Below are 45,542 nucleotides of genomic sequence, written 5' to 3' on the forward strand. Positions count from 1 at the left end.
TACGTGCGTTTTTGCGCTGACACCCGGGTTCCGCGGGGGTGTTCGGGGCCCCCGGGGGGGGCAACCTTGGGGGGGGGGGGGGGGGGGCCGGGGGGGGGCCGGGGGGGGGGGCCGGGCCCCCGGGGCCCGGCCCCCCCACGGCGCGCGGACTCCGGGCCGGCGCGCGTTCCACGGCGCGCCGGGGCTAAGCCGGTGCGCTTTCGACGACGCGCGGCTTCAGGTCCGCGTTCGCCAGGATGTCTCCGAGGTGCTTCTCGGCCACCGGGAGGACCTCGGCGATGGTCACCTCGCGGCCCAGCTCGCCGGCGAGGGAGGCGACACCCGCGTCGCGGATGCCGCACGGGATGATCCGGTCGAACCAGGCGTTGTCCGGGTTCACGTTCAGGGCGAAGCCGTGCATCGTGACGCCCTTGGCCACGCGGATGCCGATCGCGGCGATCTTGCGGTCCTCGCGGCGCTGGCCCGCGTTGGACGGGGCGTACTCCGGGCCGTTGAGCCGCGGGTCGAACTCCTCGTCCGTCAGTCGAGGATCGAAGTCGAGGGAGAGGCCTCCGAGCGCGGAGCTCCGTTCGGCGGGGTCCTTGGTGTCACCGAGGATCCAGACGCCGCTGCGGCCCTCGACCCGGCTCGTCTCCAGGCCGAACTCCGCACACGTACGGATAAGAGCCTCTTCCAGACGGCGTACATGTGCTACGACGTCCACGGGACGCGGGAGCTTCTGGATGGGGTAGCCGACCAGCTGCCCCGGACCGTGCCAGGTGATCTTGCCGCCGCGGTCCACGTCGATGACGGGCGTGCCGTCCAGGGGCCGCTCGTTGTCCGCCGTGCGCCGGCCCGCGGTGTAGACCGGCGGGTGCTCCAGGAGCAGACAGGTGTCCGGGATCTCGTCCAGGAACCGGGCGGCGTGCACGCGACGCTGCTCGTCCCACGCCTCCTGGTACTCGACGGCCTCGGCACCGAATCCCATGCGGACGAACCGCAACTCACTCACGGCAAGCGCCTCCCTAGAAGCTTCCTCGGGCACGTGGTGGTCCCCGTGCGGGGCGTGCGAAGGAACCTTTCGTCAGGTCCGTGCCGCGCCCACGCCACTGTACGTCCGTCCGATCCGCGTCAGCCCGACAGCTAATCCTCACACGATCGGATGAATGAATGTCGATGTGTGCGATGCCGTGCTCACGCTCCGCTACATTCGCGCCGTTCACGAGGCCATAAGGGCTGCTCACAGGCAATCCGGGCACAGGGAGTTCTCGGGGGGCGCAAGCATGTTCCACGCCGCCCCGCGGCCCCTTGGGGACCCGAAGGCAGGAGACCGCACCGCAGATGACGGAACGACCCGCGCAGCGCACTCCCAATCGACAGCTCGCCGCGCTCATCGCAGAAGCGGGGTTCTCCAACGCAGGTCTCGCCCGTCGCGTGGACCAGCTCGGGCTCGAACACGGACTGGACCTGAGATACGACAAGACATCCGTCACCCGGTGGCTGCGGGGCCAGCAGCCCCGCGGGACCACTCCCGCGCTCATCGCCGAGGTCTTCACCCGCCGCCTCGGCCGGCGCCTGAGCGCGCAGGACCTCGGACTCGACGCCTGCGCGCCGGTGTACGCGGGGCTGGAGTTCGCCGCGACCCCCGAGGAGGCCGTGGACATCGTCAGCGGCCTGTGGCGCAAGGACTCCGGCAGCCACGCCGAGCTCCGCAAGATCGCCTTCACCCCGGCGGGCCTCGTCGTGCCCAGCCGGGACTGGCTGATCGGCCGGGCCGACGACCGGGTCGCCCGCGGCGACCAGCCCTCCCGCGTACCGGCCCAGGGCCGCCCGGCGGTGCCCAGGATCACGGCGCCGCCCGAGCAGGGCGGACCCTCGTCCCGGCAGCGGGGCCGGACCGAGCGGGGCCCCGGCCAGCGGGTCAGCGGCGGGGACATCGCCGCCCTCCGCTCGGTCGGCGAACTCTTCCGCGCCCTCGACCACGCCTACGGCGGCGGCCACGCCCGCCAGGCACTGGTCCGCTATCTGGAGCACGAGGCCGAGCCGATGCTGCGCGGCACGTACGGGGAGCAGACCGGCCGGCACCTGTTCGCCGCCGCCGCCGACCTCACCCGGCTCGCCGGCTGGACGTCGTACGACATCGGCGCGCACGGACTCGCGCAGCGGTACTTCGTCCAGGCGCTGCGCCTGGCGCAGGCCGCGGGCGACCGGGTGTACGGCTCCTACGTGCTCATCACGATGAGCCGGCAGGCCGTCTACCTCGGGCACGGGCGCGAGGCCGTACAACTGGCGCGGGTCGCCCAGCAGGGCCTCGGCTCGGGGGGTCCGCACGTCGTGCAGGCGCTGCTGCACGCCGTCGAGGCGCGCGGCCACGGCGTGCTCGGCGAGGTACGGGCCTGCACGGCCTCCCTGGTCCGGGCCGAGCGCGCGCTGGAGACCTCCCGGACCGGTGACGAAGTCCCGCACTGGGCCCGGTACTTCGACGAGGCGCAGCTCGCCGACGAGTTCGGGCACTGCCACCGGGACCTTCAGCAGTTCCGGGCGGCCGCGCAGCACGCCGAACGCTCGCTGCAACTGCGGGCGCCCGGCTACGCGCGCAGCCGGCTGTTCTGCCGGGTGGTGCTCGCCTCGGCGCGGCTCGGGCTCGGAGAGCTCGACCAGGCCTGTCTGCTGGGCGCGGAGGCCGCGGGACAGGCGGCGGAGATGCGGTCGGCGCGGGCCGTCGAGTACGTACGGGACTTCGAGAAACGGCTCGAACCGTACAAGGACGCCGCACCCGTCCGCGGCTACCGCGACAAGGTGGCCGCGCTGAGCTGAGCGGGAGGCCGGGGCGTCCCCGGTCTCCGGCCTGGGGTGCCGGAGACCGGGAAGCTCGGTTGCGGGGCGGTGTCCGTGGTCCCCGGCCTGCGGCGGCTCCGGGCCCGTGGGCTGCGGCCCGGAGCCACGGGTCAGGCTGCCGCGGATTCCAATGGCTCCGCTAACGGGGCCGGGCGGACGTCCAGGTCCGTCAGGAGGGCGTGGGCGGCCCGCCTGGCCGAGTGCAGCGCGCCCTGCACCGTGCTGGTGTCCCGGTGGTCGCCGCACACGTACAGGCCCGCGAGCAGCCGGACCGGGCGGCGCGGGTCGTTCGGTGGCGGCATCGCCGGGACGGCCTCGGGTTCGTGATGGACCGCCAGCAGTTCCCAGCGGGTGGTCGACGTGCCGTAGAGGCGCGCCAGTTGGGCGCGGACCGTCGCGTCCAGGTGGGCCGCGGCGGGCGGAGTGCCCAGCACGGTCGAGGAGATCAGGGCGCGGCCGTCGGGTGCCCGGGTCGGGTCGACCTGGCTGACGACCGCCGTGTGCGCCACCGGGCCGCTCCGGTCGGCGTCCAGGAGCAACGCCGGTTCGGGGAGCGGGGGTTCGTCCGTCGTGTGGTGCAGGACGGTCACCGGATGGAAGGCGGGGACGTGCAGTCCGGGCAGGAACTGGGCGGCGGCGCGGGCCCCGGTCGCCAACAGGAGCGCCCGGCAGCGGAGTTCGCCGTGCTCCCTCGTCGTCACACGGGTCGTGGAGACGGCGGTGACCTCGACGCCCGTGTGCACGGTGCCGGGTGGAAGGGCGGCCGCGAGCAGCTCGGGGAGCGCGTCCGCGCCGCCCTCCGGAAGACATAGCCGGCCCGTGGCGAAGGAGTGCAGCGCGAGGTCGGCGCAACGGCTCGACGTCCGGAGCTCCGGGTCGCACAGCAGGGCCGCGAGGAGGGGGCGCAGAAAAGTGTCGACCGTACGGGCCGGGAGGCCCCGGGCGGCCAGCGCCCCCGCCGTGGTGAGGTCCGGGCGGGCGAGCAGACGCTCCGGCGTGGTGGCGGCGAGGCGCGCGAGGGCCGTGCTGAGACGGGACTGGTCGAGGGGGCTGCCGAGTGGTCCGGGGCGGGCGGTTCCGCGTGCGGGCCGGGGCAGCGGAAGACGGGGGGCGCTCGCAAGGGCGCGCGCGGTGGTGAGTGCGCCCCTCGCGCTCCGGGAAGTGCCGGGCGCGCCCGCCTGGACGCGCTGGCCGTCGCTGTGCAGCAGCACGCCCGGGGAGAACGGGCACAGGACCAGGGCACCCAGGCCCGGGGTGTGGCGCAGTTCCGGGTACGAGGTGGACAGGAGCCGGCCGAGCCGGTCCAGCCGGAAGCCGTCGACTTTCTCCGTGGACATACGGCCGCCCACATGGGGTGCGGCCTCCAGGACGGCGGTCCTCAGCCCCGCCCCGGTCAGATGCCGTGCGGCCGCGAGGCCGGCGACACCGGCTCCCACGACGACGACGTCCACGTCTTTCGCGATCTTCGCCGTGTGCGCGGCTTGGCGTGCGGGCTCTAGCACGTGCCCCTCCTCGAGGTTGCGCGGCCGGTGGGGACGTCATGCCCCCAACACGCTTCTGGAATACCCGAGTTCGGATCGAGGGTGCGAGGTACGGACGTCCGGGGGAAGTGGCGCGACGGCCGTGCACGGGGGCACGGGGGGTGCATGTGCCCGCCCGGCGTGGGCAGTTGGACCCGCCGGAGGCGGCACGTCCGCCCCGGGCGGCACCCGGTGAGGCGGCTGCGCCCCGCGGGGCGGCGACGCCCGGGGAGGGTGGGTCCGCCCGGGGGCGGTGACCCGTTCGGTGCGGACCTCGCCGGGCGGCACCCGGTGAGGCGGCACCCGGTCAGGTGGCTGCGCCCCGCGGGGCGGTGATGCCCGGGGAGGGTGGGTCCGCCCGGAGACCGTGGGCCCGTCCGGGGGTGGTGGCCGGCCCGGGGACGTTGAGCCCGCCCGGGGGCGGTGGCCCGTTTGGCGCGGATCGCCCGGTGGCGCGGGGGCTCGCTGGGGGCGGTCACCTGTTCGGGGTGCGTCCGGAGGCGGCGGGATCCCCCGGAGCGGATCACGCGGGGGAGGGGGAGAGCTGCCCCGGGGCTCCCCCAGGGCTCCCCCGGAGATGCCCCGGAGATGCCCCGGTCAGTCCTGGGCCGCTCGCAGTGCTCCCTCGATCGAGGGGAACGCGAAGGTGAAGCCCGATTCCAGGAGGCGGGTGGGCAGGACGCGTTGGCTGCCCAGGATGTCCTCGGCCATGTCGCCGAGGGCGAGGCGCAGGAGCGGGGCGGGGGCGGTCAGGAGGGTCGGGCGGTGCAGGACGCGGCCCATGGCCTCGGTGATCTCGGCGTTGGTGAGCGGGTCGGGAGCGGTCAGGTTCACCGGACCGGACAGCGAGGGGGTGTCGATGAGATGCCGGATCGCGGCCACCTCGTCGTGCAGCGCGATGTAGCTCCAGTACTGGCGCCCGTTCCCCATCCGCCCCCCGAGGCCCGCCCGGAACAGCGGGAGCAGCCTGGCCCATGCCCCTCCCTCGTGGGCCACCACGAGCCCGGTCCTGGGCAGCACCGTGCGCACCCCGGCCTCCTGCGCGGGAGCCGTCGCCTCCTCCCACTCCACGCAGACGGAGGGCAGGAAGCCGTCCCCGGGCGGTGCCGACTCGTCCACCGCGCGGCCGTCGGTGTCCCCGTAGAACCCGATCGCGCTCCCGTTGACGAAGACCCGCGGCGGTTCGTCGAGCGAGGCCACCGCCTCCGCGAGCGTCGCCGTCCCGAGCACCCGGCTGTCCCGGATCATCCGCTTGTACGCCCGCGTCCAGGGCCGCCCCGCGACCGGGGCCCCCGCCAGATTGACCACCGCGGCACACCCGATGAGCCCCACCGCGTCGATCCGCTGCCGCTGCGGATCCCATCGGACCTCGTCCGGCGAGCGCGGCTCACGGCGCACGAGCCGGACCACCTCGTGCCCCTCGGCGCTCAGCGAGCGCGCCAGCGCGGAGCCGATCAGACCGGACGAGCCGGCGATCACGATGCGGGAACCCGGGGACAGCGGTGAGTCGCTCATGGGTCCATCCTGCCCGCGCCGCGGCGGACTCCACGGAACGGGCCCCAGCGCGGCGCCCGTACAGTTGCCGGTATGTCAGCTGCTCCGCGGATACGCACCGCCACCCTCGACGACGAGGACGCGCTCGGCCGGCTCGACCGCGACACCTGGTCCACGCTGCACGCCGTCATGCCGCGCCCCCAGCCGCCTTACGAACCCTTCTACAGTGCGCGGTTCGGTCCCGGGGACCATTTCGTCGCCGAGCTCGACGGCCGGCTGGTGGGGTACATCCGGCTGGGCTTCCCGACCTCGCTCGCCTCCAACACGCACGTACGCCAGATCCTCGGACTCGCCGTCGCCGACGAGGCGCGCGGCGCGGGGGTGGGCCGCGCGCTGCTGCGGACGGCCCGCGAGGAGGCCCGCCGCCAGGGCGCCCGGCGCATCACGCTGCGCGTGCTCGGCCACAACACCCCCGCGCGCACGCTGTACGAGTCCGAGGGGTTCGTCGTCGAGGGGATCCTGCCCGGGGAGTTCCTGCTGGACGGCGCGTACGTGGACGACGTCCTGATGGGGCGTCCGCTCTGATCAGTTCTCGCCGTCGGCGGGCACCGGGCGCGGGCCGCCCATGAGATGACGCAGGCAGCGGACCGCCAGCTCGGCGGGTGAACCCGGTCCGTCGGCCGCCGCGTCCGTGGCAGCCCAGGTCTCCAGGGCGATCCGGATCGCGTCCGTGGCCGCGGCGGCGGTCAGCCGGGTCTCCAGCGGGTCCGCGCCGGTGCCCGCCAGCCGGGCGACCACCGGGATCAGGTGCTCCTCCGACTCCTGGTTCACCCGGTACCAGACGGCGCGCAGCGCCGGATCGCCGACGGCCGCCCGCAGCAGCGTACGGGTCTGCTCCAGTCTCTCGGCCGCGTGCGGGTCCCGGGCGGACAGGGCCTTTCCGATCGCCCGCTCCAGTGCCCCGGGCAGCGTCGTGCCCGGCTCCGTCGCCGCGAGCAGCGCACGCCAGTGGTCGCCTCCGGCGGCGAGCAGCGGGCCCACGGCGTCCTGTTTGTTGCGGAAGTAGCGGTAGAAGGTGCGCAGGGCCACCCCGGCCCGGCGGGCGATGTCCTCCGCCGTGGTGCCGTCCGGACCGTACTCCGTGAAGAGCTCCGCCGCCGCCCGCGCGATGTCGAGCTGGGTCGCCGCCTTGCGGCGCTCGGTCAGCGAGAGCGCGGGGGCTTCGGGCGCGGAGGACGGCTGGCTGCTCACGGGGAAAGCGTACGCGTGGAGAGGAGCGGAGGGCATGTTTCGCCGACGCGGCAAAGCGTGCCACGCGAGCGCGGGGGTCGGGAGGTGGCGGGGGTCGGGAAGCGGCGACGGTCAAAAGGCGCCGGGGGTCGGGAAGCGGCGACGGTCAGGACGCGCCGGGGGTCGGGAGGTGACGACGGTCAGGAGGTGACGAGGGCGCCCGTGTCCACGCGGGCCGTGGCGTGTGCGGCCTTCTTGGCGTCGCCCGCGACCTCGTGCGCCGTCAGGACGTACCCCGTCTCGCTGTCCGAGGTCGAACGGGCGAAGACCACGCCGTACACCTTGCCGTCGGTGGTGAGGAGGGGACCGCCGGAGTTGCCCGGACGGACGGTCGAGCGGATCGAGTAGATCTCGCGGGTGACCGTGCCGGAGCTGTAGATGTTCTGCCCCGTGGCGTTGATGCGGTTCGCGACCGTGGCCGCCTGGAGGTCGAGGCCGCCGTCCTGCGGGTAGCCCGCCACCACCGCGGAGTCGCCGCGCGAGGCGACCCCGTCGAAGGGGATGACGGAGGCCCGCAGACCCGGCACGTACAGGACGGCGACGTCCTTCTGCGGATCGAAGAGCACCACCCGCGCCTGGTAGGCGCGGCCGACCCCGCCCACCCGCACGGTCGGCCGGTCGATGCCCGCCACCACGTGCGCGTTGGTCATCACGTGCCGGGAGGCGTAGACGAAGCCGCTGCCCTCCCGGCCCTGGTTGCCCGAGACGCCCTCGATCTTCACGGTGCTCAGTTTCGCGGAGCTCGTCGCGGACGGCGTCACACTGTCCCCGGAGGGCTTGGCGACACCGGCCGTCGGTTCGTTCTCGAACGGGTTGAAGACCTGCGGGAAGCCCGCCTCCGTGAGCGCCGAGGTCGCGCGCGAGAACCAGGTCGGCGTGGTCTCCGGCATCGTCTTCTGAACGGCGCCGAGCAGTGCCGAGTTGCGGATCGACTGTGTCACCACCGTCGACGAGGACGCGCCGAGGACGCTCGCCGCCACCCAGGCCACCAGCAGCACGGCCAGCGTGTTCGCCGCGGCCCCGCCGATACCGTCGGCCACCCGCAACGGCCCCTGGTCCAGCTCGCGGCGCAGCTTCAGCGCCAGCCGCCCGGCCAGCTCGTGACCCACCACGGCGGGCACCAGCACCGTGAGCACCGCCGTCACCGTCGCCGTCGGCGTCCCCGCCGTGACCAGCTCCATGATCCAGGGCAGCACCCATACGCCGATGACGGCGCCGCCCACGAAACCGGCCAGCGAGACGCATCCGGCCACCAGGCCGCGGCGGTACCCGGACGCCGCGTAGACCAGGATCACCAGCATCAGCAGGAGGTCGAGCACGTCCACGGAGCCGCCTTTCTCTAGGGCCCCTTAGTACGCGTCGGGCGGGCCCAGTGATCAGCCACGCGCGTCCGGTGCCGCGGAAACGGCCACACACCCGTGGACCTGTAGAAACGTCCCGGGCACGTCCGATGGTTCCACCAGGTGGCACACCACACATCGCGGCCCGCGCGGATCCGGGTCAGGGTGGCTCCATGCGTGTCTTCCGGAAGCCGCGGGGGCCTCGAATACGGAGCGGGGAGCAAGCGCCCCGTCCCGTGCGTCATGGGCGCCACGGACGTCCGGCGCCCCGGGCCCGCGAGGATCAGACAGGAGCGGGGCGAGCGCCCCGCGCCCCGGTGCCGTCCGCCGTGCGCCGGCGTGCGCAGGTGGGGCCGCCGAGACCCGTTCTCATCCTCCTCGGGTGCGTACCCGGCCTGCTCGCCCTCGCGGCGCTGGTGATGTGCGCGGCCGGGGTGGACCGCACGGCGGCCCGCCCGTCCGCACCGACCCCGCCCCCGGTCGCGGCCCGGCTCACCGTGCCCCGCCCCGTCGCCCGGCCGCCCATCGTGCCGCGCTCGAAGTGGCTCGACGCCGCGACCACGAGCAAACAGCCACCGCCCCGCTACGACGACCGTGTCGTCGCGGTCTTCATCCACCACACCGACTCGCCGAACGGCTACGACTGCGCCGACGTGCCCCGCATCATCCGCGACGTCTACGCGGGCCAGACCGGAGCCAAACAGTGGGACGACATCGGCTACAACTTCCTCGTCGACCGCTGCGGCACGATCTACGAGGGCCGCGCGGGCGGCGTCGACCGGCCCGTCACCGGGGCGCATACGCAGGGCTTCAACCATCGCTCCGCCGGGATCGCCGCGATCGGCACCTTCACGGCGGGAGCACCGGTGCCCAGGGCCATGACCGACGCGATCGCCCGCCTCACGGCCTGGAAACTCGGGCTCGCCGGTGTCGACCCCCGGGGCACGGTCCGCCTCGTCTCCAGCAACAGCCTCAGCCGTTACACGTCGGGCACCTCCGCCGTGCTCTCCACCGTCTCCGGCCACAACGCCGCCTTCATGACCAGCTGCCCCGGCGCGGCCATCACGGCCCGCCTCCCCGAGATCCGCGCCCTGGCGGCCCGCTACCAGGGCCGCTGACCGCTCGGCCCGGCCCCGCGCCGGCAGTCACAGGTACGTCCCCGGCCGCTCACAGAGTCCCCAGAGCCGTGCGTCCTACGGTCGAAGTACGCACTGACCGGAGGTGGGGATCATGAGGACCAGTCGGACGGAGCCCGCGCGCCGCGCGGGGAGCGGGGCGCACCCGGGGCGCGCGGAGGGGTACATCGCCGGCGGGCGGGACGCGGGGAACGCGGAACCGGCCGGCGGCTGGGTGAAGACCGCGCGCGGTCCGTGGGCGGTGGTCTGCGCGGTGGCGACGGTCGTGCTGGGCCCGGCGGCGGTCACGGAGTCCGCGCTGGACCAGGCCAACGCGGCCCCGATGCGTCACACGGTGCGTGCCGAACAGCCGCGGGCGTACATCCCCTCGGACCTCGCCGGCCGAGGACCCGCGGCCCAGCGCCGGCGGACCACGGCCTGACGCCGACGGACCACTGTCCGAAAGCGGGCCGGCGACGCCTGAGACGCTGGTCCCGTCAGGCCCGCAGTCGGTTCCGCCGGTCCGGCAGCTGGTTCCGCCAGGCCCGGAGCTGGTCCCGCCGGTCCCCGTCGGTCCCGTCAGTCCTCCCTGAACCGCTCCCACAGCTTGGGGTAGCGCTCCGCGATGACGGACTCGTTCTCGAATTCGAGCGGGGTGCCCTCGGGCTCCGCGGCCGCGGCCGGGATGCCCAGGGCGGGCGCGACCGCACCGGTCAGCTGCTCGTAGGCCTCGTCGGCCGCGTAGCCCAGCTCCTCGCCGTCACCGTCGATCTCCTCGTCGAAATCCTCCAGGAGCTCGGCGAGCGTGTCGGGGTCGTGCATGGCGCCCTCGAAGACCTCCCGGCCCTGGCCGATCAGCCAGCACCGGAAGAAGTCGAAGGCGTCGTCACTGGCCCCGTCGAGCAGCACCCAGGCCGCGCCCCACAGATCCCAGCGGTACGCGCGGTTGTAGCGGGACTCGAAGTGCCGGGCGAAGTCCAGGACGGAGTCCGGGTCGAGCTGGACGAGCCGCTCGACGAGCAGATCGGCCTGTTCCTCGGGGTCGCCCTCGGCAGTCTCGCGGGTCGTGTCCACCAGCTGCCAGAACTCCGTCTCGTCCATCACGGGTCCAGCATCGGGCCTGGAAGGGAGGGACGCACGCGGAGTGGCGCAGATTGTTATGCATGCACATGCCCAAGGTAAAACCGGCTGGTTCGTACGCATTTCAATCGGGTGGCGGGAAGGGGCCCCACAGGGCCCGCGAATCACCGGTAGTGCGCCGCCGAACGGGCCGCGTCCTCGGCGCAGCGCTCCCGCAGGGCCGCCGGAGCGAGCACCTCCACCTCCGGCCCCAGCCCCCGCAGCTGTATGCGCGCGACCTCCTCCGACTCGACCGGGAGCCTGAGGGTCAGCCGGCCCTGTCCGTCGGGAGCGCCGGACGTGCCGAGCGCCTCCTTCGCGGACACGGGATCAAGGGCGTACGGCAGCTGGCGTACGCCCTCCGGGGACAGCCGTACGACGACCTCGGACCGCAGGACGGACCGGGCGAACTCCTCGGCCCGTTCCTCCCAGAACGCGGGCAGGTCGAACCCGTCGTCCCGGCGGAACCGCTCCGCACCGAGGTCGACGGCGGTGAACCGGTCGATCCGGTACACCCGGAAGGCCTCCGCGTCCGCGACCCGCGCACACAGGTACCAGACGCCCGCCTTCAGGACGAGCCCGTACGGTTCGAGTGTCCGCTCCACCTCCGACCCGCCCCGCCGGTAGCGCGCGAGGACCGGGCGGTCGTCCCACACCGCGTCCGCGACCGAGGGCAGCAGCTCCGGCGTCCGCGGCTCGCTGAACCAGGCGGGCGCGTCCAGATGGAACCGCTGCGCCGCCGTGCGTGAGGCGTCCCGCACGGAGGGCAGCAGCGCCGCGGACACCTTCAGCCGGGCCGCCGACGCGGTGTCCTCGAGCCCCATCTCGCGCAGCGCCCCCGGCACCCCGCTCAGGAAGAGCGCCTCCGCCTCGCTCCGCGCCAGTCCCGTCAGCCGCGTCCGGTACCCGCCGACCAGGCGGTAGCCGCCGGTCCGCCCCCGGTCCGCGTACACCGGGACCCCCGCCTCCGACAGCGCCTGCGCGTCCCGCGTGATCGTGCGCTCGGACACCTCCAGCTCCCGCGCCAGCTCGGCGGCGGTCATCGACGCGCGGGCCTGGAGCAGCAGCACCATCTTGATCAGGCGAGCGGCACGCATGGGTTCATCATGCCGGGCACCACTGACAACGCGGGGACGGGCGGCCGACCCCGCGAGACCGTCGCGCACGGCCGCCGGGAAAGACCGAGAAGGGGTACGGCGACCGCCGTACCCCTTCTCCGCGTTCCGCTCCGGGTGCTACAGGCCGTAGCGCTCCCGGGCCTCCTTCACCGCGGACGCCTTGACCTCACCGCGGCGGGCGAGCTGCGCCAGCGCCGCGACGACGATCGACTGCGCGTCCACGCCGAAGTGGCGGCGGGCCGCCGCGCGGGTGTCCGAGAGACCGAAGCCGTCGGCGCCGAGCGAGGACCAGTCCTGCTCGACCCACTGCGCGATCTGGTCCGGGACCTGGCGCATGTAGTCGGAGACAGCGAGCACCGGGCCCTCGGCGCCCTGCAGCGCCTGGCGGACGAACGGCACCCGCTCCTCGCCGCGCAGCAGGGCCGCGTCGGCCTCCAGGGCGTCACGGCGCAGCTCGGTCCACGAGGTCGCGGACCACACGTCGGCGGCCACCCCCCACTCCTCCGCGAGCAGCCGCTGGGCCTCCAGGGTCCAGTGGATGGCCGTACCGGAGCCGAGCAGCTGGATGCGCGGGGGGTTCGCCGCGGCCACGTCCAGGCCCGCCGACTCCGCCGTGTTGAAGCGGTACAGGCCCTTGAGGATGCCCTCGTCGACACCGGCCGGCTTGGCGGGCTGCGGCATCGGCTCGTTGTAGACGGTCAGGTAGTAGAAGACGTCCTGGTCCTCGCCCGGGGCCGCCTCGCCGTACATCCGGCGCAGACCGTCCTTGACGATCGCCGCGATCTCGTACGCGAACGCCGGGTCGTAGGACAGCGCCGCCGGGTTCGTCGCCGCGATGACGGGGGAGTGGCCGTCCGCGTGCTGCAGGCCCTCACCCGTCAGGGTCGTACGGCCCGCCGTGGCACCGACCAGGAAGCCGCGGCCGAGCTGGTCGCCGAGCTGCCACATCTGGTCGGCCGTGCGCTGCCAGCCGAACATCGAGTAGAAGATGTAGAAGGGGATCATCGCCTCACCGTGCGTGGAGTACGCGGTGGACGCGGCGATGAAGTCCGCCATGGAACCGGCCTCGGTGATCCCCTCGTTGAGGATCTGGCCGTCCTTGGCCTCCTTGTAGTACATCAGCTGGTCGCGGTCGACCGGCTCGTACGTCTGGCCCTTGGGCGAGTAGATGCCCAGCGACGGGAAGAGCGACTCCATACCGAAGGTACGGGCCTCGTCCGGGACGATCGGCACCCAGCGGCGGCCGGTCTGCTTGTCGCGGACCAGGTCCTTGACCAGCCGGACGAACGCCATCGTCGTCGCCAGGTTCTGCGTGCCGGAGCCCTTGTCGAAGGACGCGAACGTCTTGTCGGCGGGGGCCGGCAGCGGGGCCAGCGCGTGGGTGCGGCGGGCCGGGGCCGGGCCGCCGAGGGCCGCGCGGCGCTCCTGGAGGTAACGGACCTCGGGGGAGTCGGCGCCCGGGTGGCCGTAGGGCACCACACCGTCGACGAACTGGCTGTCGGAGATGGGCAGTTCGAGCAGATCACGCATCTGCTTGAACTCGTCCGTGGACAGCTTCTTCATCTGGTGGTTGGCGTTCTTCGACGCGAAGCCCGGACCGAGGGTGTGACCCTTGACCGTCTGGGCCAGGATCACCGTCGGCGCGCCCTTGTGGGCGAGGGCCGCGCGGTAGGCCGCGTACACCTTGCGGGCCTCGTGACCGCCGCGCGAGAGGTGGAAGCACTCGAAGATCTTGTCGTCGCTCAGCAGCTTCGCCATCTCGACGAGCGCCGGGTCGGCGCCGAAGAAGTCCTGGCGGATGTAGGCGGCGTCGCGGGTCTGGTACGTCTGCACCTGGGCGTCGGGTACCTGGCGCAGGCGGCGGACGAGCGCGCCCGTGGTGTCGAGCTGGAACAGCTCGTCCCAGGCCGAGCCCCACAGCGACTTCACGACGTTCCAGCCGGCGCCGCGGAACTGCGCCTCCAGCTCCTGCACGATCTTGAAGTTCGCGCGGACCGGGCCGTCGAGGCGCTGCAGGTTGCAGTTGATGACGAAGGTCAGGTTGTCCAGACCCTCGCGGGCGGCGAGCGCGAGTGCCGCCGTCGACTCCGGCTCGTCCATCTCGCCGTCACCGAGGAACGCCCACACGTGGGACGCGGAGACGTCCTTGACGGCGCGGTTGGTGAGGTAGCGGTTGAAGCGGGCCTGGTAGATCGCCGACAGCGGGCCGAGGCCCATGGAGACGGTCGGGAACTCCCACAGCCAGGGCAGTCGGCGCGGGTGCGGGTACGACGGGAGGCCGTTGCCGCCCGACTCCTGGCGGAAGTTGTCCAGGTGCTGCTCGCTCAGGCGTCCGTCGAGGAAGGCGCGGGCGTAGATGCCGGGGGAGGCGTGGCCCTGGATGTAGAGCTGGTCGCCGGACCCGTCACCCTCCTTGCCCTTGAAGAAGTGGTTGAAGCCGGTCTCGTAGAGCCAGGCCGCGGAGGCGAAGGTGGCGATGTGGCCACCGACGCCGTGCTTCGCGCCCCGGGTCACCATCGCGGCCGCGTTCCAGCGGTTCCACGCGGTGATCCTGGCTTCCATCGCCTCGTCGCCGTCAACGGCGGGCTCGGCGGAGGTGGGGATGGTGTTGACGTAGTCGGTCTCGAGCAGCTTGGGCAGCGCGAGACCGTTGCCCTCGGCGCGCTCCAGCGTGCGGCGCATCAGGTACGCGGCACGGTGCGGCCCGGCCGCCTGGGTGACGGCGTCCAGGGAGGCCTGCCATTCGGCGGTCTCCTCGGGGTCGCGGTCCGGGAGCTGGTCGAGCTCGCTCGGCTGGATTGCGGTGGGGTCGGTCATTGCGCCGCCTTCCGGATGCGGAGGGGGGTTCCCTCGTCGGCAAGGGGTGTTCGGGGGTGCCCTTGGTCTATGGCAGGACAGGGCGGTGGGCTCTTGTAGGAGCCCGTCGAGGACTGTAACCCCCTGATCGATGATCGATCAAAGGATTCCGAGGGAAATCCTCTTCAGATCGGAAAGTCGGCACGGGGTGCCTTGGAGCCAGGCACGGCGTGCCGTGAAAATCGGAGGTTCTCGCAGGTGGGAGCACGCCTGAGCGCGGGTGTGCTCCGCTGCGCCCGGTTCGCCCGACCGTCCCTCACGGGCGCGGGGCGCACCCGAGGACATGGGCCTTCACGAGGTCGGCGATCAGCGGGTCGCGCCGCCGGAAGGCGTCCACGAGGGCCTCGTGTTCCTCCGCGTACGACTGCTGCACGGTCCCGAGCCAGCGGATGGACAGGGCCGTGAAGACCTCGATGCCCAGGCCCTCCCAGGTGTGCAGGAGGACGGAGTTCCCGGCCGCCCGGACCAGCTCGCGGTGGAACCCCACGGTGTGCCGCACCTGGCCGGTCCCGTCGGCCAGCCGGTCGGCCTCGTACAGCGCGGTCACATGGGGTTCAAGGGTCGAGCAGTCCTCCGCCAGCCTGCCGGCGGCCAGCTCCGCCGCGATGGCCTCCAGGCCGGCTCGTACGGGGTAGCTCTCCTCCAGGTCGGCGGCCGTCAGATTCCGCACCCGGACGCCCTTGTTCGGCGCCGACTCGATCAGCCGCAGCGACTCCAGCTCGCGCAGCGCCTCCCTGACCGGGGTCTGGCTGACCTCCAGCTCGGTGGCGATCCGTCGCTCCACGATCCGCTCGCCCGGCTTCCAGCGCCCGCTGACGATCCCCTCCACGATGTGCTCGCGGATCTGTTCGCGCAGCGAGTGGACGACGGGCGCGGTCATGAAGGCTCCTTTGGGAGGGGTGGCGGGACCCCGAGGGCGTTTGACCTTTAGACAATAAGGCCGCGCCCTGGTCGGTGAGGGGTGCATGGCGGCGCTTTCCCGCAGGTGAGACGAGACTTACACGCTGTCAGAGTGTTCCCGTCCGTACGGGCTCGTACCGGGTGAAGTCCGGATTCGTGCCGTCGATGTGACCGCCGAACCCGGGGTCCGGCGGAAGAACGGCGGCCACGGGAACCCGGCCCGCGCACAAACACGGCACCCCCGCCCGGAGGTCCGGACGGGGGTGCCGTGTCAGCGTGCGAGCGGTGCTGGTTACAGGCCGAGCTCGACCTCGAACTCGCCCGCCTCCAGGATCGCCTTGACCGCGGTCAGGTAACGGGCCGCGTCGGCGCCGTCCACCAGACGGTGGTCGTAGGAGAGCGTCAGGTAGGTCATGTCGCGGACGCCGATGACGGTGCCCTCTTCCGTCTCGATGACGGCCGGACGCTTGACCGTGGCGCCGATGCCCAGGATCGCGACCTGGTTCGGCGGCACGATGATCGTGTCGAAGAGCGCGCCGCGCGAGCCGGTGTTGGAGATGGTGAAGGTCGCGCCGGACAGCTCGTCCGGGGTGATCTTGTTCGCCCGGACCTTGCCCGCCAGATCGGCGGTCGCCTTCGAGATGCCGGCGATGTTCAGGTCGCCCGCGCGCTTGATGACCGGGGTCATCAGGCCCTTCTCCGAGTCCACCGCGATACCGATGTTCTCGGTGTCGAAGTAGGTGATCGTGCCCTCGTCCACGTTGATCCGGGCGTTGACGGCCGGGTGGGCCTTCAGCGCCTGGGCCGCCGCCTTCACGAAGAACGGCATCGGGGAGAGCTTGACGCCCTCGCGGGCCGCGAAGGAGTCCTTCGCCTGCGCGCGGAGCCTCATCAGCTTGGTGATGTCGACCTCGACGACCGAGGACAGCTGCGCCTGCTCGTGCAGGGCCTTCACCATGTTGTCGCCGATGACCTTGCGGATGCGGGTCATCTTGACGGTCTGGCCGCGCAGCGGGGAGGCCTCCAGGACCGGCGCCTTCTTGGCGGCGGCGGCCGGGGCGGCGGCGGCCGGAGCCGGGGCCGCGGCGGCCTTCGCGGCCTCGGCGGCGGCGATGACGTCCTGCTTGCGGATACGACCGCCGACGCCGGTGCCCTTGACGGCGGCCAGGTCGACGCCGTTCTCGGCGGCGAGCTTGCGCACCAGCGGGGTCACGTACGCGCCGTCGTCACCGGCGGTGGCGGCGGGCGCGGGGGCCGGGGCGACGGGAGCGGGCGCGGCGACCGGCGCGGGGGCCGGGGCGGCGGGTGCGACCGGAGCGGCCGGCTGGACCGGAGCCGGGGCGGCGGCGGCCGGGGCGGCCGGAGCAGCAGGGGCCGGGGCCGGGGCCGGGGCGGGAGCGGCGGGGGCGGCCGGAGCCGGGGCGGGAGCGGCGGGGGCGGCCGGCGCGGCGGCGGCGGGAGCCGCACCCGGTGCGCCGATGACGGCCAGCCTGGCGCCGACCTCCGCGGTCTCGTCCTCGCCGACGACGATCTCCAGCAGCACGCCGGCGACCGGCGCGGGGATCTCGGTGTCGACCTTGTCCGTGGAGACCTCGAGCAGCGGCTCGTCCTCCGCGACCTCCTCGCCGACCTCCTTCAGCCAGCGGGTGACGGTGCCCTCGGTGACCGACTCGCCCAGCGCGGGCAGCACGACGTCGGTACCGGAGGCGCCACCGGCCGGAGCGGCGGGGGCGGCGACCGGGGCCGGGGCCGCGGGGGCCTCGGCGACCGGGGCGGGGGCCGCGGGGGCCTCGGCGACCGGGGCGGGGGCGGCCGGGGCAGGGGCCTCGGCGGCGGCGGGAGCCGGGGCGGCGGCGGGCGCGCCCGTGCCGTCGTCGATGACGGCCAGCTCGGCGCCGACCTCGACGGTCTCGTCCTCGGCGACCTTGATGGACGCCAGGATGCCGGCGGCGGGGGAGGGGATCTCGGTGTCGACCTTGTCCGTCGACACCTCCAGCAGCGGCTCGTCGGCCTCGACGCGCTCGCCCTCGGCCTTCAGCCAGCGGGTGACAGTGCCCTCGGTGACGCTCTCACCGAGTGCCGGAAGGGTTACGGAAACCGGCATGGTTTCTGTTGCTCCTTATTGGGGTTCCCCTAGCTCTCGATCGGAATCGAGAGCTAGGGGAAGGTGCGGAAGTCTGTGGTCGTCGTCGCGCCCTGCTCGACGCGGGGACTGGGTACGGCCGGCGGCCGGGCGGACCCGGCCGGGGCTGATCAGTCGTGCGCGTGCAGCGGCTTGCCCGCGAGGGCGAGGTGGGCCTCGCCGAGCGCCTCGTTCTGCGTCGGGTGGGCGTGGATGAGCTGAGCGACCTCGGCGGGCAGCGCTTCCCAGTTGTAGATGAGCTGGGCTTCGCCGACCTGCTCGCCCATGCGGTCGCCGACCATGTGGACGCCGACCACGGCACCGTCCTTCACCTGGACGAGCTTGATCTCGCCCGAGGTGTTGAGGATCTTGCTCTTGCCGTTGCCCGCCAGGCTGTACTTCAGGGCGACGACCTTGTCCGCACCGTAGATCTCCTTGGCCTTGGCCTCGGTGATACCCACGGAGGCGACCTCGGGGTGGCAGTACGTCACGCGGGGGACACCGTCGTAGTCGATCGGGACGGTCTTCAGACCGGCCAGCCGCTCGGCGACCAGCATGCCCTCGGCGAAGCCGACGTGCGCGAGCTGGAGCGTCGGGACGAGGTCGCCGACGGCGGAGACGGTCGGCACGTTCGTGCGCATGTACTCGTCGACCAGGACGTAGCCGCGGTCCATCGCGACGCCCTGCTCCTCGTAGCCGAGACCGGCCGAGACCGGGCCGCGGCCGACGGCGACGAGCAGCAGCTCGGCTTCGAACTCCTTGCCGTCGGCGAGGGTGACCTTGACGCCGTTCTGGGTGTACTCGGCCTTCGAGAAGAAGGTGCCCAGGTTGAACTTGATGCCGCGCTTGCGGAACGCGCGCTCAAGAAGCTTGGAGGAGTTCTCGTCCTCGAGGGGCGCGAGGTGCTTGAGACCCTCGACGATCGTCACTTCGGCGCCGAAGGACTTCCACGCGGAGGCGAACTCCACGCCGATGACACCGCCGCCCAGGATGATCGCGGACTGCGGGACGCGGTCCAGGACGAGCGCGTGGTCCGAGGAGATGATGCGGTTGCCGTCGATCTCCAGGCCCGGCAGCGACTTCGGTACGGAGCCGGTCGCGAGGAGCACGTGGCGGCCCTGGATCCGCTGCCCGTTCACGTCGACGGAGGTCGGGGAGGACAGACGGCCCTCACCCTCGATGTACGTCACCTTGCGGGACGCGATGAGACCCTGCAGACCCTTGTACAGGCCCGAGACGACACCGTCCTTGTACTTGTGGACGGCGGGTACGTCGATGCCCTCGAAGGTGGCCTTGACGCCGAACTGCTCGCTCTCGCGGGCCTGGTCGGCGATCTCGCCCGCGTGCAGCAGGGCCTTCGTGGGGATGCACCCACGGTGCAGGCAGGTACCGCCGACCTTGTCCTTCTCGATCAGGGCGACGTCCAGGCCCAGCTGCGCTCCGCGCAGCGCCGCGGCGTAACCGCCGCTACCGCCGCCGAGGATCACTAGGTCGAAAACGGTGCTGGCGTCGTTCGCCACGTCACGTCCTCCATGCATGTGCGCCGTAACGCCGGGCACCGTTGTCCCTTGCGGGTGGTTGACCGGTCGGTCGGCTGGTGTCCGGCCGCTCTTTCTACGGCCCTGTGGTGGGGGCCCTGTCCTGCCGAGAACCCATCTTTGCACTTGTCGAGGGCGAGCGAGACGCCGGGCCGGTGTGTGGGACGTCTGATCCATCACGTCGACGGGGTGCGGAGCCGGGTGAACCCGCGGATTTCGTCGAGGGCGAAACCTCCGTACGGCCATACGAGCGGCCCCGGGCGAGTCAACGCCCGGGGCCGCTCGCCGTACGAAGGCTCAGCCCAGGTCGCCGGCCGCCGTCAGCTCGGCGAGACGGACCAGCGTGCGGACCGCGGAACCGGTACCGCCCTTGGGGGTGTAGCCGAACGGGCCGGCCTCGTTGAACGCGGGGCCCGCGATGTCCAGGTGCGCCCAGGTGATGCCCTCGCCCACGAACTCGCGCAGGAACAGACCGGCGACCAGGCCGCCGCCCATGCGCTCGCCCATGTTGGCCATGTCGGCGGTGGGGGAGTCCATGCCCTTGCGCAGGTGCTCGGGCAGCGGCATCGGCCAGGACTCCTCGCCGACCTCCTCTGCGGCCTCGACGATCGAGGCACGGAACGCGTCGTCGTTGGCCATCACGCCGAAGGTGCGGTTGCCCAGCGCCATGACCATCGCGCCGGTCAGGGTCGCCACGTCGACGATCGCGTCCGGCTTCTCCTCCGAGGCCTTCCACAGCGCGTCCGCGAGGACGAGGCGGCCCTCGGCGTCGGTGTTGAGGACCTCGACGGTCCTGCCGCTGTACATGCGCAGCACGTCACCCGGACGGGTGGCGGAGCCGGACGGCATGTTCTCGGCGAGGGCGAGCCAGCCGGTGACGTTGACCTCCAGGCCGAGGCGCGCGGCGGTGACGACGGCGGCGAAGACCGCGGCGGCGCCCGCCATGTCGCACTTCATCGTCTCGTTGTGCCCGGCGGGCTTCAGCGAGATGCCGCCCGAGTCGTAGGTGATGCCCTTGCCGACGAACGCGAGGTGCTTGGTCGCCTTGGCGGAGGTGTACGACAGCTTGACCAGGCGGGGACCGGCGACCGCTCCCGCGCCGACGCCGAGGATGCCGCCGTAGCCGCCCTTCGCCAGGGCCTTCTCGTCGAGCACCGTCACCTTGATGCCGTGCTCCTTGCCGGCCGCGGTGGCGACCGCGGCGAAGGACTCCGGGTTGAGGTCGTTCGGCGGGGTGTTGACGAGGTCGCGGGCGCGGTTGAGCTCCTCGGTCACGGCGGTGGCGCGCGCGATGGCCGCCTTGTAGGCCGCGTCCCTGGGCTTGCCGCCGAGCAGCGTCACCTCGCCGAGCGGACCCTTGCCGCTCCTGGCCGCGTCGCCCCGGCCGGCCTCCTTGTAGGCGTCGAAGCCGTACGCGCCCAGGCGGGCGCCCTCGGCGACGGCACCGGCGTCGGCGGCGTCCTGGATCGGCAGCGCGAAGGCGGCCTTCTTGGCTCCGGCGAGCGCGCGGGCGGCGACACCGGCCGCGCGGCGCAGCACCTCGGCGTCGAAGCCGGCGTCCTCCTCGGGGACCGCTCCCAGGCCGACGGCCACCACGACGGGGGCCTTGAATCCGGACGGCGCGGGCAGCTTGGTCAGCTCGCCCTCGGAACCGGAGGCGCCGAGCGTCTCCAGGATTCCGGCGAGCCCGCCGTCGTACGCCTTGTCCACGGCCTCGGCGCCCGGTGCGACGACCGGGCCCTTGGGGCCCTTCGCGACACCGACGACGATCGCGTCGGCCCGCAGACCGGACGCTGCGGCGGTGCTGAGAGTGAGAGCAGTCACGGTGGTGAGATCTCCGCTTCCATTGAAAGTTCGTGTGTGGCCGAGAAGGGGTGGGTCGACCGGGCCCGACGGCTGACCCTAGATCCGTCCTCGGGGGCGGTCCTTGCCGGGGCCCCTGAGGGGGCGGGCGAGTACCCGGAACGAGCCTACGCTCGGGGTCGGGTTTCGCTCATTTCTACGGACGTTCACCCACAAGTGGCGCCGTGCTGCATTCCCGCCCCTCACTCCTGGTGACCTGAGACACACTCATCGTGTTCCAGTGGGCATACCGCCCACCGCTTTGCACGATTTCCACAGATTCCCCATGGTTTCCACCCGTGGGGGATCTTCGAGGGGGAGGCGCAACATATGGCACAGAGTCTGCATCGGTGGAGAGGGACGGCCGCCGTCCTGGGGGCCGCCGGACTCCTGGCGCTGGGAGTGGGGGCACCCGGCGCGTCCGCGGCGGCCACGCCGCGGATCGATCTGAAGGTCCTGGTCGTCGACAACGGCGCGGGCCAGGTCGGGGCGATCACCGCGGAGCTGAAGAACTCCGGTGTCCCGTACACCACCGTCAATCTGGGTGACGCGAGCCGACCGACCATCAGCGCGACGTTCCTGAGCGACACCGTCAACGGCGCCCCGCGCGCCAAGTACCAGGGCGTAGTCCTGCCGAACGAGGCGCCGTTCGGCCCGGGTTCGGCCGAACAGACCGCACTGGAGACGTACGAGAAGACGTTCGGCATTCCCCAGGTGGACGCCTACACCTGGGCACACCCCGAGGTCGGTCTCGACTACACCGACCAGAACGGCGGCTGGTCCGGTGTGCTGGACGGCGCACGCACCCAGATCACCGCGGCGGGCACGGCCGGCCCGTTCCGCTACCTCGACGGACCGCTGACCTTCGAGGACAACGACCCGGCCGTCCAGGAGACCTACGGCTACGCGGCCCACCCGAGGGGCGGGTTCACCAGCTACCTGGACGCCCCCACCGGCGGTTCGATGCTCGGGCAGTACGCCCACGACGGGCGCAACGAACTCGTGATCACCTTCGCGTACAACCAGTACCAGAAGCAGTTCAAGGTCCTGGCGCGCGGCATCGTCGAATGGCTCACCCAGGGCGTGCACCTCGGACAGAGCAGGAACTACTTCTCCGTCCACGTCGACGACGTCTTCGCGCCGGACGCCCGCTGGGACTCCCAGCTCAACTGCACGCCCGGTGACATCGACTGCGCGGGCAGCAACGGCGAGGACACCACCACGCCGATCCGGATGACCGCGGACGACGCCGCCTACGCCGCCCAGTGGGAGGCCGACCACGGGTTCACGCTCGACATGGTCTTCAACGCGGGCGCGGGCGAGGAGTGGAAGGCCGAGAACGGCGGCACGGACGCCCTCACGGACCGGCTGCTCGCCGACAAGGCCAAGTTCCGCTGGATGAACCACACCTACACGCACCTGTTCCTCGGCTGCGTCCAGGACACCACGACCGTCCCCTGGACCTGCTCGAAGAACGCCGACGGCTCGACGAAGTACGTGAGCCGGTCCGACATCTCCGGGGAGATCGCCGACAACAACAACTGGGCGGCCTCCCACGGCCTCTCCACCGACCGCACCGAGCTGGTGACCGGGGAGCACTCGGGGCTCAAGACGCTGCCCCAGCAGCCCGACGACAACCCGAACCTCGCGCGCGCCCTCTCCGCGAACGGCGTCAAGTGGACCGGGTCCGACAACTCCCGTGAACCCGAGCAGCGTTCGGTCGGCAACGGTGTGATGACCGTCCCCCGCTACCCGATGAACGTCTACTACAACGCCGGCAAGGCCGAGGAGATGGCCGACGAGTACAACTACATCTACACCTCGAAGGCCGACGGCGGCAGCGGCCTCTGCGAGAACAACGCCACGTCCACCTGCCTGCCGGCCCCGCTGAACACGGCCACCGGCTACGCCGACTACATCGTGCCGCTGGAGGCGCGCAACGCGCTCGGTCACGCCATCGGCAACGACCCGCGCCCGCACTACGTCCACCAGTCCAACCTGGCCGAGGACCGCATCCTGTACCCGGTCCTGGACAAGGTGCTCTCCGACTACCGGGCCCTCTACGCGGACAACACCCCGCTGCAGAACCCCCGGCAGAGCGCGATCGGCACCGAGATGCAGCGCCGTACCGCCTGGCAGACGGCCCTCGCGAGCGGAAAGGTCACGGCCTACCGCGTCGGCAACACCGTCACCGTCACCGCCCCGTCCGGGACCATGATCCCGGTGACCGTGCCGGAGGGAACCACGAAGCAGCTCCTGGTCGGCACCACCGCGTTCGGTACGCCCTACGCGGGACAGCGCAACGACTGGACCAAGCCGGAGCTCCTTCAGTCCGCGGTCAAGCTGAACCTGCCCGCGTAAGCACGGCAGTTCCGCGGCTCGCGACGCGCACCCCGGTCCCACGCGGCCGGGGTGCGCTCGCGAGCCGTGCAACGGGGGGCCGGGGGGCTCTCCGCAGGAAACAGTCCCAGGGGGGAACCACGCATGATGCGCACAGGCCGTCATGTCACCATGCTCACCGAAGGCACCTATCCACATGTCCACGGCGGGGTCAGCACCTGGTGCGACCAACTGGTCAAGGGCATGCCGGAGGTCGACTTCCACATCGTCTCGCTCACCGGCAGCGGCCGCGAACCCGTGACCTGGGAGCTGCCGCCCAACGTCTACCGGCACACCCGCGTACCGACCTGGGGGCCACGGCCAGGACGCGCGCGGCCACCACTGGGCCGCGCCCTGCGCCGCTTCTCCGAGATCTACGAACGCTTCCTGCTCTCCTTCCTCGACCCGGACTCGCCCGAGGACTTCGGCGACGCCCTGTACGAACTGGCCGTACTCGCCCGCGACGGACGTCTCTCGGCCGCCCTGCGCGGCGAGTCGGCACTGCGCTCGCTGATGTGGATCTGGACGATGCCGCATCTGCCGACGGCCGCCGCCGGGCCCACCGTGCACGACGCGCTCACCGCGACGGACCTGCTGGAGCACGCGCTGCGCCCGCTCGGCGTCCGGATCCCCGAGGACTCCGTCGCCCACGCGGTCAGCAGCGGCCTCGCCACGCTGCCCGCCCTCGTCGCGCACCACCTGGACGGGGTCCCGTTCCTGCTCACCGAACACGGCATCTATCTGCGCGAGCGCTACCTCGGCTACCGCGGAGCCGGACAGCGCTGGCCCGTCAAGGCGTTCATGCTCGGCTTCTACCGCGAACTGAACTCCCTCGGCTACCGCGCCGCCGACCTCATCACCCCCTGCAACCAGTACAACCGCCGCTGGGAGGAGCGCGGCGGCGCCGACGGGGACCGGATCCGCACGGTCTACAACGGCGTCGACCCGCACGCCTTCCCGCACGCGGGACCCGAACCCGCCGTGCCCACCCTCACCTGGTGCGGCCGGGTCGACCCCATCAAGGACCTGGAGACGCTGCTGCGCGCGTACGCCATGGTGCGCGCCGAACTGCCCGACACCCGGCTACGGTTGTTCGGGCCCGTGCCGCCCGGCGGCGAGGCGTACCGGACCCGCCTGGAGAAGCTCGCCGCCGAACTGGGCGTCACCGACGGGCTGACCTTCGAGGGCCGCATCACCGAGGTGTGGCGCGCCTACGCGGCCGGCCACGTCGTCATGCTGTCCTCCATCTCCGAGGGCTTCCCGTTCTCGATCATCGAGGCGATGTCCTGCGGCCGTACGACGGTCTCCACGGATGTGGGCGGGGTCCGTGAGGCGGTCGGCGACACCGGCATCGTCGTCCCGCCGCGCGAGCCGGAGAAGATGGCCGCCGCCGCCCTCACCCTGCTGCGCGACGACGAACGACGCCTGGACCTGGGCGAGTTGTCCCGCCAGCGGGTCATCGACCGGTTCACCCTGCGCCGCTCCGTCGACGCCTTCAGAACGGTCTACCAGGAACTGGCGGGCCGGCCCGAGGTGTACGAGCCCGCCGTGGAGACGGTCGCCGACTGGACCCTCGAACTGCGCGACCCCTGGTACCAGGCCGTCGCCACGGACGGGACCGGCTGGTGAGCGGCTCCCTGCGCACCCAGCCCGGGGACCGGGAGACCACCCGTCCTCTGGTGCCCGGCCAGCGCCGCACGACGAGCTGGGCACAGTCCGACCCGATCGACGAACTCGCCGCGAAACTAGGGGAGTTCGTGTCCGCCGCCGTCCATCCCGACGAGGTGGCCGCGCTCCTGGAGTCCGACGGCCTGTCGGACGACCAGATCCGCGAACGGTACGGCGTCACGAACTCCTTCGCCCTGGCGGAGGAGTTGTTCGAGCGGGTCGACCGGGGCTATCCCGAACCGGAGGGCCCGCCCCACGACCCCTGGCGGATCGGTCTCCTCGGCTGCCTCCTGAGGGGCATCGTCTTCGCCCTCCCCGGCCTCGGCTACGTCCTCGCCGGACCGCTTCTCGCGGGGCCGAAGGGCGCGTTCGGACTCCCGGCCGGCACCGTTCCGATGCTCGCCGGGGCGCTGTGCGGCTGGACCTGGAACCAGGGGCTCGCGCACCGCGCGTACACCTGGATGGGGCTCGGCGACCGCGCCGCCGCCCGGCGCGCGCTGCTCGTCGGGACCCCGGTCGGTGTCCTGCTCGGCTCCCTGGTGGCCTTCGCGGCGGCGGGTTCGGCCGGCCGGGGCGCCGTCGCGTTCGCCGCCGGGCAGTCCGGCTATCTCGGCGCGGCCACCGTTCTGCTGGTGATGGGCAGGGAACGCACGCTGCTCGCCGCCCTGGCGCCCATGACGGCGGGCGCGGTCGTCAGCGTGTTCCACCCGGTACCCGACCTGGCGCGGGTGGCCCTGCTGCTCGGCTCGCTGGCGGCGGTCGCCCTGCTCGGTCTGCTCGAAGTGGTGCCGGCGGTGCGGGAGTCGGGAGACGGCAGCTGGGCCGCGGGGATCCTCGCGCTGCTGTCCTACGGGAAGCTGTCCTACGGGAAGCCGCCCGGCGGCGTCGAGCCGTCCGGCCGGGCCGGTGAGCCCCGGGCGGCCTCCGCCGGCCGGCCGGCCGGCGACAGGCCCGGGGCCGCCCCGGCCCGCCTCGGACCGGTGGCCGCGCGTCTGCGTGCCCGCCGGTCCGCCCCGCGCCGGCACGCCGGAACCGTCGCGTACGCCCTGTTCGGGCTCGGCAGCGGTGTCCTCGTGCTGTACGCGGCGCTCGGAGACGTCCTCACGGGAACCCGCACGGCGGTCGCCGCACCGGCGGCGGTCGCGCTGACGCTCAGCATGGGCCCCGCCGAGTGGCTGCTGTTCCGGTTCCGCAGCGGGAGCCTCGCCGGACTGCGCTCCAGCACGTCGGCGAGGCGTTTCCGGCGGGCCACCACCGGGACGCTCGTCCGCTGCCTGGCCGGCTACCTCGCCGCGCTGCTCGTGCTCGGCCTCGCCACCTCCGCGCTGTGGCCGCACGCGCCCGCGGCGGCGGACGGAATCCGGCTCGGCGGACTGCTCCTGCTGGGCGCGGTCATGTGGACCGGGCTGCTGCTCCAGTCCTTCGGCGCCGTCACCGGCACGGCCACCGTCGTCTGCGCCGCCGCACTCGTCCAGACCGCGGCGCTGGCGACGCACACGGGCGACGCGCACTGGGTGGGCCTGATCGTGTACGGCGCTGCGGCGGGCGCCCAGGCCGCGCTCGTCTGCGCCCGGCTGGGAAAGGTGACGGCCCACCGGTGAACCCGCTGAACCCGCCGGACGCCGGCGCGCACGGCTCGTCCGCTGCCCGCGCCGCGGCCCGTGCTCCCGACGCCGCCCGTACGCCCGGCACTTCGAAGAACCTCCTCGTCCCGTACTACGAACACCCCGCCGTCCGCCCGGCCGAATGGGACGCGCTCGTCACCGCCGCGCCCCGGCTGTACGGCGTGGTGCTGAACCCCGCCAGCGGACCCGGCGACCGCCTCGACCCGGCGTTCGGGGCGGTCGCCGGACGGCTGCGCGAGGCGGATGTCCGGGTGCTCGGGTACGTCGACACGGACTACGGCCGCAGACCGCTCGCGAACGTCCTGCGCGAACTGACCCGGCACCGCGACTGGTACGGCACCGACGGGACCTTCCTCGACCAAGTGGCGGCCACCGAAAGCGGGTTCGGCTACTACCGGCGACTGGCGACGGCCGTCCGGGGACTCGGCACCGGCACCCTCGTCCTCAACCACGGCACGGCACCGCACCCTTCGTACGCCCGTGTCGCGGACGTCCTCGTCACCTTCGAGGGCGCCTGGGCCACCTACCGGAGGAGGCCCCCGCCGCCGTGGACGGGCGCCGGGGCGACGCTGTGCCACCTCGTCCACGGGGTACCGGCCGGCGTCGACGCGGCGGCCCTGGCGCGGGAGCGCGGGGCCGCCCTGCACTGCGCGGTCCCCGGCGTGGGGGACCATCCCTGGGGCACGTTGCCGCACGCCCTGGAGCCCGCCCCGTGAGCGCCGGGGTGCTTCTCAGCCCAGCGAGAGAACCACGAGCGCGGTCGTCGCCGCCGTCTCCGCGAGGCCCCCGAACACATCGCCGGTGACACCGCCGAAGCGCCGCGTGCAGTGCCGCAGGAGCACTTCCGCGGCCAGGCAGGAGACACCCACCGCCACCGCGGCCCGCACGAGGTCGTACGTCCCGACGAGCGCGCCCGCCCCGGCCGCCGCGCCGGTGACGGCCGCCGCCACCAGCAGCGCGCCGCGCACCGGCACGGTGCCCGCGACCGCCGCGCCCAGGCCCTCGGGGCGGGCCGCGGGCACCCCGGAACGGGCGGCCAGCGTGAGGGCGAGGCGGGCCGCGGTCGCCGAGACGACGGCCGCGAGGACGCCCCGGCCCCACGAGGCGTCGTACGCCTGGGAGAGTGCGGCCACCTGGGCGAGCAGGACGAACAGGAGGGTGATCACGCCGAACGGGCCGATGTCCGACTGCTTCATGATCCGCAGCGCGTCCTCGGCGGGCTTGCCGCTGCCCAGCCCGTCCGCGGTGTCGGCGAGACCGTCGAGGTGCAGGCCCCGGGTGAGCGCGGCCGGCACGGCGGCGGTGGCCACGGCCGCGAGCGGCGGGCCGGCGCCCATGGCCAGCAGTACCACGCCCACCAGAGCCGCGCCCGCCCCGACCAGCAGACCGGCCAGTGGAGCGCACAGCATGCCGCCGCGCGCCGCGTCGCGGTCCCAGCGGCTCACCTTCACGGGGAGCACGGTGAGGGTGCCGAAGGCGAAGCGGAGGCTGTCGGCGAGGGAGGCCCCGGAGGCGGTCTTGGACATCGGCGCAGGCTACCCGGACGCCCGGAGGGCGGATACAGCGGCGGTGGATAAAGTTCACATATGGGTCATTGGTTCTATCGGAACATCGTCGAGCCCGGGAAGCTCCCGGTGTTGCTGGCGCTGGCCTCGTTCGTCGTGACCTTCGTGGTCACCCGCGTCATCGTGCGGCTCATCCGCGCCGGAAAGGGCCCGTTCGGCAACGTCAAGGCCGGTGATCTGCACATCCACCACGTGGTGCCCGGCGTCGTGCTCACGGTGATCGGCGGCTTCGGCGCGGTGGCCAGCAGCCGGTACGGCTTCGGGGCGTGCGCCAGCGCCGTGCTGTTCGGCATGGGAACAGGCCTGGTGCTCGACGAGTTCGCGCTGATCCTGCACCTCGACGACGTCTACTGGACCGAGGCCGGGCGCAAGAGCGTCGAGGTCGTCGTGGTCACGGCGGCCCTCGTCGGCCTGATGTTCAGCGGCTTCTCTCCGTTCGGCGTCAACGACGTCAGCAACCAGGAGGCGCAGGACCGCGCCAGTGCGATCGTGACCATCGCCCTGAACTTCCTCTTCGCGCTGCTCTGCCTCAGCAAGGGCAAGGTGCGCATGGCCATTTTTGGGGTGATCGTTCCCTTCATCGCCCTCATCGGCACGATCCGGCTGGCCAAGCCCGCATCGCCGTGGGCCAAGCGCTTCTACCGGCGCCGGCCGCGCGCCCGCGCCCGGTCCAGGCTGCGCGCCTACCGGCACGACCGCCGCTGGGCGGGCCCCAGCCGCAGGGCTCAGGAGTGGATCGGCGGCAAACCCGACCCCGCGCCCGCCCGCTCCCTGCCCGAACGGCGGTGACGCGCCGCGGAGAGGCAGCACATCACCAGCACCGCGGCGATGGCCGCCAGATGCTCCCTGCCCGCCAGGTTCTCCTTGACGAGCACCTCGGTCACCATCGCCCCGATCACCACCCCCGCCGTCACGTACGCCCGGTAGCGCCAGCCCAGGAACACGGCCAGGCCCACCACGGCAGCCGACGGCCCGGTGTCGACGACCAGCGAGTCCGCCCCGGGCAGCCCCAGCGGACGGTGCGGGCCGAGCGCGATGCCGACACGGGCGTACAGCGTCCCGGCCAGCGTGGCGACGTACGCGATGACGAGTGTGCGCCACCAGCCCAGACAGATCTCGGCGATCCCGAAGACGACCAGGATCTGCGCGAGCGCGCCCCACACGGGCAGATCCAGCGCCGGTACGCACAAGGAGAGCGGGGTGCGGAGCAGGGCGAGCCGCAGCGGGTCCTCGGCCCGGACGGCGCCGGTGTCCTGCACCAGCTGATAGCCCCATGACTGGTTCTGGACGAACTGCAGGACAGCCGTCAGACACACCGCGCCGAGGGTCATCGGGGCCGCCCGCCACCCCCTCGTCCGCAGCGCCCGGCGCACGGTGGCGTACAGAAGACCCCACTCGGCGCGGGCCCAGCGGGCGAGTGTCCTCATCCGGTCGTCCCCACGGCTCTCCTCACATCGGCCCCGACCGGTCCCGTCGGTCCCGTCGGTCCCATGGGTCCCGTCGGTCCCATGGGTCTCATCGGTCTCATCTGTGCGACTCCAGGTGCTTGCGGTGCAGCCACTTCGGCAGCCCCGGCGCCTCCAGGAACCCCTCGGCGCGCGCGGACGCGACACCGATGCGCAGCAGGTCCGCGCTCTTCTCGAAGAGCAGGAACCGCGGTTCCCAGATGGGCCGGTACTTGGCGTTGGCCCGGTACAGCGACTCGATCTGCCACCAGCGGGAGAAGAAGCTGAGCAGCGACCGCCACAGCCGCAGCACCGGGCCCGCGCCGAGACGCGCGCCACGTTCGAAGACCGAACGGAACATGGCGAAGTTGAGCGAGACCTGAGTGATCTCGATCTCCTGGGCACGCCGCAGGAGTTCGATCACCATGAACTCCATGAGCCCGTTCTCCGCGTCGCGGTCGCGCCTCATCAGGTCCAGCGAGAGCCCGTTCGGCCCCCATGGCACGAAGGACAGCACCGCCCTCAACCCGCCCTCGGCATCCGTGCATTCGAGCATCACGCAGCGGCCGTCCTCGGGGTCGCCGAGCCTGCCGAGCGCCATGCTGAAGCCGCGCTCGGTCGCGCCGTCGCGCCAGTCGTCCGCGCGCTCCAGCAGGTACGCCATCTCGGCGGCGGGGATGTCCTCGTGCCGTCGGATGCGTACCCGGTACCCGGCCCGCTTGACCCGGTTGTAGGCCTGCCGGACGGTGCGCATGGCCCGTCCTTCGAGAGTGAACTCGGCGGTCTCGACGAGGGCTTCGTCGCCCAGCTCCAGGGCGTCGAGTCCGTGCCGGGAGTAGATGGTGCCCGCCTCCTCGCCCGCGCCCATCACCGCCGGGATCCAGCCGTGCTCCCTGGCCTCGGCCAGCCAGGGCTCGATGGCGCCGGGCCATGCCTCGGGATCGCCGATGGGGTCGCCGCTCGCCAGGGAGACCCCGCCCACCACGCGGTACGCCACCGCCGCCTTGCCGGTGGGCGACCAGACCACGCTCTTCTCCCGGCGCAGCGCGAAGTAGCCCAGCGAGTCACGGTCGCCGTTGCGGTCGAGCAGCGCGCGCAGCCGCTTCTCGTCGTCCTCGGTGAGCGGGTCGACCGCGCGCCGGGAGCGGAAGGCCGCGTAGAGGACGGCGAGGACCAGCAGGGTGCTGAGCACGTTGATGGTGACGTTGACCCAGTTGGGCGTCGAGATTCCGGGGTAGTGGGAGTCGTCGGCGGCGACCGAGACGAGCCGCAGGGTGCCGTAGCGCCAGCGGTCCAGGAAGGTCGAACGGTGCGCGTCGTGCGCGTTGTTGGTGACCGTGACCAGCAGCGCGGCGAGCAGCGAGGTGACCAGCAGCCCGCCGACCGCGACGGCCGCGGCGAGCTTCGGGTTCGACCGGTCGCCCTTGGCGTAGAACTCCCGGCGGCCCAGGGCCAGGGAGCCCACGAAGGCCGCGGTCAGTACGAGCGAGATCCAGTTCTGCGCGTACTGACGGATCTCCGGGAACGCCATCGCGACGCCGAAGAGCAGCAGGAACAGCCCGCTGAGCACGGAGTTGAGGATCCACGCGGCCCGCTTGCGCCGTCGCATCGTGATGGCCAGGAACATCGTGAACACGCCCGAGGCGAAGCCCGCGGTCAGCAGATAGGGCGTGAAGTAGTTCTCGGTGTTGTGCCGTCGTACGTCCTGTCCGAGCGACACCCACGCGGCGCTCAGAAAGTTGATGAACGTGACCGCCCGCAGATACCAGACGGCGAAGGCGGCGGACCGCCGGGAGGCAGCCGTGGACCGCCGGTCCCCGTCACTCCGGCGGGCCGACGCCCGTTCCTGGCAAGCGGCAATTCGGGCATCTCCCATAAAGGGTGATGATATGGGGCGTGGTGGCCCCTGCAGGGGAGGGGCGGTACGGGTGATGCCCCGCCGCGCGGCGGGTCTTGGCCGTGTGGGCCCGCCCCGGCCGGTGCGCCGGATCGCGTGACGGGCTCGGGCGGTGCCGGGCTCGGGTGTGGAGTCGGAACCGGTCCGCTGCTCGTCCCGCTCCGGGGAGTCGCTGCCGGGCCTGGGCGGGCCGGACCCGGTGTCGGCCTCGGGCCGGGAGCCGGGCCCGGCGTCGGTCTCGGGGCCGGACGCGGCGCCGGCCCCCCGGGGGCGGTCGGCCCCGTTCGGCTCCTACTCGGCCGGGGTCTGGGGGTTGACCTCGGGTGCGGTCGCCGGGTCGGACTCGGCGTCGACCGCGGCCTCGGGGTCGGAGTCGGAGTCGGCCTTGGAGTCCGACTCTGTCTCTTTCTCCGCCTCCGGAGCAGGTGCCTCCGGAGCAGGTGCCTCCGGCAGGTCCGCGGCGAGGCTCGCCGCGGCCTGGACCAGCGGCAGGGCGAGCAGGGCGCCCGTTCCCTCGCCCACCGTCACTCCGTGGTCGAGCAGCGGTTCCAGGGCCATCCGGTCCAGCGCCTTCGCCTGCGCCGGTTCCCCGCTGCGCTGCCCGGCCAGCCACCAGTCCGGCGCCCGGAAGGCGACCCGTTGTCCGACCAGCGCACAGGCGGCGGACACCGCCCCGTCGAGGATCACCGGCATCTTCCGCACCGCGCTCTGCAGCAGGAACCCGGTCATCGCCGCCAGGTCGGCCCCGCCCACCGTCGCGAGCAGCTGCAGTTGGTCCCCGAGCACGGGCCGGGCCCGTCGCAGGGAGTCGCGCACCGCGGCGCACTTGCGCATCCACGCGAGGTCGTCGATGGCCTGCCCGCCCCGCCCGGTGACGACGGACGCGTCGGTCCCGCACAGCGCCGCGACCAGTACGGCCGCCACCGTGGTCCCGCCCACGCTGATGTCGCCGAGCACCACCAGATCCGTACCGGAGTCCGCCTCCTCGTCCGCGATGGCGACCCCGGCCCGGAACGCGGCCTCGGCCTCCTCCAGGGTCATCGCGTCCTCGACGTCGATCCGGCCCGAACCGCGCCGGATCCGGTGCCGCACGACCTCGGCGGGCAGTTCCTCGGGATCGGCCTCCAGCGCCATGTCGATCACGCGGACCGGAACACCGAGCCTGCGGGCCAGCACCGACGCCGGGCTCGCGCCCTCCAGAACCGCCCGCACCAGCCGGCCGGCGCTGCCCGCGGGGCGCGCCGACACTCCGAGGGCGGCGATCCCGTGGTCGCCCGCGAACAGCACGACACGCGGGTGCTCGATCGGCCGCACCGGCACCGCGGACTGAGCCGCCGCCAGCCACTCGCCCAGGTCGTCGAGCCGGCCCAGCGCGCCGGGCGGCACGATCCGGCGCTCCCGGTACGCCTCGGCGTCACGGCGTACGCCTCCGTCGGGACGCTCGATCAGATCGGTGAAGTCGTCGAGATTAAGCGAGCTCATTCGCCGAACAGTACCGGCAGCCATCGAACGCGTCCGCGCCACGTCGTTGCCCTCCGGATCCCCTTCGCATACGTACCGTTTGTGTCGGATTGTCGTACGGCTCGTCCCCGACAGGAGCGCCCATGCCCCCCACTCCGCAGCCGATCGCCGAACGCCGGGCCGCCTACGCGGCCGAACTCGCCCAGGGCACCGCCCGGTTCCACGAACCGCGCCGCGCCGACTGCCCCTGGTGCGGCTCGAAGCGCCTGCGCACCCGGCTGCGTACGCCGGATCTTCGGCAGCGCAAGCCGGGGACGTTCGTCGTCGACGAGTGCGGGGACTGCGCCCACGCCTTCCAGAACCCCCGGCTCTCGCCCGAGGGCCTGGCCTTCTACCACCGGGACCCGCGCGAGGACGCCCACGACGGCCTCGCCGAACGGCTGCTCGCCGCCCGCGGCGGAGCCGGACGCCACCTCGCGGCGGCCCGCGCCATGCTGCCCTTCCCGGAACCGGAGAGCTGGCTCGACATCGGCACCGGGCTCGGGCACTTCCCGGCGGCGGCCAAGGAGGTCCACCCGTACACGTCCTTCGACGGTCTCGACCCGACACGGCGCGTCGAGAAGGCGCGGGCGGCGGGACGGGTGGAGGAGGCGCACGTCGGGCGGCTCACCGACCCGCGGATCGCCGAGCGGCTGCGGGCCCGCTACGACGTCGTGAGCATGTTCCACCATCTGGAGCACACGCCCGACCCGCGCGGGGAACTGCGCGCCGCGCTGGAGGTGTTGCGCCCCGGCGGGCACCTTCTCGTCGAAGTCCCCGACCCCGACTGCGCGTTCGGCACGCTGCTCGGCAAGTGGTGGGTGGCGTACGGCCAGCCGCGCCATCTGCACCTCATGCCGCTGCCCAATCTGCTCGGCGAGCTCGAATCCCTGGGCTGCGCGGTCGTCGCGACGGACCGCCGTGAGCCGCACATCCCCCACGATCTCTCGGGCGCTCTCGCCCTGGCCCTCGGCCGCGCCCTCCCCGCCCTCGACGCCCCCTGGCGTCCGGCACCGCCGACCCCCTTCCAGCGCACCGCGCGCCTGGCCCTGACCCGGGCGTCCGCCCCGCTCCTCGCCTCGACCGCCGCCCTGGACCGCCTGATGGCCCCCCTGCTCCGCCGCACCCGCTTCTCGAACGCGTACCGCATCGTCGCCCGCAAGGAACCCTGAGCCCGCCGGTCCGAGCCCACCGCGCTGAGCCCGCCCACCCGCCGCCCGCCGCCCGCCGCCAGGCGCAGTCGAAGGACGCGCGTCCGGCGGCGAGGCGAATGGGGAGCGGGCCGGGGTCAGCCCCGCAGTTTCAGGGCCTGCCCCGCCACCACCAGCAGCACGTGCTCGCACTCCCCGGCGAACGCGGCGTTCAGCCGCCCGAGTTCGTCACGGTAGCGGCGTCCGGACGCCGTGGCGGGGACGATGCCCGAGCCGACCTCGTTGGAGACGGCCACGACCGTGCGACGGGTGCGCCGGACCGCGGCGACGAGTTCCTCCACGCGGGCGCGCAGAGCGCGTTCGCCGCCGCCGGACCACTCGGCGTCGTCCCAGGCGTTCACCGAGTCCATGGCGTCCGTCAGCCACAGGGAGAGACAGTCGACGAGCAGGGGCGGGCCGTCCTCGCCGAGGAGGGGGACCAGGTCGCAGGTCTCGACGGTGTGCCAGGAACCGGGCCGCCGCTCACGGTGGGCGCTGACCCGCTGAGCCCACTCCGAGTCCCCGTTGCGCGCACCTCCGGTGGCGACGTACAGGACGTCGGGGAAGGACTCCATCCGCCGTTCCGCCTCCACCGACTTGCCCGAACGCGCTCCGCCGAGCACCAGCGTCCTGCGCGGCACATCGGGCACGTCCTCGTAGACGCCCACATCGAGCGTCGTGCCGTCGGGCACGGCGCGCGCGCCCGCCGCGGCGAGCCGCCGCCGCAGTTCGGGCCCCGGGGGCACGTCGTGGTCGAGGTGCACCGCGAGCACGTCCGTCGTCGGGTCGACCGCGCCGACCGCGCGCAGCTTCGCCAGCGCGTCCGGCCGTCCCACCACGTCGAGGAGCACCATGTGATAGGCGTCCCCCTTCTCGTCCAGACCGGCCGGCGCCGCGCCCGGCGGCAGGTACAGCAGCCGCCGCCCGTCCGGGCCGGTCACCGCGTACCCCGTGCCGGGCGCGTCCATCGGCACCGCCCGCACCCGGTGTCCCGTGAGCAGCGCCAACTCACGTCCGTCGGGCACCCGGCCGGGCTGCGGCAGCCCGGCCGGGACCTCCACGGCGGGCCCGTCGTGCGGATGCGAGAGCAGTACCTGCCGTACGCCGCCCAGCGAGTGTCCGGCGCGGGCGGCCGCGAACGCGGCGCCGGGCGTGAGGTCGAGCAGCAGTGTGCCGTCCACGAGCAGCGCGGTGGCCGCCCGCGCCCTCTCGCCGAGCGCGGTCGCGCACGCGGCGCAGGGACAGTCGGGGCGGGGCAGGCCCGCGGGGGCTCCGGTGCCGAGCAGAGTCAGTTCCACGCCGCCGATTTTTCCGTGTCCCCGCGGCTCTTGCGCGTCCGGCTAGGCTTCGGACGGGAGACGGATCTTGTCCGGCTTCCGCTGTGCAGTGTGCTCACACCTTGGAGGCGTACATGGCGGCATGGACGTGGCGGTTCGAGAAGTCCGACGGGACAGAGGTCCAACCGGCGGTGCAGCCCGAGGAGTTCACCACCCAGGGCGACGCCGAGTCCTGGATCGGCGAGGTGTGGAAGGACCTTCTGGCCGGCGGCGCGGACCAGGTGTTCCTCTTCGAGGACAGCACGCGGATCTACGGTCCGATGAGCCTGCACGCCGAGCCGGAGTAGGCCGGTAGGGGTTGCCGGGGGCGCACCCCGGCAACCCGTCACCGACGGCTCGGCTCCGGCGGGTGGGACGGCGGCCCGGCCCCCGGGAAGGGGCGGGCGTCCGGCTCCGCCGGGAAGGAAGCCCCGACGGCCACCGGCTCGCAAGGCCCGGCCCGCGGCGTGATCCCGTCTTGTCCCGAGGGGTGTCCCAGCCTCGAAGGGGGCAACCCGGCGCGAGGGAGGGCAGCCCCGCCCTCTCGCGGGTCCGGTCCCGCCTTCGCGGGTTCGGTCCCGTTCTCGCGGGGGCAGCCCCGCCCCTACGGCTCCGGTCCCGCTCGGCGGGTTCAGCCCCGGACGCCGCACAGATGCAGCAGCGCCGCCACCTGGCGGTAGGGATCCGTCCGCCCGGCCCGCTCCTCCGCGGCCAGCAGCGTCTCCGCGTCCGGCGGAACCGGCGCACCGTCGGCCGCCGTGTCCGTGAAGACCCGCACTCCGTACCAGGCGTGCAGCGGAGCCCCGATCCCGGCGAGCGTGCCGGTCAGCGTGGCGAGCCGGTCGGCGCGGACGTCGAGGCCGAGACGGTTGGTGTACGCGGTCGTGTCGAACGAGGCCAGCGTCGTCGCCCAGTCCCCGCCGATTCCTGGCCGCATGGCCAGCGCGTCCGCGTTGCGGACCAGCACCGAGAGCAGCCCGCCCGGGGCCAGCATCCGCGCCAGCCCCGCCAGCAGCGCGTCCGGATCCTCGACGTACATGAGGACGCCGTGGCACAGCACCACGTCGAAGCTGCCCGGCAGGAAGTGCACGCCGGTCTCGCGCCCGTCGCCCTCGATGAAGCGCACCCGGCTCCGGATGCCCTCGGGCTCGGTGGCCAACGCCTGACGGGCCACGGACAGCATCGTCGCGTCCTGTTCGAGCCCGGTCACCTGGTGGCCGGCCCGGGCGAGCCGCAGGGCCTGTGTGCCCTGGCCCGTCCCGACGTCGAGCACGCGCAGGCGCCGACCCACCGGATACCGCCCGGTTATCTGCTCATCGAGCTGCCGGGCCACCAGTTCCTGCCGTACGACATTCCGCAGCCCGCCCAGCTTGTTCAGCCAGGCATCCGCCGCGCCCCCGGAGAACGACGTAGTGCTCAGGGCCGCTCTCCGCGCTTGACCTGCGGCTTCGGCAACCGGAGTCGACGCATCTGGAGGGTACGCATCAGCGCGTAGGGGATCGCGCCCTTCTTGGGCTCGTCGGGGAAGCGCGTGTTGAGCTGCTTCTTCAGACGGATCGCGATGCCGATCGAGTCGATCACGATCATCACGATGATGACCAGCCAGAGCAGCAGCGCCACGTTCTTGAGCGAGGCGACCGGCACCACGCTCAGGACGAGGATGATCACGGCCATCGGCAGGAAGAACTCGGCGATGCAGAAGCGCGAGTCCACGAAGTCGCGCGCGAACCGACGCACCTTGCCCTTGTCGCGTGCGGGCAGATAGCGCTCGTCACCACTGGCCAGCGCCTGGCGCTGCCTCTCCATCTGCGCACGGCGCTCGTCACGCTGCTGCTTGGAAGCCTCCTTGCGCGTCGACGGCGTCTGGGCGACGCTGCGGCGCTGGGTCTGGGCCTCACTGCGCTTCGGCGTGGGGCGGCCCTTGGGGGCCTGAGGGTCACGGGTCATCTTGGAGTCGGTCACCGGCGCCTTGTCGGCGGGGGCCTTCTCTTCCTTCGCACGGCTTCGGAACACAAAACCCAAGGGTACGGGGTCGGCGGGCATGGACGTCGATCGAGTGGGGAACGATCCGGCAACACCGTGCGTCTGTAGTGGGACGGAGGGGATGTCGCTCCCGGGTGGACCCGGGGTGCCACCTACTCCTTGCGCCGGAGCGGTGCCGGGTGCAGTCGTCCTTGGGGATGAGCGCATCCGTCCCCGAACAGTGCGGTAATGGATGCGGGGCCCGTACTGTGGGTCCTGTTGCAGTACCTGGAGCTGGAGTCCGTCAGAAGGGGGCGCGCGAAGCCCATGAGCGGTGTCATGAAGCGTATGGGGATGATCTTCCGCGCGAAGGCGAACAAGGCCCTTGACCGGGCCGAGGACCCGCGCGAAACCCTCGATTACTCATACCAGAAGCAGCTGGAGCTGCTCCAGAAGGTCCGGCGCGGTGTCGCCGACGTGGCGACCAGCCGCAAGCGCCTCGAACTGCAGCTGAACCAGCTCCAGAACCAGTCCACCAAGCTGGAGGACCAGGGCCGCAAGGCCCTCGCGCTCGGCCGCGAGGACCTGGCCCGGGAGGCGCTGTCGCGCCGCGCCGCGCTCCAGCAGCAGGTCACCGACCTGGAGACGCAGCACCAGACCCTGCAGGGCGAGGAGGAGAAGCTCACCCTCGCGGCCCAGCGTCTTCAGGCCAAGGTCGACGCCTTCCGTACGAAGAAGGAGACGATCAAGGCCACGTACACGGCGGCCCAGGCACAGACCCGGATCGGCGAGGCCTTCTCCGGCATCTCCGAGGAGATGGGCGATGTGGGGCTTGCCATCCAGCGTGCCGAGGACAAGACCGCGCAGCTCCAGGCACGGGCCGGCGCGATCGACGAACTGCTCGCCTCCGGAGCGCTCGACGACCAGTCGGGGCTCGCCAAGGACGACATCCAGAGCGAGCTGGACCGGATCTCCGGTGGTACGGATGTGGAGCTGGAGCTGCAGCGCATGAAGGCCGAGCTGGCCGGTGGCTCCTCGTCGCAGCAGCAGGCGATCGAGGGCGGTACGGACCAGTCCCGGTCGTCGTCGCAGCCCCAGGACACTCCGCGCTTCGACAAGCAGTGACCTGAGCGGGCCCATGCCTGAGGAGGGCGACATGATCGTACGGATCATGGGGGAGGGGCAGGTGAAGGTGGACGACGGCCACCTCACCTCCCTGAACAAGCTGGACAACGAGCTGCTCACCGAAATGGAGAGGGGTGACGAGTCCGGCTTCCGCCGCACTCTGGGAGCCCTCCTGGACGCGGTGCGCCGCGCCGGGACCCCGCTCCCCGACGACTCGCTGGAGCCGTCGGAACTCATCCTCCCGTCTCCGGACGCCACGCTCGACGAGGTCCGCGAGATGCTGAGCGACGACGGCCTGATCCCCGGCTGACCTCCACGGCCGGCCTCGCCGGCACCCCCGCCCGGCCGCCGCGACCGCTCCGGACCACCGCTCCCGGGCCCCGAGGGAGAAACGGCCCGCCCCCTCCCCGGCACCGGGGAGGCCCGGCGGACCGCACCTCCAGCTCCCGGGCCCACACCGCCCGCCCCGGGTCCGGTGGGCGGCGCGCCCGACTCCGCAGGCCGGCTCGGCCCCCGGTGCCGAGCCGGGGGAACTGCCCCGGGCGGCTTCCCGGCCGACCGGGGAGCGGCCTCGTACCGGCCGGTCTCAAGCCCGGCAGGGCCCCGTACCGTGGACCCGGTGAGCACCCTGGAGCGTATGAGGGACTGGCTGCGGGCCCACCCCCTCGCCCTGGACGCCGCCCTCGCCGCAGGCGTCCTCGTCAGCATGGTGGCCGGCTCCTTCGTCGACCCGCACGGCGCCGGCGGTACGACCTGGGGCGCCCGCACCCCGGACGCCCTCAGCCTCGGCCTCATGGTTCTCGGCTCCGTGGCACTGGTCTTCCGCCGCCGCGCCCCGATGAAGGTCCTCGCGGCCACCGTCGCCGTCTCCCTGGTGGAACTGGTGACCGCCGACCCCCGGGCCCCGGTCGCGATGTCCGCCGTCGTCGCCCTGTACACCGTGGCCTCGGCCACCGACCGCCCCACGACCTGGCGCGTCGGCCTGGTCACCATGGGCCTCCTCACGGCTGTCTCGATGCTCGCCGGGCCGCTGCCCTGGTACGCCCAGGAGAACCTCGGCGTCTTCGCCTGGACCGGCATGGCCGCCGCGGCGGGCGACGCCGTCCGCAGCCGCCGCGCCTTCGTGCACGCGATCAAGGAGCGCGCGGAACGAGCCGAGCGCACCCGCGAGGAAGAAGCACGCCGCCGTGTCGCCGAGGAACGGCTGCGCATCGCCCGCGATCTGCACGACGTCGTCGCCCACCACATCGCGCTCGTCAACGTGCAGGCCGGAGTCGCCGCCCATGTGATGGACAAGCGCCCCGACCAGGCCAAGGAGGCGCTCGCCCATGTACGGGAGGCCAGCCGGTCCGCGCTGAGCGAACTGCGCGCCACCGTGGGCCTGCTGCGCCAGTCCGGCGACCCCGAGGCCCCGACCGAGCCCGCCCCCGGGCTGGCCCGGCTCGACGAGCTCGCCGACACCTTCCGCAACGCGGGGCTTCCCGTCGAGGTGGCCCGCTCCGACCACGGCACCGCTCTGCCCGCGGCCGCCGACCTCGCCGCGTACCGGGTGATCCAGGAGGCCCTGACCAATGTGCAGAAGCACGCGGGCCCGGCAGCGAAGGCCGAGGTCAGCGTGGTCCGCGTCGGGCCGATGGTGGAGGTGACCGTCCTCGACAACGGCCCCGCACAGACCACCGGCCCCGGACGCGACGACGGCCCCGCACAGGACGCCGTCCCTCGGGAGGGCGGCGGGCACGGGCTGCTCGGTATGCGCGAGCGGGTCACCGCGATCGGCGGGAGCTGTACGGCCGGTCCCCGCTACGGAGGCGGCTTCCGCGTCCATGCGATCCTTCCGGTCAAGAACCACGCGCCTGCCCTGGGGGACCCCGTATGACGATCCGTGTCGTGCTCGCCGACGACCAGGCGTTGCTGCGCAGCGCGTTTCGGGTGCTGGTCGACTCGGAGCCGGACATGGAGGTCGTGGGAGAGGCCGCCGATGGTGCCGAGGCCGTGGCGGTGACCCGGGACGAGCGGGCCGACGTGGTGCTGATGGACATCCGGATGCCCGGGACCGACGGCCTCACCGCCACCCGGCTGATCACCGCCGACCCGGGCCTCGCGCACGTACGGGTCGTGATGCTGACGACCTTCGAGGTCGACGAGTACGTCGTGCAGTCGCTGCGGGCCGGCGCGTCCGGGTTCCTCGGTAAGGGTGCCGAGCCCGAGGAACTGCTCAACGCCATCCGGATCGCGGCCGGCGGCGAGGCGCTGCTGTCCCCGGCGGCGACCAAGGGGCTGATCGCCAGGTTTTTGGCGCAGGGCGACGGCGCGGACGACGGGCACGGCGCCGCCCGCTCCGAGCGGCTCCACGCGCTCACCGGCCGCGAGCGCGAGGTGCTCGTCCAGGTCGCCGCGGGCCACTCCAACGACGAGATCGCCGAGCGCCTCGAAGTGAGTCCGCTCACGGTGAAGACACATGTCAACCGGGCCATGGCCAAGCTCGGCGCCCGTGACCGGGCACAACTGGTCGTCATCGCGTACGAGTCCGGTCTGGTACGCCCGAGGGTGGACTGAGCGTTACCTGCGCGTACTGCGCCTGGAGTAGGTTCCCGGTTAGGAAATGGACCCAGGGGCGACGGATCGTCGCCCGTTCATGGCCCAGGGTGTGACGTGGGGAGTATCCCCGTCCCCCGCCTTCCGCTCGAACCACAGAAGAGAGACCCACCACCCATGTCCTGGCTGTCCAGATTCAGCCTCGCGCAGCGGGCCCTCATAGGGCTGATGTCGATCATCGCGCTCGTCTTCGGGGCGATAGCGATCCCCCAGCTCAAGCAGCAACTGCTGCCCACCATCGAACTGCCCGTGGTGTCCGTGCTCGCGCCGTACCAGGGTGCGTCTCCGGATGTGGTCGAGAAGCAGGTCGTCGAGCCCGTCGAGAACAGCCTCCAGGCCGTCGACGGCATCACCGGTGTCACCTCCACCGCGAGCGAGGGCAACGCCGTCATCATGGCGTCCTTCGACTACGGCAACGACACCAAGCAGCTCGTCGCCGACGTCCAGCAGGCCGTCAACCGGGCCCGCGCCCAGCTCCCGGACGGCGTCGACCCGCAGGTCATCGCCGGTTCGACGGACGACATGCCGACCGTCGTCCTCGCCGTCACCTCCGCCCAGGACCAGCAGGCCCTGGCCGACCGGCTCGACCGCACGGTCGTCCCCGCCCTCGACGGCATCGACGGTGTCGGCCGGGTCACGGTCACCGGTGTGCGGGACCTCCAGGTCACCGTCACGCCCGACGACAAGAAGCTGGCGAAGGCCGGCCTCGCCCCGGCCGCCCTCGGCCAGGCGCTCCAGGCGGGCGGGGCGACCGTCCCGGCCGGCTCGTTCGACGAGGACGGCAGCAACCGCACCGTGCGGGTCGGCGGCGGCTTCACCTCGCTGAAGCAGATCCAGGACCTGATGGTCACGGGGCAGCCCGGCAAGAAGCCGGTGCGCCTCGGCAGCGTCGCCACCGTCGCGCAGGAGCAGGCCAAGGCCGACTCCATCACGCGCACCGACGGCCGGCCGAGCCTCGCCGTGATGGTCACCATGTCCCACGACGGCAGCGCGGTCGCCATCTCCGACGCGGTCAAGAAGAAGCTGCCCGGCCTGCGGGCAGACCTGGGCGCCGGGTCGGCGATCACCGTCGTCAGCGACCAGGGACCTGCGGTCTCCAAGTCCATCCACGGGCTGACCACAGAGGGCGCCCTCGGCCTGCTCTTCGCGGTCCTGGTCATCCTGCTCTTCCTCGCGTCGGTCCGCTCGACGCTGGTCACCGCGGTGTCCATCCCGCTGTCCGTGGTGCTGGCACTGGTCGTGCTGTGGACCCGTGACCTGTCGCTCAACATGCTGACCCTGGGCGCGCTCACGATCGCGATCGGCCGGGTCGTCGACGACTCGATCGTCGTCCTGGAGAACATCAAGCGGCACCTCGGATACGGCGAGGAGCGCCAGGAGGCGATCCTCACCGCGGTCCGCGAGGTGGCCGGCGCGGTCACCTCCTCGACGCTCACCACGGTCGCCGTGTTCCTGCCGATCGGTCTGACCGGCGGCATGGTCGGCGAACTGTTCGGCTCCTTCAGCCTGACGGTCACGGCGGCGCTCCTCGCGTCCCTGCTCGTCTCGCTGACGGTCGTCCCGGTGCTCTCGTACTGGTTCCTGCGCGCCCCCAAGGGCACCTCCGCGGATGCGGAGGAGGCCCGTCGCCAGGCCGAGGAGAAGGAGGAGCGCAGCCGTCTCCAGCGCTTCTACGTCCCCGTGCTGCGCTTCGCCACCCGTCGCCGGCTGACCAGTGTGCTGATCGCGGCCGCGGTACTCCTCGGCACGTTCGGTATGGCGCCCCTGCTGAAGACGAACTTCTTCGACCAGGGCGAGCAGGAAGTCCTCACCGTCAAGCAGGCGTTGAAGCCGGGCACCAGCCTGGCCGCGACCGACGCGCAGGCGAAGAGGGTCGAGAAGCTCCTCGCCGGCGTCAAGGGCGTCAAGGACTACCAGGTCACCATCGGTTCGTCCGGTTTCATGGCGGCCTTCGGCGGCGGTACGGACACCAACCAGGCGTCGTACCAGGTCATGCTGGAGGACTCCGCGTCCTCCAAGGACGTGCAGGCGCGTATCGAGAAGGGGCTCGGCGGGCTCTCCGGCGCCGGCACCATCACGGTCTCGGCCGGCAACGGGTTCGGCAGCCAGGACCTCAAGGTCGTCGTGAAGGCGGCGGACGGGGACGTGCTGCGCAAGGCGGCCGGCCAGGTCCGTGACGAGGTCGCCAAGCTCACCGACGTCACCGACGTCACGAGCGACCTCTCCCAGAGCGTGCCGCGCATCTCGGTCACCGCCAACTCCAAGGCGGCGGCGGCCGGTTTCAACGAGGCCACGCTCGGCGCGGCCGTCACCCAGGCGGTCCGCGGCACGACCACCGGCAAGGCGATCCTGGACAACACCGAGCGGGACGTGGTCATCAAGACCGCCGAGCCGGTCGGCACGCTCCAGGAACTGCGCGGGCTGCGGCTCGGCGCGGTGAAGCTCGGTGACATCGCGGACGTGAAGCTCGTCGACGGGCCGGTCTCGATGACCCGGATCGACGGCCAGCGGGCCGCCACGATCACGGCCAAGCCGACCGGTGACAACACCGGCGCGGTCAGCGCGGACCTTACGGCCAAGCTCAAGACGCTGAAGCTGCCCGCCGGTGCCACGGCGGCGATCGGCGGTGTCTCGTCGGACCAGAGCGACGCGTTCAAGAACCTCGGCCTGGCGATGCTCGCGGCGATCGCGATCGTCTTCATGCTGCTGGTGGCGACGTTCCGCTCGCTGGTCCAGCCGCTGATCCTGCTGGTGTCGATCCCGTTCGCGGCGACCGGCGCGATCGGTCTGCTCGTCGTCACGGGTACCCCGATGGGTGTCCCCGCGATGATCGGCATGCTGATGCTCATCGGCATCGTGGTGACGAACGCGATCGTGCTGATCGACCTCATCAACCAGTACCGGGCGCAGGGTCACGGCGTGGTCGAGGCCGTGATCGAGGGCGGCCGGCACCGGCTCCGCCCGATCCTGATGACGGCGCTGGCGACGATCTTCGCGCTGCTGCCGATGGCGCTGGGCGTGACCGGCGAGGGCGGCTTCATCGCGCAGCCGCTCGCGGTGGTCGTGATCGGCGGTCTCATCACGTCGACGCTGCTGACGCTGCTGCTCGTTCCGACGCTCTACGCGATGCTCGAACTGCGCAAGGAGCGCCGGGCGAAGAAGCGGGCGGCGAAGCGGCATTCGGCGGAGAAGCAGGCCGAGTCCGGCGAGTCCGGCGAGAGCGCCGTCGGCGACGAGGACAAGTCCCCGGAGCCGGCCGGAGTCTGATCCGGTTCCAAGGAAGGGCCCCCGCCCCGGCGTTCACGCGCCGGGGCGGGGGCCCTTTCCTTTTCGGTCACATCCGGGCGCCGGTATTTCGGCCATGCCCGCGCTCCCGGAATTGGTCCATACCAAAGCCTTGACGCGGCTTTGCTTGCGCCTTAAAACAACTGATGAACACCTCTCTTTCGGCCCCCCACCGGAACGTTCATGGCGCACATCGGCGAAAGGTATGACATGGGCATGCAAATTCCATGGAGGCGTGCGGCGTATGCCGCGGTCGGCACCCTTGTCCTCGGACTGTTGAGCGTGCTCCCGGCCTCGCCCGCCGCGGCCGCCACGGGGCAGATCAGCGGCCTCGCGGGCAAGTGCGCCGACGTGGCCGGCGCGGGCACCGCCAACGGCACGGCCGTACAGCTCTACGACTGCAACGGCACCGCCGCACAGCAGTGGAACGTCGGCGCGGACGGCACGATCCGGGCGCTCGGCAAGTGTCTGGACGTCACCGGCAACTCGACCGCCTCCGGCGCCCAGCTCCAGCTCTGGGACTGCACCGGCGGCCCCAACCAGCAGTGGGTCGTCACCGCCGCCCGGGACATCGTGAACCCCCAGGCCGACAAGTGCGCCGACGTCACCGGGAACAGCTCGGCCAACTCCACCCGGCTGCAGATCTGGACCTGCACCGGCGGCGCGAACCAGAAGTGGACGGCCCCGGCCGCCGGCGGTGGCACCCCGAGCGGATTCGTGGTCTCCGAGGCGCAGTTCAACCAGATGTTCCCGAACCGGAACTCCTTCTACACGTACAGCGGCCTGACCGCCGCGCTCGGCGCCTACCCCGCCTTCACCACGACCGGCAGTGACACGGTCAGGAAGCAGGAGGCCGCGGCGTTCCTCGCGAACGTCAACCACGAGACCGGCGGACTGGTCTACGTCGTCGAGCAGAACA

36 protein-coding genes are annotated in these 45,542 nt (G+C 72.6%); 17 read left to right on the plus strand and 19 right to left on the minus strand.

The window, feature by feature from the left end:
* Positions 1-184: 184 nt before the first annotated feature.
* Positions 185-991, minus strand: a complete 807-nt coding sequence (gene lipB / locus ACFYW8_RS42505; RefSeq protein WP_389092490.1) for a lipoyl(octanoyl) transferase LipB — start codon at positions 989-991, stop codon at positions 185-187.
* A gap of 329 nt (positions 992-1,320) precedes the next feature.
* Here lipB and ACFYW8_RS42510 point away from each other — a divergent pair, with 329 nt between their 5' ends.
* Complete coding sequence (locus tag ACFYW8_RS42510) at positions 1,321-2,796, plus strand: regulator (RefSeq protein ID WP_389092494.1); 1,476 nt, start codon at positions 1,321-1,323, stop codon at positions 2,794-2,796.
* Positions 2,797-2,927: 131 nt separating this feature from the next.
* On the opposite strand, the gene ACFYW8_RS42515 is transcribed toward ACFYW8_RS42510, so the two are convergent.
* Both ACFYW8_RS42515 and ACFYW8_RS42520 read right to left on the minus strand, forming a co-directional pair.
* Complete coding sequence (locus ACFYW8_RS42515) at positions 2,928-4,319, minus strand: NAD(P)/FAD-dependent oxidoreductase (protein ID WP_389092499.1); 1,392 nt, start codon at positions 4,317-4,319, stop codon at positions 2,928-2,930.
* 615 nt (positions 4,320-4,934) lie between these two features.
* Positions 4,935-5,852, minus strand: a complete 918-nt coding sequence (locus ACFYW8_RS42520) for a TIGR01777 family oxidoreductase (RefSeq protein WP_389092504.1) — start codon at positions 5,850-5,852, stop codon at positions 4,935-4,937.
* A 72-nt stretch (positions 5,853-5,924) separates the two neighbouring features.
* On the opposite strand from ACFYW8_RS42520, the gene ACFYW8_RS42525 reads away from it, so the two are divergent.
* Positions 5,925-6,416: a GNAT family N-acetyltransferase gene (locus ACFYW8_RS42525; protein WP_365881717.1), complete on the plus strand. Its 492-nt coding sequence runs from the start codon at positions 5,925-5,927 to the stop codon at positions 6,414-6,416.
* Here ACFYW8_RS42525 and ACFYW8_RS42530 read toward each other — a convergent pair whose 3' ends face one another.
* Positions 6,417-7,118 carry a TetR/AcrR family transcriptional regulator gene (locus ACFYW8_RS42530; RefSeq protein WP_389092510.1) on the minus strand — a complete coding sequence of 234 codons (702 nt, stop codon included), beginning with the start codon at positions 7,116-7,118 and terminating at the stop codon, positions 6,417-6,419. It lies immediately after the preceding gene.
* 143 nt (positions 7,119-7,261) lie between these two features.
* Positions 7,262-8,446: a MarP family serine protease gene (locus ACFYW8_RS42535; protein WP_389092514.1), complete on the minus strand. Its 1,185-nt coding sequence runs from the start codon at positions 8,444-8,446 to the stop codon at positions 7,262-7,264.
* Positions 8,447-8,880: 434 nt separating this feature from the next.
* Here ACFYW8_RS42535 and ACFYW8_RS42540 point away from each other — a divergent pair, with 434 nt between their 5' ends.
* Positions 8,881-9,579, plus strand: a complete 699-nt coding sequence (locus tag ACFYW8_RS42540; protein WP_365881776.1) for a peptidoglycan recognition protein — start codon at positions 8,881-8,883, stop codon at positions 9,577-9,579.
* Between the two features lie 112 nt (positions 9,580-9,691).
* Positions 9,692-10,018: a hypothetical protein gene (locus tag ACFYW8_RS42545; RefSeq protein ID WP_389092519.1), complete on the plus strand. Its 327-nt coding sequence runs from the start codon at positions 9,692-9,694 to the stop codon at positions 10,016-10,018.
* Positions 10,019-10,155: 137 nt separating this feature from the next.
* Here ACFYW8_RS42545 and ACFYW8_RS42550 read toward each other — a convergent pair whose 3' ends face one another.
* From ACFYW8_RS42550 to ACFYW8_RS42580, 7 genes are all read right to left on the minus strand, one after another.
* The gene (locus ACFYW8_RS42550; protein ID WP_261708527.1) at positions 10,156-10,677 is read right to left on the minus strand and encodes a DUF4240 domain-containing protein; all 522 of its coding nucleotides are present in this window, start codon (positions 10,675-10,677) and stop codon (positions 10,156-10,158) included.
* A gap of 143 nt (positions 10,678-10,820) precedes the next feature.
* Positions 10,821-11,792 carry a helix-turn-helix transcriptional regulator gene (locus ACFYW8_RS42555; protein WP_389092523.1) on the minus strand — a complete coding sequence of 324 codons (972 nt, stop codon included), beginning with the start codon at positions 11,790-11,792 and terminating at the stop codon, positions 10,821-10,823.
* Between the two features lie 138 nt (positions 11,793-11,930).
* Positions 11,931-14,630, minus strand: coding sequence for a pyruvate dehydrogenase (acetyl-transferring), homodimeric type (gene aceE, locus ACFYW8_RS42560; RefSeq protein ID WP_389092528.1), 2,700 nt, complete (start codon positions 14,628-14,630; stop codon positions 11,931-11,933).
* Positions 14,631-14,925: 295 nt separating this feature from the next.
* Positions 14,926-15,549: a GntR family transcriptional regulator gene (locus ACFYW8_RS42565; protein ID WP_365881727.1), complete on the minus strand. Its 624-nt coding sequence runs from the start codon at positions 15,547-15,549 to the stop codon at positions 14,926-14,928.
* Between the two features lie 312 nt (positions 15,550-15,861).
* A complete protein-coding gene (gene sucB / locus ACFYW8_RS42570; protein ID WP_389092536.1) occupies positions 15,862-17,673 on the minus strand; it encodes a 2-oxoglutarate dehydrogenase, E2 component, dihydrolipoamide succinyltransferase in 1,812 nt (603 codons plus the stop codon).
* Positions 17,674-17,822: 149 nt separating this feature from the next.
* Complete coding sequence (gene lpdA, locus ACFYW8_RS42575) at positions 17,823-19,211, minus strand: dihydrolipoyl dehydrogenase (protein ID WP_389092541.1); 1,389 nt, start codon at positions 19,209-19,211, stop codon at positions 17,823-17,825.
* A gap of 315 nt (positions 19,212-19,526) precedes the next feature.
* Positions 19,527-21,053, minus strand: coding sequence for a leucyl aminopeptidase (locus ACFYW8_RS42580; RefSeq protein WP_389092546.1), 1,527 nt, complete (start codon positions 21,051-21,053; stop codon positions 19,527-19,529).
* 348 nt (positions 21,054-21,401) lie between these two features.
* Between ACFYW8_RS42580 and ACFYW8_RS42585 the strand changes: the two genes are divergently transcribed.
* The 4 genes from ACFYW8_RS42585 (at position 21,402) to ACFYW8_RS42600 (ending at position 27,459) form a co-directional block, all read left to right on the plus strand.
* Positions 21,402-23,432 carry a hypothetical protein gene (locus ACFYW8_RS42585; RefSeq protein ID WP_389092551.1) on the plus strand — a complete coding sequence of 677 codons (2,031 nt, stop codon included), beginning with the start codon at positions 21,402-21,404 and terminating at the stop codon, positions 23,430-23,432.
* A 123-nt stretch (positions 23,433-23,555) separates the two neighbouring features.
* Entirely contained in the window at positions 23,556-25,079 is a 1,524-nt protein-coding gene (pelF, locus tag ACFYW8_RS42590) for a GT4 family glycosyltransferase PelF (protein ID WP_389092556.1), read from the plus strand.
* Positions 25,076-26,719, plus strand: coding sequence for a hypothetical protein (locus ACFYW8_RS42595; protein ID WP_389092559.1), 1,644 nt, complete (start codon positions 25,076-25,078; stop codon positions 26,717-26,719). The genes pelF and ACFYW8_RS42595 overlap by 4 nt, the downstream gene beginning before the upstream one ends.
* A complete protein-coding gene (locus ACFYW8_RS42600; protein WP_389092564.1) occupies positions 26,716-27,459 on the plus strand; it encodes a spherulation-specific family 4 protein in 744 nt (247 codons plus the stop codon). The genes ACFYW8_RS42595 and ACFYW8_RS42600 overlap by 4 nt, the downstream gene beginning before the upstream one ends.
* A 15-nt stretch (positions 27,460-27,474) precedes the next feature.
* Here the strand turns inward: ACFYW8_RS42600 and ACFYW8_RS42605 are convergent, their stop codons facing one another.
* Entirely contained in the window at positions 27,475-28,269 is a 795-nt protein-coding gene (locus tag ACFYW8_RS42605) for an adenosylcobinamide-GDP ribazoletransferase (RefSeq protein WP_389092569.1), read from the minus strand.
* A 60-nt stretch (positions 28,270-28,329) separates the two neighbouring features.
* Between ACFYW8_RS42605 and ACFYW8_RS42610 the strand changes: the two genes are divergently transcribed.
* On the plus strand, positions 28,330-29,097 hold the full coding sequence (locus ACFYW8_RS42610) for a hypothetical protein (protein ID WP_365881745.1): 768 nt from the start codon (positions 28,330-28,332) through the stop codon (positions 29,095-29,097).
* On the opposite strand, the gene ACFYW8_RS42615 is transcribed toward ACFYW8_RS42610, so the two are convergent.
* The 3 genes from ACFYW8_RS42615 to cobT all read right to left on the minus strand — a co-directional run bounded on the left by ACFYW8_RS42615 (position 29,034) and on the right by cobT (position 33,132).
* Entirely contained in the window at positions 29,034-29,735 is a 702-nt protein-coding gene (locus ACFYW8_RS42615) for a hypothetical protein (protein ID WP_365881747.1), read from the minus strand. The two genes, ACFYW8_RS42610 and ACFYW8_RS42615, sit on opposite strands and share 64 nt — an antisense overlap.
* Before the next feature lie 97 nt (positions 29,736-29,832).
* Complete coding sequence (locus ACFYW8_RS42620; protein WP_365881749.1) at positions 29,833-31,629, minus strand: phosphatidylglycerol lysyltransferase domain-containing protein; 1,797 nt, start codon at positions 31,627-31,629, stop codon at positions 29,833-29,835.
* A gap of 312 nt (positions 31,630-31,941) precedes the next feature.
* Positions 31,942-33,132, minus strand: a complete 1,191-nt coding sequence (cobT, locus tag ACFYW8_RS42625) for a nicotinate-nucleotide--dimethylbenzimidazole phosphoribosyltransferase (protein ID WP_389092580.1) — start codon at positions 33,130-33,132, stop codon at positions 31,942-31,944.
* Positions 33,133-33,254: 122 nt separating this feature from the next.
* Here cobT and ACFYW8_RS42630 point away from each other — a divergent pair, with 122 nt between their 5' ends.
* Positions 33,255-34,322 (plus strand): class I SAM-dependent methyltransferase, encoded by a 1,068-nt coding sequence (locus tag ACFYW8_RS42630; RefSeq protein ID WP_389092584.1) that lies wholly within the window; start codon positions 33,255-33,257, stop codon positions 34,320-34,322.
* Positions 34,323-34,438: 116 nt separating this feature from the next.
* Here the strand turns inward: ACFYW8_RS42630 and ACFYW8_RS42635 are convergent, their stop codons facing one another.
* Positions 34,439-35,638 (minus strand): bifunctional adenosylcobinamide kinase/adenosylcobinamide-phosphate guanylyltransferase, encoded by a 1,200-nt coding sequence (locus tag ACFYW8_RS42635; protein ID WP_389092589.1) that lies wholly within the window; start codon positions 35,636-35,638, stop codon positions 34,439-34,441.
* Positions 35,639-35,751: 113 nt separating this feature from the next.
* Between ACFYW8_RS42635 and ACFYW8_RS42640 the strand changes: the two genes are divergently transcribed.
* Positions 35,752-35,964 (plus strand): hypothetical protein, encoded by a 213-nt coding sequence (locus ACFYW8_RS42640; RefSeq protein WP_365881757.1) that lies wholly within the window; start codon positions 35,752-35,754, stop codon positions 35,962-35,964.
* A gap of 323 nt (positions 35,965-36,287) precedes the next feature.
* Here ACFYW8_RS42640 and ACFYW8_RS42645 read toward each other — a convergent pair whose 3' ends face one another.
* The gene (locus ACFYW8_RS42645; protein ID WP_365881759.1) at positions 36,288-36,989 is read right to left on the minus strand and encodes a methyltransferase domain-containing protein; all 702 of its coding nucleotides are present in this window, start codon (positions 36,987-36,989) and stop codon (positions 36,288-36,290) included.
* Between the two features lie 83 nt (positions 36,990-37,072).
* Positions 37,073-37,699, minus strand: coding sequence for a DUF3043 domain-containing protein (locus ACFYW8_RS42650; protein ID WP_365881761.1), 627 nt, complete (start codon positions 37,697-37,699; stop codon positions 37,073-37,075).
* A gap of 246 nt (positions 37,700-37,945) precedes the next feature.
* On the opposite strand from ACFYW8_RS42650, the gene ACFYW8_RS42655 reads away from it, so the two are divergent.
* The 6 genes from ACFYW8_RS42655 to ACFYW8_RS42680 form a co-directional block, all read left to right on the plus strand.
* Positions 37,946-38,743: a PspA/IM30 family protein gene (locus tag ACFYW8_RS42655; protein ID WP_389092628.1), complete on the plus strand. Its 798-nt coding sequence runs from the start codon at positions 37,946-37,948 to the stop codon at positions 38,741-38,743.
* Positions 38,744-38,774: 31 nt separating this feature from the next.
* Positions 38,775-39,053 (plus strand): hypothetical protein, encoded by a 279-nt coding sequence (locus ACFYW8_RS42660; RefSeq protein WP_389092600.1) that lies wholly within the window; start codon positions 38,775-38,777, stop codon positions 39,051-39,053.
* Positions 39,054-39,362: 309 nt separating this feature from the next.
* Positions 39,363-40,619: a histidine kinase gene (locus ACFYW8_RS42665; protein WP_365881768.1), complete on the plus strand. Its 1,257-nt coding sequence runs from the start codon at positions 39,363-39,365 to the stop codon at positions 40,617-40,619.
* The gene (locus tag ACFYW8_RS42670; protein ID WP_389092608.1) at positions 40,616-41,299 is read left to right on the plus strand and encodes a response regulator; all 684 of its coding nucleotides are present in this window, start codon (positions 40,616-40,618) and stop codon (positions 41,297-41,299) included. Before ACFYW8_RS42665 ends, ACFYW8_RS42670 begins: the two co-directional genes overlap by 4 nt.
* A gap of 156 nt (positions 41,300-41,455) precedes the next feature.
* Positions 41,456-44,605 (plus strand): efflux RND transporter permease subunit, encoded by a 3,150-nt coding sequence (locus ACFYW8_RS42675; RefSeq protein ID WP_389092613.1) that lies wholly within the window; start codon positions 41,456-41,458, stop codon positions 44,603-44,605.
* A gap of 234 nt (positions 44,606-44,839) precedes the next feature.
* Positions 44,840-45,542 (plus strand): ricin-type beta-trefoil lectin domain protein (locus ACFYW8_RS42680; protein ID WP_389092618.1); only part of this gene is annotated, 703 nt, incomplete at its 3' end.

The sequence above is a fragment of the Streptomyces sp. NPDC002742 genome, from assembly GCF_042888885.1.
Classification (GTDB): domain Bacteria; phylum Actinomycetota; class Actinomycetes; order Streptomycetales; family Streptomycetaceae; genus Streptomyces.

Bases quoted from the DNA above. Each gene is read 5' to 3' on its own strand.
- ACFYW8_RS42510 (WP_389092494.1), top strand. From the start codon at position 1,321: ATGACGGAACGACCCGCGCAGCGCACTCCCAATCGACAGCTCGCCGCG.
- ACFYW8_RS42520 (WP_389092504.1), bottom strand. From the start codon at position 5,852: ATGAGCGACTCACCGCTGTCCCCGGGTTCCCGCATCGTGATCGCCGGC.
- ACFYW8_RS42525 (WP_365881717.1), top strand. From the start codon at position 5,925: ATGTCAGCTGCTCCGCGGATACGCACCGCCACCCTCGACGACGAGGAC.
- ACFYW8_RS42530 (WP_389092510.1), bottom strand. From the start codon at position 7,118: ATGCCCTCCGCTCCTCTCCACGCGTACGCTTTCCCCGTGAGCAGCCAG.
- ACFYW8_RS42540 (WP_365881776.1), top strand. From the start codon at position 8,881: ATGTGCGCGGCCGGGGTGGACCGCACGGCGGCCCGCCCGTCCGCACCG.
- ACFYW8_RS42545 (WP_389092519.1), top strand. From the start codon at position 9,692: ATGAGGACCAGTCGGACGGAGCCCGCGCGCCGCGCGGGGAGCGGGGCG.
- ACFYW8_RS42550 (WP_261708527.1), bottom strand. From the start codon at position 10,677: ATGGACGAGACGGAGTTCTGGCAGCTGGTGGACACGACCCGCGAGACT.
- ACFYW8_RS42555 (WP_389092523.1), bottom strand. From the start codon at position 11,792: ATGCGTGCCGCTCGCCTGATCAAGATGGTGCTGCTGCTCCAGGCCCGC.
- aceE (WP_389092528.1), bottom strand. From the start codon at position 14,630: ATGACCGACCCCACCGCAATCCAGCCGAGCGAGCTCGACCAGCTCCCG.
- ACFYW8_RS42565 (WP_365881727.1), bottom strand. From the start codon at position 15,549: ATGACCGCGCCCGTCGTCCACTCGCTGCGCGAACAGATCCGCGAGCAC.
- sucB (WP_389092536.1), bottom strand. From the start codon at position 17,673: ATGCCGGTTTCCGTAACCCTTCCGGCACTCGGTGAGAGCGTCACCGAG.
- ACFYW8_RS42585 (WP_389092551.1), top strand. From the start codon at position 21,402: ATGGCACAGAGTCTGCATCGGTGGAGAGGGACGGCCGCCGTCCTGGGG.
- pelF (WP_389092556.1), top strand. From the start codon at position 23,556: ATGATGCGCACAGGCCGTCATGTCACCATGCTCACCGAAGGCACCTAT.
- ACFYW8_RS42605 (WP_389092569.1), bottom strand. From the start codon at position 28,269: ATGTCCAAGACCGCCTCCGGGGCCTCCCTCGCCGACAGCCTCCGCTTC.
- ACFYW8_RS42610 (WP_365881745.1), top strand. From the start codon at position 28,330: ATGGGTCATTGGTTCTATCGGAACATCGTCGAGCCCGGGAAGCTCCCG.
- ACFYW8_RS42615 (WP_365881747.1), bottom strand. From the start codon at position 29,735: ATGAGGACACTCGCCCGCTGGGCCCGCGCCGAGTGGGGTCTTCTGTAC.
- ACFYW8_RS42620 (WP_365881749.1), bottom strand. From the start codon at position 31,629: ATGGGAGATGCCCGAATTGCCGCTTGCCAGGAACGGGCGTCGGCCCGC.
- cobT (WP_389092580.1), bottom strand. From the start codon at position 33,132: ATGAGCTCGCTTAATCTCGACGACTTCACCGATCTGATCGAGCGTCCC.
- ACFYW8_RS42630 (WP_389092584.1), top strand. From the start codon at position 33,255: ATGCCCCCCACTCCGCAGCCGATCGCCGAACGCCGGGCCGCCTACGCG.
- ACFYW8_RS42640 (WP_365881757.1), top strand. From the start codon at position 35,752: ATGGCGGCATGGACGTGGCGGTTCGAGAAGTCCGACGGGACAGAGGTC.
- ACFYW8_RS42650 (WP_365881761.1), bottom strand. From the start codon at position 37,699: ATGCCCGCCGACCCCGTACCCTTGGGTTTTGTGTTCCGAAGCCGTGCG.
- ACFYW8_RS42655 (WP_389092628.1), top strand. From the start codon at position 37,946: ATGAGCGGTGTCATGAAGCGTATGGGGATGATCTTCCGCGCGAAGGCG.
- ACFYW8_RS42660 (WP_389092600.1), top strand. From the start codon at position 38,775: ATGATCGTACGGATCATGGGGGAGGGGCAGGTGAAGGTGGACGACGGC.
- ACFYW8_RS42670 (WP_389092608.1), top strand. From the start codon at position 40,616: ATGACGATCCGTGTCGTGCTCGCCGACGACCAGGCGTTGCTGCGCAGC.
- ACFYW8_RS42675 (WP_389092613.1), top strand. From the start codon at position 41,456: ATGTCCTGGCTGTCCAGATTCAGCCTCGCGCAGCGGGCCCTCATAGGG.